We start from the raw sequence: 57,671 nt of genomic DNA, 5'->3' as shown, positions 1-57,671 counted from the left end.
CTTGAAGGTTGCGGACAAGTTCGAGATTGTCGGTGTGGTCGAATTCCGCCTCGAGTTCGCTGGGGCGAATCCAGCCATCGAGCTCATTATCAACGGATCTCTTGCTCTCGAAGGGCTAGGAACCTTGACCCTGCGCAACAGCGGTTTCCGCGTGGACGGCAATGGCTTGGTCGCTCGCATCGATGTCGAGCTCGATGCCGCCTTCGGTCAAAACATCGGCCTCAAGTTCAACGTCTCCGCCCTGATGGAGCTGAACACCTCTCGCCAAACGCAAGTTTTGGGAACCTCCAGTATCGATCCGGGTATCCGACTGCGTCTGCAAGGTAGCGTGGAATTCCTCGGCTTTGCCAAGGCTTCTGGATACGTGGGCGTCTACATCGGGGCTAACGGCTTCTCGCTCGAGTTCGAGGTGACCTTTAATATTGGACCGCTCACCTTGAGCGCCTCGGGGGGTGCAGCCGTTTATACCGATAGCAACCCCGGTATGGCCCTACGATTAAACGTCCGCGCCTCCGCCGGCTTCATCGTCTTTAATATCGATGCTTCCGGTATCCTCGAAATCAATACGTCGAATGCCGCTCGCGTGCTCAACGGGGCAACCATTGCGGCGAACTCCTTCCGCATCGCCTTGAACGGTCGCTTGGAGATTCTCGCGGTACTTAAGCTCGATGCCAGCTTTGAGATCAAGGTAGCGAACGGAGCCTGGGAACTCTCTGCCCGCACCAGCATGAACTTCTTCGGTTTGGCTAGCCTGAGCACCAGTATCTGGCTGAACTCCGAAGGGCAGTTCGACATCAAGCTCGACGGACGCCTCACGCTTGGCGGCGGCGGATTCGGTCTCTACGGCAGCTTTCACTTCCGGGCCCTTTCCAAGGTCGTTGGACAAGACAATATTGGTAACAATATCTACCGCTTCGAGCTGAGCGGCAGCGCCAGCGCCAAGGCTAAGGTCTTCGGCATCACGCTGGCCGGACTGGGATTGAACTTCTCCTTCGCTGCCGAAGGGCAGGGCAAGACTCCTATCGTCCTCACTGTTCGCGCCCGCATCAAGATCCTCTTCGTGCGCGTCACCAAGACTGCTCACTTCAAGATCGGAACCTTGCAGCTGCCGGAACCGGTCTACCACGGCGGCGATGCGGGCAATGGACGCGTTTGGTCGGGCGGCGCCCTCTACTTGAACGTCGGCAGCCGGGCCAGCGTACGCAACCTCGCCACCGCAGACGAGGACGAAAGCTATCTCGTGGAGGACCTAGGACCCAGCGACAATGGAGTCGGCCGCATCGTCAAGGTCACCGCTTTCGGTCGCAGCAACACCTTCCAGAACGTCACCAGCATCCATGCGAACTTCGGCAGCGGCACTGACCTCGTAGCCTTTGGCCGTTACGACGATGCCTCTGGTACCGTGAGCAACGCTCCAACGATTCCGGTCACCGTGGATATGGGCTCTGGCGACGACGCTATCATCTACACTGGCTCCTCGACAGCGACCTTGAGCGGAGGAACGGGCGATGACTACATCGGTTGGACCGGTTCCGGCACCGGCACCATGAACGGCAACGACGGCAACGACTACATGGAGCACAGCGGCGTGGGCGCCGTCACCATAAACGGTGGCTCGGGCAACGACCGCTTGTTGGGCGGCAGCGTGAACGACGTCATCAACGGCAATGCCGGCAACGACGAGATCACCGGGCCTGCCAAGTCGATCAATGCGGGCGACGGCAACGACATCATCAACGTCGACGCCAACACCCAGAGCGGCAACATCACGGTGATCGCGGGCAGCGGAACCGATACCCTGAACATCTTTGGGCGTCCGGACAGCGATATCATAACAGTCAGCGAAGCCGCGAACGGTAGTTACCAATTGGATATCGATGTTAGCGGCGTGGTCATCACAACCCAAAGCGTGGAATCGCTCTACGTCGACGCCGGCGCAGGAGCCGACACCATCACGGTCAACGACCTGAGCGCGGTTGGCCTGCAGCAGTTCGTCATCGATTTCGGTCGCCGCATCACTTCCAGCGGATTTGAGAACGTTACCGAGACCTTCGAAAACGAGGACGGCGAAAACGAATCCATCACTCAGCAAGTTGCCAAGGTCAGCATTGCCCAAGACTTTGCGACAGACACCTTGACCGTATACGGTGATGACGGAGCGGATACCTTCATGCTCTCCGCTTCCAGCGCTGACGTGAATGCCCGCATCTACACTGAGATCACCATCAGCCGCGTAGGCGTCTACAGCATGGCGCTCATCAATGCGGTCCGCTCCGAGTCCGACGCCTTGACGGTCGACGCGCAGGGTGGGGACGACCGGATCGACGCCAGCGCCGTCGGCCGCAGCGATACCATCCAGACCGACTCCCAAGTCATCACCATTTCCCCGACCGACCAAGTGATCGTCAAGCTGGTGGGAGGAGAAGGAAACGACCGTCTCATCGGAACGCCGTTCAACGACTTCCTCGACAGCGGCCTCGGCGACGACCGTGTTACCGGTGGTTACGGAATGGATACGTTCACCGACGCGGGCGGACACGACACCTTGATCGAATCGCTCGCTGGCGACTCCTTCCTCACCGACGACTTCTTCATCAACGGCCAGATGCGCGGCGACGGCGAAGTGCAGATCGTTACCATCACCGACGGCTACGACAAGAACGAGGTCCAGCGCATCAACAGCACGCTCGGCAGCGGTACCTTCACCCTCACTTATCGCGGCCAGACTACCACCGCTCTCGCTTACAACGCGGACCCGGACGCCATCGAGCAAGCCCTCCTCGCGCTCTCCACCATCACCAGCGTGCGCGTTACCGCCAAGAGCACTGGCGGCCCTTACATTTGGGATGTCACTTTCTTCGGCCCGAGCGGCTCGCCCAAGCCCGGCGAAGCGCTGCTCACCGACAATTCTTCCAGCGTAAGCATCACCCGCGAGGTCATCGAAGATACGGAAGTCGTCGAAGTACAACGCGTCACCCACAGCGGCGCGGGCGGTACCTTCACGCTAACCTTCAGCGATGGCGTGAACACCGCTACCACCACTGCAATCGATTGGGACGCGACCGCTGCCGAAGTCGACGCCGCCCTCGAGGCTCTCAACGACCGCGTCGCTATCGGCAACGTATCCGTAGAGCTCTTCTCCAATTCCGAAGGCGTGCTGCTTCCGTACACTTGGAAGGTCACCTTCCTGAAGAGCTCCACCGTGCGCGGCTTGAACGTGCTGATGCTCACTGCTGACAGCAGCAACCTCGTAGGCGGCGGCTACATCAGCGGTCTCCCATCCGAGTCCGAGTTGGTCGAAACTTCCAAGGCCAACAACCCGAGCGTGGGAATCCCCGACAGCTTCACCCGCTTCAACTCAGGCGCCACGGTCGAAAACCTAGGCGGCATTTTCGAGTCTGCCGAGATCAGCGGTTCCACCGATCGTAACATCCTCATGGTCGGCGCCGCGGATGGCGTTATCTCCGTGGGCTCCACCACCTACAACGCAGGCATCTGGACGGGTAACGCCACTCTCGATAACAAGAACCTCACCACTGGCGACGCCACTCATCTGGCCGAACTCTACGTGCTCTCCATGGCCGGCGAAAACGGCGGCCGCGTCGACATCAACGACACAGGCATCGGCTCGGGTCGCGACGAGTTGATCATCCTTGGCGGCGAAAAGGCGGACAGCATCACCAGCAACGCTTACGGTTTCGGTACCGGCCGCACCGGTGTCATGACCTTCACCGCTGCCGACAGCGAGAACCCAGACGTCGTCTACTTCCGTGGCGTCGAGCTCGTTTCCATCGATACCCGCGGCGGCGACGACAGTATCCTCTCCGATGATACGGCAGCCACCACTTTCATCTCTACTGGTTCGGGCGACGACTCTATCACCATCGGTACCGTTCCGCTGATCCCGGATCCAGGCAATCGTACCCTTGAGTTCCCTGAAGGCGTTCCCGTGGCGGACACCTCCAGCATGACCAACGGGGCTTCCAACCCGCTCTTCGTGTTCGGCGGCGACCAAAACGATCGCTTCGAGGTCAACTTCAACCGCGCTCGCCTCTACTTGCACGGCGGCGCTGGCGACGACCGATTCTTGCTCAAGACCTTCATCGTTCTCCGCGAAAATCCAGAGAACAACGAAGACGTCACCAACCTCGCCAACGTCTTCGGCGGCACCGGTTCCAACCGTTACGAGTACCTGCAAAATGGCGCTGTCTCTATCAACGGTGGTCCGGGCGTGGATACGCTCGTGATCGTCGGTACCCCAATTGCGGATACATTTGTCATCACCGAAACCATCGTCGCGGGCGCGGGACGATTTGTGAACTTCCGCAACATCGAAGCCCTCGAGGTCGACGGCGCGGGCGGCGCGGACGAAATCTACATCCTCAGCACCAACGAGTCCTTCACCACCACCGTAGTGGGCGGCTCCGGCGACGACACCATCCACCTCGGCGGCGACCACCCACCACTGGTCTTCGATCCGCCCGAAGTTTCCTACACGCCGCCAGCCATCCAGGTCGACCTCGGTTCCGAGCTCGTCTACGACACGGTCACCCACAACTACGGCAACTACACCTTCACCTTCGACTTCGGTTGGTGGTTCAGCTTCCTGTCGCAGTTCTCCAGCTCGATCCGCGACAGCTTGGTCGAAAGCGCGATTCGTGCGGTTGAAAACACCGTGCAAGCTTGGTTCGAAAGCTGGCGCGCGAATACCCCGAACATGCGCAATGAGCAGATCAAGTACGACAGCATCACTGCCCGTATCGAAGAAACGACCCGTGGCTGGTGGATCTTCTCCGTTACCACTCGCAAGGTTGTCGTCTCTCTAACCGGTCTCGAAGCCAGCTACGAGCGCGGTCGCCTCGTGCAGAATACTACCACGGTCCAGCCGCCGACGGTCACCTACGATCCGCTGCCGCAAGCCTTCAAGCAGGATGCCAAGTTCGACGTGGGCGACATCCGCGGCCGCGTCATCCTCGAAGGCGGAACGCAGTTCGAGGACCGCGGCGACACCGTGATCGTCCACAATTCCGCGGGCGCTAATATCCCCGGTCTCATCACCAACCGCGAGCTGCCGCGCTTCGAGTCGAATGGTCGCGACAGCAAGGGCAACATGATCTTCGAGCGGGCCACCGACGAGAACGGACCGATCACCGACGTCTACCTCAGTATCGAAGGCTTCGGCATGGATATCCCGACCAACGGTTTCGTGGGCGCAGACGGCGTCAAGACCTACGGCGTCATGCTCGGTGATATCGAAAACCTCGACCTGCGCCTCGCAGACGAAGCCCCAGCCGGCATCCCGACCGCCAACCGCGACGACCATGTGACTGTGGCCCTCACGGATCTGCGCAGCGCCGAAGCCCGCAACCCGAGCGAGATCGGCACCGTCAGCGACGACGAGCGCCAGTCGCTCAACATCCAAATCGTACTCGGCGCCGGCGACGACCAAGTCTTCCTCTTGCAGACCACTGGCGAAACCACCGTATACGGTGGAGCAGGGCAGGATACGGTCACTGTAGGCGAAAACGGTTCGCTCGCTCAAATCGGCGGCGGCCTCATCTTCGATGGCGATGCCCACATCGACGAAGTCACCGAAGTGGTCACCAGCATCCCCGCCGGACCTTATCCCGTTGTATTCACGAAAACAGGACCGGGTAATACGCCGGAAGGCACCTTCCAAGACGCTGGCGGCAACACCATCACTTACTACGGCGTCGACCTGCAGCCGATCCTCTACATCGATCCGGATACCGGCGAAGCCAAGATTCGCACCGTGGCAGTCCGCGGCGATGGCACCATCGAGTCCGACTTCGTGCGCGACTACGGCGTCCGCGCTTACGGCGTGCACGCGACCAACGACGACGGCCAGTTCCTTTACTACAACGCCAACGGCCAGCAGACCACCGACGCGACCGACTCCAATGGCGCTGCCCACCAGATCGTCTACAAGGTGGTTGCCCAATCCACTTCTGGCTCCGTACCGCTCTTCATCGACAACAAGGGCCGTGAAACCGGAGTCGCCACTGACAGCGACGGTTATCCAAACCGCGAGCTTTACGCCACCGACTTCCTCAACGGCTCCGCGGTGCCGCTCTTCCTCGACAACTACGGCGTGAAGACCGGTATCGACACCAGTTACCTGGTACGCGACCTCGGAGGAGCGGATATCAAGCTGACGCGTCACTTCAACTCCGGCGTCGACTTTAGCAATGTCCGTCTCCTGGTCAGCAACGACGGTAGTACTTGGAGAGAAGCGACCCGCACCAGCAGCGCTTCCAGTTTGTCCGCTAACTACGATATCGGCCTCAACAACGGTGGCTACTACCGCTACATCCGCGTGATCGGAGCGTCCGGCACCACCTTCCGTTTCGAAGGTCTGGAAATCCTGAAGGGGCACGGCGGACCGAATCACAACAAATTGGATACACGTTATCCGTCCACCATCGTTGGTGGCCTGACTAACCTTTCCAACAGCCAGCGTCCAGCCGTGGTGATTCCGGGCGACGGACTCTACGCAAACCTCAACTCCAGCACCTACGTCACCTTTGGCGCTTCCGGCGGCGGCACGGTTTCTGTGATGCAGGTCGACCGCAGCGAGGTCAGCACTTACACCCGCACCCGCGACGTTCGCGTCTCCGACGCAGCCAATGCAGTGGACCGCTTGATCGTAGACGGCAGCGGCCAAGAAGGAAATTTGGTTGGCGCCTTGGATCGCTTTGAAATCGGTTCCGAGGAAATCGAAACTGCCCTTAGCGGTCGCGGCTCGGTTGCCCTCCATCCGGGCGCCATCACCGACACCTTCACGCGCAGTGCGGGCGGCAGCCAGGTCTTCACGCTCTCCGGCATGCCAGCCGCAGGGTCTTCCATCTACGTGGCCAGCGAGTCCGGCTCCGGCGCCGCGAAGTTGCTCAAGCAAGGCACCGACTACACGGTTTCTGACAACGGTGCAGTGGGCATTATCACCCTGACTAACGCGATCGCGGCCAACGCCACATATTATATCAACTTCGTGAATACGTCCGAAGCCAAGGTCTACTTCGGCGGCGAGCGCGTTTACCAATTGATCAATCCCGGCAGCCAAAGCCTCACCGGCGCCGACCTCATCTCCGCGGTCTACGATCCAGCGGGCAAGTTCCGCCAAGAGGGCCGCGTCTATGCCGGTGGCGAAACCGCTTACGACCTCTACGACGGCGCAATCTTACTGGATCCGTTTGGCGCCATCCTCGCCCGCAAGGACGGCGACCCGGTCGAGTACTTTAAGAACAACCCCGTGCTGCACAGCCGCGGCGAAATCCAGCGCTACCTCGGCAACGAGTTCGCCTTCGACGAAAACGGAAACCTCGTGGTCAATGGCGACGGCTCCATCTTCCGTCGCCTGGCTGGCCAAGCCATCATCCACGATCGCCGCGATCTGGTCTTCGCTCCGGACTACATGCAGTTCAGCTACGATCCGTCGGATCTGACCATCGACCTAAGCGACGAAAGTCAGCTGCGCCTCAACGGCAACGAAGGCATCGCCGGTTGGTCCCTGAACTTTAACCGCAGCGGCAGCGTAGCCGATCCGATGGGCGGCGCCGCCATCCAGCTCGCTCCGGACCGCCTTGTCTCCATCGTGGTCTCCAGCGAACGCGGCATCTTCGCGCTGACCTCCGACGAGTACAGCTTCGATACCAGTACCGGCCTGCTCACCCTCGACGCCATCGACTCCTCCAGGATTTCCGGAACGGTGACCATCGAGGTGAACTTCGCCCTGCAAGCCTTCTACCGCGCCGGCGACGCCTTGACCTACTTCGGCGACGAGCAGATCCAAGTTGGCCAGCCGGTGGTGGAAGGCGGAATCGTTCTCACCACTGGAGATGGGATTGCAGTCACTTATACGGACGACGCCTCTCTCGCCGCCTCCGACGATAGCAAGGTCTACTACAAGAATTCCAACGGAAGCGTCAAACTGCACGATCGTGGTGAGCCGGTCTACATCCTCAACGGCGACGGTGAGTGGATTCTGGATACGATTGACGCTGCCGAGGCTGCTGCCTTGACGCCACGCCGCTTCGTCGGCAACGAGCCAAAAATCTACTTTGGCGGGGAGCAGGTCTACAACAACGCGACCGACCCAATAGTGGTGGCCAAGGAAACGTATCGTGTCACCGGACTCGGCATCCCCGGCCAGCTGCTCTTCGCTAACGGACTGTTCCCAGACGCTTCAGGCAACCCGGTCAGCGACGCGAGCGACATCCTCGAAATCCGCACTGGTAACGGCGACGATTACTTCACCGTTCACACTACACCGGTCAGCAACCTTCTGCTCAGCACCGGCAAGGGTAACGACAAGGTCGCAGTTCGGGCCACCCAGGGTAACATCACGGTGGATGCAGGGCAGGGCGACGATACTTTGATGGTCGGTTCGCAGGCTGGATTCTGGGACATCGACTTCGCCGCCGGCAGCAAGCCGCAGCTCGATCCGAACCCAGCCGACGCAAGCTTCATTAACGTTCTCGGTAACCTCGACGCTATCTCCGGCGTAGTTACCATGCAGGGCGGAGCAGGCTACGACCGCTTGATGGTCGACGAGTCTGGCGAGACCGACAACCAAAGCGGCACCTTGACCAGTACTCGCCTCAGTGGTCTGCAGATGGGCGGCAGTATCGACTATGTAACTACAGAAGTGTTTGAGCTCTACCTCGGTTCCGGTGCCGATACTTTGACGGTTGAGAGCACGAGCTCTATTGCCAATACTTGGATCGAAGGCCGAGGCGGTGATGACACCTTCAATATCCAGCAAATCTCAGCGACCACTACGATTCTTGGAGATGCGGTTGCGACTGAAATCCCAGTGGGTCGCCAAACTCAGAGCGTGACTTTCGGATCTGATCTCTTCCGCGTAGGCAGTGCGGCCAGCGATTTGAATCCGCTGACCAGCAGCGATCTAAACGGCATTCAGGGCGGATTGCACCTTCGCGGTGGCGAAGGTAACAGCGATGTATTGAGAATCTACGACAGCGCCGATACTCTCGACGGATCGGGCACTTTGAGTGGAAGCAAGTTGGATGGCTTTGGAATGAGCGACGAGATCGAGTATCTCGACATGGAAACGCTAAATTTGAGCCTAGGTGGTGGAGATGATTCTTTGTATGTTCAGTCCACTCATGAAGGACTAACGGAAATCAATACGGGAGATGGAGCTGATAGTGTTAACATTAACTCCATTTCAGGTATTACCAATATCAACGGTAGTGACGGGAATGATACGTTCCGGGTTAATTACGATCGAGATGGCGAGCAGACAAACCTCTCTGGCGTTCAGTCTGAACTCACGCTGAGTGGCTTGGCGGGCAGCGACACCTATTACGTAGGCCTTGCAGGACTTGGGTCTGCCCTCATTTCGATTGAAGACAACTCGCCGCTAGGCGCTGGCGGATTGCCGGATTCCGGAATCGACAAGCTCATCGTGAATGGAACGAATACGGATGATCTCTTCCTCTTCCGCGCCAATCCGATCACGAAGAAGGGCACGATCGCGAGCTTCGAGGTAAGCGAAGATTTAACCCCTGTCCTCGACGGTTATATTGAGCGCCTGAATTACGATGGCGACATCTCGGAGGTTGTAGTTAACGGACGGGAAGGCGATGACACCTTTGTCTTCGACGATACCTTCTCTGCGCTCACAGTCTACGGCGATGCCGGCAATGATACCTTCCAGCTTGGACAAGTTTTCGAATCCGCCCGCGATGACTTGAATCCGACGAATGGCCTGGAGCCAGAAGACTACTTTGAAACGACGCAGACCACGCGCGGCTTCTTGAGTAATGGTTTGAGCGAGACTGCTACGCTTTATGGTGGCGACGGTGAGGATCTGTTCACGGTCTACCGCAACAAGGCGGAAGTGTTCATGTACGGTGAAGGTGGGGATGATAGCTTCCTTGTCCGTTCGTTCGTGAGAGTGGATCCGAACGACCCGAGAGCGCCGTTCACCAACATCAATGGAGGTCAAGGAGCTGACTTCATTTCCTTCACGGTCAATGCTCCGGTGCGCATCGAGGGCGGTGACGGTTTTGATACCCTAATCGTGGTCGGTACCGAGTTCGGAGATGACTTCGTGGTCAACGACTACGGTGTATTTGGCGGCGGTCTCTTCGTGACTTATGGAGGCATCGAAAAGCTTACCGTTGACGCTCTGGAGGGTAACGACCGATTCTTCGTAGCCTCCACCAGTGAGAAGGTTGAGGTCGAGATCGTGGGCGGTCTCGGAAGCGATACCTTCAATATCGGAGGAAGCGCGGGCAGACCTGTGACGGTCGTGAGCAACAGCCTCACTGGCAACAGTGGTTTGATCGCCCAGAACCTTGTATCCACATATGGAGACAGCTTGTTCCAAGACATCTTCGTACAAGGTCTTTCTGTCCAGGTCGCTGACAATGATGAAGCAGGACTGATCGTAGCTCAGGACAATGGATTGCTGAGGCTGCTGGAGGGTGAAAGCTTAGTCGATGGCTTGCTCGTCTCCAGCTACACGGTGGTTCTTACGAGAGCTCCGACCCAATCCGTTCGCGTAATCGCCTCTCCCTCCAGCCTCAGCGAGCGCGAACGGGCCGCGGGCGCGAAGTCGATCCAGCTCGCCTCGGGCAAGTTGGGTGGTATTGGAAATGTTATTCCGAACGCGGAGGTTACCGACCTGGCTGCCTTCAGCGACAACGGTACTGTTCTCTATTTCACGCGAGACAACTGGTATATACCACAGCGCGTCACCGTTATCGCTCCGGCAGATGACGTGGCGGAAGGTCGTCGCAACTACAATATTCAGCACACCGTTATCGAAGGAGCTAAAAGCGGCGATGGAGAAGCTTATGACGGTTTGGCCGCTCCGAACGTAACGGTTCAAGTTTACGATGATGACGCTGCGGATGTAGTTATCGCCCCTGTTGATCTCAGCGAGCGTGCGGATTGGTTTACCCGTGTCGCCGAGCATGAGGGCTTGATAGATTACGATCTCTACGCGGTCGTTCTGACCCGCGATCCTTTGGATGACGTGGTTGTGGAGATTGGCGAGCCTACCGGGCAGCTGATGGTCTCCGCCGACGATGGCGCCACCTGGTTCCGGGTGCTCGATGGGCAGATGCTGGAATCGGATGACGACGGCGCGACCTGGACGGCTTCCAGCTCTGCTCCGGAGTTGACCTTTACGGATGCGAATGTGGCGCAGTACGTCAGAGTCAAGGCTGTGGACGATGCAGATAAGGAGTCGATTCACTACGCTCGTTTGACCCACACCGTCACCAGCTCCTTGAGCGACTACTTCGCCCTCGAGCTAAAGGATGTCGTATTCAACTTGGTAGGACAGATCAACGGAATCGCGAATGGCTGGTCCGTCGACGATGCCTTTGCCTATGGCGACACGAGCTTCGAGTTGACCGGTCCTGCCTTCACTCTCGAGAGCCTCGGCGATGGTACGTTGGCAATCGAAGCCTTGAATTTGGGCACCGCCGCGAAGGTGATGAATCTGAGCTTGGTCGATGAACTCGTATTGGGAGACCTCTGGACCTTTACGCTGGGAGGCATCGACTACGATTTGACGGTGCAGGCGGGAAGTGGCGGAGCTCCGGTTGAAACCACCAAGGAATTCCTCGCTCGACTGGAAGCCCTCATACCCGGAAGCATCGAGGTTGAAAACTTCGATGACCTGCTTCGACTCTCCTCCGCAACAGCCTTTGAGGCATCAGTGACCCGTACGGGCAGCGATGCTGTGGTAGACACGGATGCTGCTCAGATCGCTCGCTACGAGACCTATCGCGTGACTGCTTCAGGAGACGTGTCTGGCGGAGACCAGTGGTTGCTGAAGCTCTCCGCTACGACTCCGGGTAGCGGGACGGCCCAGTCCTTCGAGTTCAAGTATACGGTCGAGGGAAGTGGTTTAACGGTCACTCTGGATACCTTGGATGTCGAAATAGCGGACGACGATCAGCCGAGCGTTCTGGTAACAGAGACCGATGGTGGCACCACGGTCGCTGAACCGACTGAAGAGATCCTGCTCGGAACGGGGGCAGCGATTGGAGTTCCCTTCTTGCGTGAAAGTATCTTCGACCACGGCTCCCGTGACTTCGCTCAAGATTTGGATTTGTCCAACTACTGGACGATGATGAATACGAATCTGATCGACGATGCGGCCACGATTCCGCACATCAGCGTGCTCGGAAACTTTGATAGCGGCACTTCGGACTTCTATCGATTCGAAATGAACGAAGCAGGCGGATCGATCCGTTTGAAGTTCGATTCCGCGGGGGCTCTGAGTCCAACGGTCATTCTGACCGATAGCTTGGGCAACGTGCTGACTCCGGATGCCAGCGACTCGACCCTCTATAAGTTGAGCGCATCGAGTGGTCCGCTGGGAGTTGGCGAGTACACGGTGCAAGTGGTCTACCCGAGCCCAGCTCCGAGCGTGGGACAGACTTATATCCTGCACATTTCATCAAGTGGACATGCGTGGAGCTATTCCTTCACGGCGGACTTCGGCCTAGCTGAAGTCCAGGAAACCAACGAGCCGCACAACAGTCGCTTGGATGCTCAGGATATCGATCTCGGTCGTTGGAATACGAATACAGATGCCGATATCCTCCTGTCCAATACCTTGCCGCACTTGACGGTTCTTGGATCCGGAGATGGCGAAAACGACTTCTACTCTTTCGTTATCGCTGACGACGACGACAATCCTGCAACACCGTTGACTGAAAGCATCACGGCCTACTTCGACATCGATAAAGGCTTCGAATATGGTGACGAAGTCTTCTGGGCGAGTCGCTTGATTCTCTACAACGAAAGTGGTGACGTCCTGCGCCGCGGCCTGGGCTACTCGAATCCGAGCACCGGAGGCGGTGGCAGTGAAACTTGGCTCGATGACTTCTTGAGCTATGAATTTACCGACTCAGGAACGTACTACATTGAGGTTACTGACTGGATCGGACGCTCCGGCCTGCCTGTCGGCGTCACTTACTCCCTGCAAGTTTCCATCGAGAATCATCGGGTAGATGGATTCGTGTTCAGCCCGGATCCCATCCAGGAGAACGAATTCGGAAACAACGGACTCGGCAGCGGCGCTCAGGATATCAGCGATCCTACCTTCTACTACACGTTCTTTGACGCGGAAGTGGGCGACGGCGCTTTGATCGATTCCAATACGCCGTACGCTCGTATCCTTGGAGCGGGTGACGGATCTTACGACATCTACTCCTTTACGGTTGATCAAACCATGCTCACTCCGGAAGCGTCCGATCCGGTGACCGGTACTTCCGAGCCCGTTTCCGTGACTTACTTCACTGAAGCCTCTTTTGAACTTTCGGGTCCTGTTAGCGTGGGAGACAAGTGGACACTCAGCCTCCGGTATCGAGACTACGAATACACGGTAGTTGCAGGAGACATCAAGAGCACGCTCGCGGAAACCCAGGAGGCGGTCGCTGCCAAGCTATTTGCCCAGCTCGATGGGGTTTCCCGTTATGCGGAAGCGGATAACCTATCCACCGTTTCGGGATCGACGATCACCATACGCTCGACAGCTGGCTTCAACTTGTATGGGGAAACCAGCGATAATTACGGCCTGCGGGTAGAGCGAGCCTCCGCCGCGACGGTTACTTCAACGCTGCGCGTTGAAAAGTCCGCCGGCAATTTGGCGACGCTCGCTACGGCTATCGTGACGATCAACGGGGATGCCCAAGAAGGGCAGATCATCAGCATCACGCTTGTCGATAAGCTGATTGAGCTCCCAGCCCTTTCCGGAAGCGAGTCCAAGGCGGACATCGCGGCCCTGTTTGTCAGCGCGATCAATACCGAGGGCACCTACACCGCAGCGCTTGTCTCTGCGGGCAGCTCGAGCTTCACGATCGGCTCTGTTTCGACGGGAGACTCCAATGAAGGCGAGGATCCGAACGTAAACGTTGGCTTCACTTTCGTATTCAACTCCAGGGGAGCTGCAGCGGCTGGAACTTATGTCACCGTTGAGGGGGTTCCCGTAATCGCTGACGTGACGGTTTCTCCCTACGAAGAGATCCAAATCCAGTTGGTGGGCGACATCCGTACGGGCGAGGTTTGGGAACTCGTTCTGGATGGGTCGAACACGTTCACTGTCACCATTGGCGAGACGGTTGACGGAGTCGTAGTGGACGATGTGGATAAGTTGGCCGCCGCCTTCGAGTTCAGAATCGACGGCGCGACTTACGACGCTGCCAACAGCGACTCCTTGCTGACCATTTCCCGCGACAACGGAAACTCCTTCAAGATTACAGGCCTGACCGTGACTCCGAGCGGAGCTGGCTCGGATGCGACCTCGAGCAGGGAGAGCCGCAGCATAACCTTGGCCGGGACCGTTGCGACATCTCAAACGTGGGTGCTCACGATATCCGAAGGTGGATCGGTCGTCGCTACTGTTGAATACACCACGCACGCATCCGACGCCGAGGACACCACCGATGTTGCAAGCGGCCTAGCAGCCCTCATCAACGCAGGCACCGCTGCAACGGGATCGGTTGCCGACTACCTTGCGAAGTCCAAGAATTCCGTGCTGAACCTCCTTGGTGATACCGATAGCTTCACGGTAGGGGTCGTCGTGAAGGTTCCGACAACCGCCACGAATGCCAAGATCTACACCTTCACGCCTGCGGGTCGACCGCTCGAGGGCGAAACATGGTACTTCGCAATTACGGAAACAGGTGGTGGAGCGATAAGCGGCGGAACCGCTAGCTACCTCGTGCAGAGCGACGATACGCTCGTTGAGGTCGCGGCTGGAATTGAAACCTACTTTACCGACAATCCGCTCTCCGGATTCACTGTGACGGCTGCCAGCGGTGTCATCACAGTCACGAGAGATTCGGGTGTCGATTTCGAAGTCAATCTGACCAAGCCGGATGAAAGCCAACTCACGGCAACTCCCGTTTCCAGATCGGAGACCTTCCTGTTTGAAACAAGGGGAGACAGCTTGTCTAACCCCGGTACTTGGCAAATGGCGGTACGCGTGGATGGCGCCAATGTGGGGTCCGTTGATACTGGGCACCTGGCTAGCGATAACTCGCGTACCTTAGCGGACGTAGTCAAACTGCTAGTCGATGCATGGACCAATACTGACTACACGCTCGAATACACCGACGGTGACGAGTTTGTCAGGGTAACTCGCGTCGCCGGCACTGGAGATTTTATCATGCGTTTCGACAAGGGGAACCTCTTCGATGCGTCGGGCGCAGATGACTACGAGGGCACGGACGTGGTCCAGACTACGACCTTCCAGCTTCCCACTCCGACGGATCTCGACGGACTTTGGTCCTTGGTTCTGACGAATGATTCGGGAGTGGCTCTCAGCGGAGGACTTGCTCAGTTCACAGCCTCCTCGAACACCATCGAGGAAATCGGGGATGGGCTCGAAGCTGGAATCACTACCACCGGCTTCACCGTAACCGCGGATGCTTCGGGTCTGCTGACCATTACCCATGATCCGGATACCGCGTTCCAAGTCCACGTAAATGGCCCGACCGAAACAGCAGGCTCCTTGACTGCTTCCGCTGGATCCGTGTACGTGCAGACAGTGTCCAGCTCCGCGGTAGCGGTTGCTGGAACTTGGACCTTGTATCTCCATGACTCGGATGTGGATGAAACGCTTCTGGATACGGTCGTGGTGAACACCACTGCGAGCGAGTCGGCGGCAAGTGTCTTGGCCAAGTTTATCGCGGACTTGGATGCCACTGGCTTCAGCGCGACGATGGTTGGAAACGATCTCCGGATAGAGCGTTCCAGCAACACTGCCTTCACAGTACGTATCGAAGAAAGCCGTACCGCGATCGCCGCCGCCGTCTCCGCGACCGTGAATCAGCTAACCTTGACCGGAAATCCGAACACCGGTGACCGCTGGACGCTCAGTGTCGACGGATCGGATACGCCAGTCCTTACCGTTGGGACGGAAGACCTGGAGGGGCTCGAAGACCTCTTCATCTCGAGGGTGGATGCTCTTACCAACTACATTGCTTACGAAGTGACCGGCGCGACCAAGGGAATCTATCTGGTGCAGGTAGCGGGTGGTAGCAGCAGCGCGGCAATCGCGGTACAGTTCCCAGCTAGCCATCGTGTCGGCGCTCTCGTCACCGGTGAGATTCAGCCGATTTGGTCGTACGAAATCCTTCTCTCGCCCGCGACGCCGGGATTGCTTGTCTACGAGGGTGATACTTGGAGCATCGAGAGCAGTTTCGGTTCGTTCTCCTACAAAGCGACTGATTCGGCGACTACGCTCGGTACAGCTGTCTCTGGTTTGCTCAAGAGTCTGGCGGATGCCTACAGTGGAAGCGATTTGACAGTCGCCGTAAATGGAGCGGCGACAGGGCTGGCGATCAGCCACGTTGATGGGGATCGTATCGATTTTTCAAGTACGAAGCAAGTGCGTCAGTGGGTTGGTGAAAATGGAGCTCGAGCGTCCTCCTCGACTCCGGACACCGAGCGCACCTATTACACGAGCGCGACGATCACCTTGAGCGGTGTTGTCGTGGAAGGTCAGGTCTGGACGCTTTCCTTGGACGGCAAGGACTATGACTTCGTACTGCCCGTGCCAACGCCCAACAACGAAGAAAATCTCGCTAGTATCGCCCGGGGACTGAAAGAAAAGATCTATTCGGTCGAGGGACTCGTGACCAATCGGAATTTGGACGACTTCGATTACATCATCGAAGTTGCCGCAAACGTGATTACCATCAGCGATCGCGATATCGGAACGGGGCCCGGCGAAGATCCGTACAAGGATCCGTTTGCCTTGGATGCGGAGCGCGGAGGTGGCGTTTCTCGCCATGTCTTCGATATCGACAATGCGACGACCACCACCGGTTACGAGAGCTTCACGAACTACCGAGTGGTTCCAGTCTACGACAGCGTCTTCGGCATACTGACCGGTTACAAGGCTGAGCCTTTTGAGGATCGTGTTTTCTACACGGACCGTATCCAGATCGAACTACTGGATTCCAGCTACAATGTTCTCGAGGTTAGCTATGACTTCGATCCGACAATCGCCTACGATTTCGGCGATACGGATAACGGTAAGCTGGGGGCGGGAACCTATTACATCCGCTTGAGCACTTACCGCGACTACGCGGATATCTCGCAGTTCGGATTGATCTCTCCCTTCTTGGATGGTCCGGTCACGAACACCGGGCTCGCAAGGGGCATCAACTACAACCTGATAGTATCCTCGCAGAATCACGAGACGAACCCGAATGCGATCGATCTCGCGAACGAAAGCGATCCAACCACCATCCGTGTGATCACGGGCGCTGGCGAAGGGCTGCGGGCAACGATCGCTGATTATGACAGCGAGCAAAAGATCTTCCTCCTGAAGGACCTTGTCTCAGAGGACGACTCTGACGCCTTGATCAAGCAGCTAAGCGAGTCCGACTTGTTCCAGCTGTACGTGGGAGTCCCCGATGAGTACGCCTCCAAGATCATCGACGATACTTACGAGTTGGTATTGACCGCTCCTCCGGCGGGCAGCGAGCGGGTAACCGTTTCGATCAACCCAGACCGTACACGCACTTACAACTCCGATGAAGCCTTCAACAGCGCGGTGTACTTCGGCGAGCAATACGAAGAGCAGGTTCAAGTCGCGACCAAGCGTGCAGTTCTCGAGTCGGCGGTCGGCTCCAGCTTCGGCGAAGTGTGGCAGCTTACCTTGACTGCTGTCGACTACATCGAGGCCACTGGTTTGACCGCCCGTTCTGCCAGCGTAACCGTTTCTGGTTCTAGTTTGACCGACCTCAGAACAGCGTTGCTCGCGCTTGGCGGAGCAGGGGATTACAACGGTATCGAGGTTGAAATCGTAGACGGGGCGCTCGTCATCGAGAATCAAAAGCACTTCTACATCCACCTCGACACGAACACCTCAGCGACCTCTGGCAATCACATCGAGGTCGAATTGACCGGGGAAACTGAAGTCGATCAGGTTTGGGAATTCGAAATCGACGGTATCCAAATGACCTACCGCATCCTCAACGCGGCTGATGCTTCGGATCTCACGATCGACGAATGGACCGGCAACCTTTCCGATGGATTCGAGTATGTAACGACCTCGAATCGCAACCCACGACTGACCAACATCGCAGAAGCCTTCGAGTTGCTCTTCAAGCAGGAGCTCAGCTCGAGCGATTACCTGGTGACCCGTTACGGGCGCATTCTAGATATCACCTCAAGCGCAGCGATTACCGCGACCATTGAAGAGTCCTCGGCCAGCACGGTGGGATCGGGCGAGGTGCGGGTGCTTGTCGGTTCGGTCGACAATCAGGTCGTCTTCGACAAGGACAACTGGAACGAGGAGCAGGTGGTGATCGTTGGGGCGCTGAACGACGACTTCATCGATGGTGGGGATGCCCTCGTATTCCCGGCGATCGAGGAGCGTATAAACGGTATTCGCGGCCCCATTACGATCAATGGTGGACGAGGCGAGACGGATGAGCGCTTCTTGACCAACCCAGTGTTGCTTCCTGGCGAAACGAACGAGCCGGTTGCCGACGGTGGTCTCGATTCGTCGGGTACGGTTCTCGACGATGACAATTCCGAACTCGGAACCATCACCGACCAGGACGCAACCCACATCAATCCGAACACGGGGCTTCGCCCAGGATTCGATCCGCGCATGAACGACTTCCCGTACACGATCCAGTTCTTGGACGGAGTGGCGAAGGACTTCGAACTGGAGGTGCTCTCCGTTTCGGAAGACATCTTGTCGGTGGGAGCGCAGGACAGCGACTCGGGCGATGGTAGCACGCTTCCGTTCAGCGTAAGCTTGCTGCAAGATGCTGCAGTGCCAACTGGTGCGGCTCTCTTCGTCACCACCGCCAATTTCAACGACACCCTGGAATGGAAGAAATCGCGACTCACCTTCAGCGGCCGCGTTTCCAACACGGAGGAGTGGAGCCTGCGCGTTGGTTCCGAAGTCTACCAAACGGAATACGTAGAGAATGAGGTCGATACCCTTGGCCGCTTCGTCTACGACTTGAGGGACCAGATCAACGAAGCGGGCACCTACCAAGCTGAAGTTCGAATCGGCTTGCTGGGCGAGTTGAGCTTGATCCTCACCTCCGATAGCGTCTCCGAGTTTAGCGTTGGGCTGACCCGCGCGAATGGCGGTTCGGTCGATGTCAGCCAGAGCGGATTGATCGACGCGGGCGTGGCAACAAGCGCTGGCCAAATCTTCACCATGGCGGCTATCTTCATGACGGATCCCGGCTCTGAAGGAACGGATTGGGAGTTCAATATTGTTGATGCCGCGGGCACCCACGCGTTCAGCTACGAAGTCGCCGATGGCGATGCCGTGAGCGACGTGCTCCGTGGTCTGTTGAGTGGAATGAGTAACGACTTCCGCCCCTCGCTGACCGGTACGCAGGTAACCTTCAAGGTCAATTGGCCGATCAATCTGGCGAACGGGAAGCCAATCGCTCCGCAAGCGGGCGACTCCTATTACTATGCGCCATTCAATCCGAACTTCTCGGTCGATGAACTCGAGCAAGTCGATACCATCAACGTCTACAACAACGACAGTCCGTCGAATGATGTGGGCATACTCACGTCCGACCGACTCTCCGGCCTCGGGCTCGGTGGCGATGTGACCATTGCCGGTCGTACCCTCGAAGGCGGCATCGCTTACAAGGAACTGGAAGTCTTCAATCTCTTGCTTGGCACCGGCGACGACCGTCTGCTCATCGATTCTACGCACAAGGGCACCACCCTTATCTCCGGCAACAATGGCGACGATACGTTCACCCTCCGCTCCTCGCAGGGCGACGTCGAGATCGTCGGCGGCGCGGGCAACGACTCCCTGCGGGTCGGCAGCGCGGATCACGAAGATCCAGCCGGGGACTACGTTCCGTCCGACGAAAGCGGCCGCCTCGAAAACATCCACGGTCACGTCGCTTTCGACGGTGGCGAGGGCGAGAATACGCTCTTCATCGACGACCGCAGCGACAACACCACCGAGAGCGGATCGCTCACCGGTTCGACCTTCGAAGGCTTCGGCTTCAACGGCATCAACGAAATTCAAGTCCTCACCATCTCGGCTGAGCGAGGATTCTACCGCTTGCGTCGTGGAGACTTGGATATCCCTTGGTACGCCATCAACAGCTCCGGCAGCTCTCGCGGAATGGGCTCGGTCATCTATGTGCACGACTCATTCGGAGCCAGCGAGCTGCAAGCCGCCCTCGAATACATTTATGGGTCCGGCAACGTTAACGTTGCCGAGATCGCGGCGCCAAACGACTACTCGCGCAGCTACCAGATCGTCTTTGGCGGCGACCTCGCCGGTACAGACGTTTCCGAACTGGTCTGGGCGGATCCAGCGAACCATAGTTTGACTGGAGTAGGAGCCCGTGAGCCGAGCGTATCCATTTCCACCACACGTAACGGTGGAGAAGGGGAAGTTACCGAGACGCACCAGATCCTCAACCTCAACGCCAGCGGCGGTACCTTCACCATCGATCTCTTCGGTCAAACGACTTCCGAGATCGCCTACAACGCCGACGCGCTTGCCCTCTTCCGCTCTCTGAACGAAATTCTCAATCCGGATGCGGGCGAGCCGATCTTGCCGCTCACCACTAATTTCCGCGTTGTTCGCGAAGACGGCGCCCTGCACCTGTACTTCCGCGCTGAATACATCGGCCTTGAGATTCCACAGACCGCTATCGACGACAGCAAGTTGGTCAACGGATCGGCAACGATCGAAACGGCGGCGCCGACCCTTCGCGTGGGCGACAACCATCAGGTCTTGGCTATCGACGCCACCAGCGGCACCTTCAAGCTGCGCCTGCTTGGCCAGGAAACGGTGGACATCGCTTACGATGCGACCGCTCTCGATCTCTACAACGCGATCAATCCGATCCTCAATCCGAACAATTCCGACAATGCCTTGCCCCATACCGACAACTTCCGCGTGGTGAAGCTCGGCGACGTATTCCATATCTACTTCCAGGGCGAGCACAGCGACTTCCGCTTGAACCCAGTTGACGTAGACCTGACCAACTTGGTCGGTACCGCTTCCCTCGTTGTGCGAGGACCGAGCATCAGCTACTACAACGTAGGCGAACTCGATATCCACCTCGGCTCCGGAGCGGACCTGCTCAACGTTCGCGGCACCACCGCGCGGACCAACGTTTACCTCGGCGGTGGCAACGACGAAGTGTATGTGTCTACTCAATACGACTACAGCTTCGACAATCGCGATCGTTCCGTACGCTACGTCGGTTCGCTCGACGGCTTGCTCGGCGTCTTGAATATCGACGGCGGCAGCGGCCGCCAGCTCGTCACCATCAGCGACGCGGGTTCGTTGGTTGGCGATCCGAACGTACAGATTCTCGATGCGATCCCATCCCGTAACACCTTCGACCTGACTGGGGTGGATACTACGGCGGATCTCTTTATCTTCGGTTTGGCCGGAGTTCCGATCTCGATCAAGGCGGATACCGACCAGGGTGGCTTCACTCGCAGCTTCAACGTTCGCACCGGCTCCGGAAACGATACCGTCTACCTTGGCGGCAGCGCTTACACCGACGTCGAAGGTTGGACGCCGATCACCGACCTCGAAACCGGTCTTGGCGACGACGTGGTACGCGTCGATTTGAACAGCCAGGACGACGGTCGTTTGGTTGTCAATACGCAGGGCGAGTACACGCACCGCATGATCTTCCGCCGCGGCATCGACCTCGCCACTTTGGTCAGCCCGCTGGACGAAGTCTCCGTCTACCTCGACGGCGTCCTGATCCCAGTCGAAAAGATTCGCATCAACACCACGCAAAACGCCATCGATCTCATCCTCGACAGCAGCGTAGGCCCATTGAACATCAACTCCATCGTCACCGCCGTGGTGCTCAAGGAACGCAACGGCCGTCTCGACGTGGCTCCGGGAACCTTGCGCTATGGACTTGGTACCGAGTTGGCCGACAACGAAAGCGTCGAGCTCTACTCCGGCGATAATCTATTGCAGGAAGGTTTCCACTACTTCCTCACCCAAGGCGCTGACGAAACGGATATCGTTTTCAACGCTCGCTTCAATCTCTACGCAAATACCGATGTCACCTACAAGATCATCACGCGTCTCAGCCAGGCCGTGCCGATCGCCCAAGTGACGCTCAGCGACCGTGACTACGTAGATGCGGTGCTGACCAACTTCGGTCTCAACATCACGACCGGTGTGGGCAGCGACCTCATCAAGGGAACTCACTTCGACGATACCATCGATGCAGGGCTCGGCGACGACCTCGTCTTCGGTAATGAAGGAAATGATACGATCTTCGCCGATGGCGTGAATGGAGTCTTCTCGGGTAACGACGTTGTCTTCGGCGGCGTGGGCACCGTAACGGTGCTGGAAGGGGGAGTACTGCGTACTATCGACAGTCGCGTCTCCTACCAGAAGGGGCTGCCGAACGAAGGCTTGGTCTTCATGACCAGCCTAGAAACCTACACCTTCGAAAGCGAAGGAGACGACACCATCGACGCCGGCGGCGGCAACAACATCGTCTTTGGCGGCGCCGGTAATGACCAGATCACTACAGGGGACGGCTGGGATATGATCTTTGGCGATCGTGGTCGCATCGATTACGCCTCCAACCGTCCAGCTTCCATGCAGTCCATCACAAACGGTATCGGAATTCGTGGTAATGACGTGATTGACGCTGGCAACGGTAGCAATTGGATCATCGCGGGAGTGGGCTCCGACACCGTGACTACCGGTTCCGGTAACGATGTGGCGCTTGGCGACCTAGGCCGCCTCGAATTCGGCTACGATATCCTGAGCGACACATTCTCTGTCACTCTTCTGGAAACCAGCAATCCGCTCACCGGCGGGGCTGACGATCTGCGGCTTGGCTCAGGATTTAACTTGGCCATCGGAGGTCAAGGTCTCGACCGTATTGAAACAGCGGGCGCGGGAAGCTACTCTATTCTCTCCGGCGGTCGCTTGCAGCTCGCGGCAGGGCTGCTCACGGCTGCCTTCCTCTACAAGCCGCTCAACGATCCCTTTTTCCCCGGTTCGACGCTCGGAGATATCTTTAGTCTCAACGGCGTTCAAGTCGAGCGGGTTGCCATCAACCTGAACCTGAACACGGGGACTGAAGAAGAGGAAATCTGATTCGAATTGATCCGCCGCTTCCGCCTTTTATGCCTTTAACCAACGTTGCCCACAATCCATTGAACACCATGAAGACAGAATTATCTCTCGCTGCATTCCTGTCGCTCGCAATCGCATCGCCCCTAGCGGCAGGCCCGGTGGCCATCGAGCAACCGGAGGTGATCGCCGGTCAGGTAACGTTCGAAGGCCTTCAGTCCGACCACGCCCAAATCAGCCAGTTTACGGACAAGGCGATCGTCGACTATTTCCGCTTCGATTTGATGGAAGGTGGTAGCGTGCACTTCAACCTGCCAAGCGAACAGGCTGCCATTCTGAACCGCGTCACTGGGGCGGACCCTTCTTTTCTCAATGGAAACGTCACGGGCAATGGGCAGGTCTTTTTCGTCAATCCAGCGGGCGTCACCTTTGGGCCTGACAGCGTGGTGCGCATGGACACCTTCATGGCAATTGCGGGCCAGCTGCAAAACGAAGATTTCCTATCGGGCAAGCTTGACTTCGACCTGACGGGCGAAATCGCCAATTACGGTTCGATCGAAGCCTTGAACACGGTTGGCCTGTTCGCTCAGCAAATTTTGAATACAGGGGATATCGTCTCCAAGTCGGGCGTTTCTATTCTGGCTGCGGGCGACAAGGTGATGCTGAGGGCCAATGGAAGCTCCCTTGCGGTTGAGCTCAGTTCCGAAGCAGCCAATGTGGCTGAGGGCATTGCCATCCAAAACGAGGGGACGGTCGCGGGCGACGAGGTGTTGTTTTCCTCGGGGGACGCTTATTCCGTTGCGCTTTCTCATAGCGGAAAGGTGAGCGCCAAGGAGTCGGCGAAACTATACGCGGACGGTGGTCGCATTGAAGTGAGCGGCGAAGTTCTCGCTCGTAGCGATAGCGCGGCGGGACGTATTGAAATTGGTGGTACAGACATGGGTGGTGCAGGCGCTCCAGTCGCGTCTTCGCTGGAAGTCACGGAAACCGCCCGTATCGACGCCTCTGCGGTTTCGGAAGGCGAGGGTGGCCACGTCGTTTTGTATTCAAAAGGCCTGACGACCCTGAAAGGGCAAGTCTCCGCTTTGGGTTCGGGCTCGGGCAAAGGCGGATTTGCGGAAGTGTCGGGCGCTGTACTGGACGCTCTCACCGGAACCGACAACCTGCGCTTGGGCCGTGGCGGTAGCCTTTTGATCGACCCGACCAACGTAACCATCGACGCCACTGCGGCCAGCAACTACGAAACCCAGTTGCAAGCGGGAACGGACGTTACTGTTACGACCGCCTCCGGCGGCGCGGACGAGGGCAATATCACCTTGGCGAGCTCCATCGACAATTTTGGATTCACGGATGTGGGCTCCATCACTCTGAACGCGGACAATGACATCATTATCAACGCCCTACTCGATAATGGTGACGGTAGCATCTTCATGAACGCGGCCAACGACGTCACTTTGAACGACCAGGTGCTTACCGGAAATGTCGGGGCAGGGGCCAGCATCGAGGTGACGGCAGGCGGCGAGCTGACCTTCAATGGATCCGGGGCAATTTCGCTCTATGGCGATACCAATGCGAAGCTAAGCGCCAATCGCTTGGTAAACAATATTGGGGCGGGAGCCATCAATCTCGCTGGCACCGGTTTCTGGCAAATGGTCTTGCCGCATTGGGAGACTCAGAGCCACGTTTATGGAGGGCTCTCCAGCGGCAACAAGGCGGTCTATGGCAGCGCTGGCACGGCTACCTCCGCTATCACCAAAAACGAGTACCATTTCGCGGCAGCACCGGAGCTTGGCATTACGGTTAACGACGATTCCAAAACCTACGGCGAAGCGCCGGCGAGCCTGTCCTATCAGGGGTATGTTATTGACCCGAATACGATCGTAGACGCATCCGATTACGGAAACGTGTTCACTCAAGATACGGCAGCCAATACGGTGGACGATGCTTCGATCAGCTACTCGACTGCCGGTTCGCCCACCACTGCAGCTGCCGGCGCCTATTCGGATCTGAATATCACAGGGTTTGTCAGCTTGAATGGATACACTTTCGATGTCACTCCTGGTACCTTCACGATCGATAAGCGGCCAATTCAAGTCACCGCGAACGATCGTTCCCGCATCTATGGTGACTCGCTTGCTTTGGGCACCTCTGAGTTTACTTATATCGATAGCTATGATGGCGGCGGGGACACGACCTTGCCGAACGGGGAGGTGCTAACGACCGTAGTGCTCGACAGCGCCAATTCCTACGCGACCACTACGGATACGGATGTGGGCGTCTATGCGGATGAAGTCACGGTGGGCGCTCTCAGCGGTACCGGCGGCTTTGACGCGAACAACTACGAGTTGACTGCAGTCGCCGGTGACTTGGAAATTTTGGTAAGGCCTGTCACGGTTACTGCCACCGAACAGAACAAGTTCTACGGGCAAGTGATCGCTCTGGATGGAACGGCGATCGCCATTACCGACAAGGACGGCGACTCCATCCTGCCGCACGGCGAACAGATCGTGAGCGCCGGCATGACATACGCTTTTGGCCCTGACCTCGGAGCGAGTACCATTTCACCTGTTGGCACCACCAACAACGTCATCGAGCCGACGAGCGTTACGGGAGCCTCTGGCTTCGACGTTAACAACTATGACATCACTTTCGCCAACGGCGATTTCCGTATCGACGCTCGCCCCATCACGGTCACGGCCAATGAGCAATTCAAGCAATATGGGCAGACCCTAACGCTCGACACGGCCGACTTCACCTTGCTCGATGACCTGACTTCCGGAACTTCGTTGCCTAACTTCGAGTCGATCGATACCGTGAGCATCGCCAGCCTCACGGGTATCGATAGCAGCACTACGTCAAATGTAGGAACCTACTCTGACGAACTTAAGATCAACGGAGTCGCCACAAGCAGCAACGGATTCAACCTATCTAATTACGATGTCACTTTCGTAACGGGAGACCTGACGATCGACCCACGTCAGATAACGCTTACCGCGAACGACCAAGCGCGCCTCTACGGGGACAGCAGCGTCTTGCTGGGGACAGAGTTCACGTTGGAGGATCTTGACGGCGGGAGCCTGCCCAATGGCGAGTCTATCGATTCAGTTACCTTGGCCAGCGCCAACGCTGCAGATGTGACGACGGATCTGGATGTTGGCCGTTACTCCGACGATTTGACGATTACCGGCCAGAGCGGCTCGAATGGATTTTCGGCGACGAACTACGATATCAGCTACGTTGCGGGAGACTTTATCGTGAATGCTCGCCCGATCACGGTGACCGCTTTGGAGCAAAGCAAACGTTACGGCGAAGTCGTAAGCCTCGATCCGACAGCGATTGGCGTAACCGATAAGGACGGCGATTCGAACTTGCCGCATGGCGAGCAGATCGTGAGCGCTACCCTTGTATACGAGTTTGGTACGGATTTAGGAGCGAGCACCACGGAAGCAGTCGGCACTACAACCAGCGCCCTACGACCCACTGCAGTGAGTGGTGATTCGGGTTTCAAGGTCTCCAACTACGAGATTACCTTTGTCAACGGAGACTTCCGGATCGACCCGCGTCCCATTTCCGTTTCGGCCAACGAGCAATTCAAGCAATACGGGCAGACGCTTGATTTGGATACAAGCGCCTTCACTTTGCTCGACGCTCTGACCAGCACCGGCGACTTGCCGAACGGGGAAACTATCGACACGGTCGCAATCAGCAGCGCGGGTGGTATCGATGCTAGCACTACGGCAAATGTTGGAACCTATACGGATGACCTTGTGATTTCTGCGGTGGATACCAGTAGCAACGGGTTTCAGGTGTCGAACTACGATGTCACCTTTGTAACGGGTGATATGAGAATCGACCCGCGCCAGATCACCCTCACCGCGAACCAGCAATCGCGACACTACGGCGATACCATAACCTTGGACGACACCGCCTTTACCTTGGAAGACCTTGACGGAGGCGCCTTGCCGAACGGCGAGACGATCGATACGGTTACCCTCGCCAGTGCCAATAGCGTGCAGACGACAACCGACTTGGATGTCGGGACCTATGTGGACGATTTGAGTATAACGGGACAAAGTGGTTCCAACGGTTTTGCGGCAAGCAACTACGATATCACTTACGTTGAAGGCGATTTTGTCATCGATGCGCGTCCCGTCACGGTAACCGCATTGGAACAAAGCAAGATCTATGGTGAAGTGGAGACGCTCGATCCGACGGTGATCAGCATTACCGACAAGGACGGTGACTCCCTCTTGCCGCACGGCGAAGAGATCGTCAGCGCGATCCTAACCTTTGCCTTTGGTACAGACCTCGGCTTGAGCACGACCTCGCCTGCTGGAACGACGGTTGACGCGATCTTGCCTACCGGCGTAAATGGAGCCTCCGGCTTCAAGCTCGCAAACTACGCGATCTCCTTCGTTAGCGGTGATTACCGAATAGATCCGCGCCCCATTACCGTCCTTGCCAGCCAACAGTCCAAGCAGTACGGGGAAGTGTTAGATCTCGATGGCACCGCGTTTAATGTCTTCGATACGATTACCGCGACGAGCGCATTACCCAACGGTGAGATGATAGATGAGGTGTCGCTTGTCAGTATTGGCGGTATCGACGCGAGCACTACGGCGAACGCTGGAGTTTACGCTGGGGATATCTCCATCACTGGAATCACGGATTCCAGGAACGGTTTCGCGGAGAGCAATTACGACATAACCTATATTACGGGAGCGCTGGAAGTGCGTCCGCGCGAAGTAACGCTCGTCGCCTCCGAGCAGGCTCGACTCTATGGGGATACGCTCGACTTGGACGAGACTGCGTTCACGGTTTTGGACCTCGATGGCGGCGATTTGCCGAACGGGGAAATGATCGACACGGTCGTTCTCAATAGTACTGGAAGTTTGGATACGGATACGACCGCGAACGTGGGACTCTACGCTGGAGACCTCGTCATCACCGATCAGAGCGGATCGAACGGCTACCTCGCCAGCAACTACAATTTCACCTACGTCGCGGGCGACATGCGCATCAACAAGCGCCCTATCAGCCTGACTGCCAATCCGCAGGATAAGATCTACGGGGAAAGCATCGTCTTTGATACCGCTGCCTTTACCTTGGAAGACACTTACGGAGGCTCGAGCCTGCCTAATGGAGAGACCATCGATTCGGTGGACATCGTGAGCTCCGCTGGCGTGCGAGCCACCACAACGAACGCGGGGGTCTACAGCGGCGACCTCTCCATCACGGGCCAGAGTGGCTCCAACGGCTTCTTGGCCAGCAACTACGACATTAGCTACGGCGCCGGAGACTTCACCGTGAATCTTCGGCAGCTGACTATCGACTTGCTCGACCAGTCCCGTTTCTTCAGCGAAACGTGGGACCTCGACCGTACCGCCTTCACCGTGTTTGATCCGCTGAGCGGTGGAGCGACTTTGCCGAATGGCGAGCGGGTGAGCACCGTGACCTTCTTGCCAGTGGGTAACCCAGGGGCCCGAGCCTTGCCCGGCTGGTATCCAAATGCCTTGGACGCCAGCGCTGCTCAAGGGGTGAACGGCTTCAATGCGGCGAACTACGACATCACGTTTATTCCAGGAAACTTGGAGGTGAAAAACTTCCCCGCACCCGCGATCACGCCAGGAGAGCTCTTCCCGGCGGGCCGAGACTTCTTCTTTGGCGGTCGTCCATGGGTTCGCTTGAAGGAAGATGTGCCTGCCTTGTCCGGCAATGGCATCCCCGAGTTGGTGGCACGTTCCATTTGGCAGAGCTTAAGTCGCGAGGAGCAGGAACGCTTGCTCCGGCGATTGAGCGAGGCTGAAGGGGCCGAAGTTATAAGCGAGGAACTACTTGAATACCTTATCGCAGATGCGAAGCAGCAGTACTAGAATTCAGACCGTATCGATCATGCGAAAATTTCTCACATCCCTTTGTTTCCTCGGCGCAAGCGTAGCTGCGACAGCGGCCAGCATCCGCTTCGAAGGCAATTCCTCCATCGACACGGCCGACCTCTTGGCCATCCGCGTTCCGCTTGGTCAAGAGAAGGGTGCCTTCGTCCTTGATCCGCAAGGCGTGCCCATCTCGCTGGACAAGATGATGCCCGAGTACCTTTCGGAAGACGCGGTCAACGCGATCCTGCGAGCCGTCACCGCCTACTACAATGCGGAAGGGTTTGGCGGAGCCAGAGCCGACGTGACCAGCAAGGCTTATAAGGCGGCCCAATCAGGCGCGGATCTGGTCATCCACGTCACCGAGCGGACCATCCACCAAAAATCCTCTTCCATCCAAATCATTGGCAACCGGGCCATTCCTGTTTCCGAGCTGATGCACATCAGCGTGCCGCTTGCTCTCAAGAAGGGACAGTATGTGCCGGACCCCAACGGCATTCCCATCACCTTGGACAAGATCATGCCGGAGTACCTTTCGCCTTCGGCCATCGAGGCGATTCTCAACGAGCTAAGTCGCTACTACCAGGACGAAGGGCAATTGGCGGTTCGTTCCGACGTGACCCGCAGCTCCTACGAGTCCTCGCAAGGGGGCGGCAACCTGCTCATCTCCGTTTCCGAAGGCCAGCTCGCCTCCAGCCGCGTAGTCGCCATGAATCCCGAAAAGGAAGTGTCGGCTCGAGTGAAGCAGCGCATCCTCAAGGCGGCTCCTCTGGAAGAGAACGATACCATCGACGGCAAGAAGTTGGATACGACGCTCGGACAGCTCAACCGTTTCTCGCCTGACTATGTGCAGCCTGTTCTCATGCGCAACGCCGCGGGAGATCTGGAAATGGAGTACCGGGTCAAGACCGGCGAGCGCGCGGGAATCGAGTATACGCTAGACAACTACGGATCCGAGCGCACCGGCGAGCATCGCCACACCGTCAGAGGAAATCTGAATCGCATTCTCACCTCCGCCGACAAGGTCGAGCTCGCCGCCACCTACAGCGAAAACGACGATGACGACAGTCTCTTCGTGCGCGGCGAGTACCTGTTCCCGCTCGACGAAGTAGCTCGCAACCGCCTTCGCTTCAGTGGCTACTACTCGGAGTACAATTCCGGCGACATCGGTGTTCAGCTTTTTGAATACAAGGGCAAGAGCGCCAGCGCCTCCGCTGCCTTCGAACGTACGCTCTGGACGCGCGACGGGATCTATTGGGATTTGTCGGCCGGCGGCCAGTACACCAAGGCCCAGCAAGACCACTCCTCCTTGGGCATTCCGGTGCAGACGGTAGATTTCGAGAACTACTTTGCCGGTATGCAGCTGAGCAAGTCGCAGGTAGACAAGTCTTGGATGCTCGGCGGGAAGATCGAAGCGGGATCCACCGATGCCAACGACATCGAGCTCGCTCGCATGGGCCGTCTCTATGCCGAGTCCGACTACGTGATCGGATCGCTCTACGCTGGCACGCGTCTCTATCTCGATTCCCTCTGGGGAACCAAGAGGCGCCGCGCCCACGAGTTCACTGCCACCGCCTCTGCCAAGACCAACCTGCAAGGCGATCGCCTGCCGGCCACCTACCTGAGCGTGCTGGGTGGGCATTCTACCGTGCGCGGCTATCCGGTGGCCAGCGCCTCCGGCGACAGCATGATCTTTGGCCAGTTCGACTATCGCTTGCACCTGAATCGCCTCGGCGAACCAGTGGACGAGGCGGATCAGAAGCGCCATTGGAAGCCCCGCTTCGAAGGTGACATCCCGCCGTTGGACTTGGCTCTCGGTTTCTTCACCGACGTGGGCGGCATTTCCAACTACGACAAGCTATTCTTCGAGTCCGACGCGGAACTTTGGTCCGTGGGATTGGGACTCTACGGAAAGGCCAGCCGACAAATCAACTTCAGCCTCGAGTACGCCCGGGCTCTGCTAGACGTGAACGCCTCCTCCCAGCCCGTCGAGAGCGGGGACGATCAATTCTACTTCTCCATCGACCTCAACTACTAGTCGCCATGCATTTACTCACTCGTCATCTCCGCAATCGTTTCGACTTCTTGTCTCGTCTCTCGCGAACCGTGATCAAAGTTGATGCCGTAGGGCCGTCGCTTGCGACGTGCCGCGAGTCCCTTCGAAACCTGGCACCTGCAATGCGGCGTGGCGCAAGCGCCAGCCCTACAAGGGGCGGTCTTTGGCGGAAAGCGTGCAAGGTTCTCGTTCTCGGCTCGCTTTGCGGAGGCCTCGGCAGCCTCAGCGCGGCCCCCTACCTCACGCACCTATGGACCTACGATTCGAGCGCCATTAATCCCGATCCGGTGGACGCCCGGGAAATTCTCAACGTCGGCCTCAATTCCACGGTCAGCTCTTCCGGCAGCATCGCCTTCACGGTGGTTACTGGACTTAGCGAGAACAACTCCGAGCAGCGCCTCTTCTGGTTCGATAAGGACCAGGACGATACCGACAACCCGGCTCCCGCTTACATGAGCCCGACTTGGGAAAGCGAACGCTTGTTGCCCATGGTATTCCGTCGCGACCACCTCGTGTATTCAGTGAATGGTGACGAACTGCACTCGCTCTATCGTGAGGAGGACGCCTTTACGGATCAAACGATTGGCACTTTCACCAGCGCCGATACCTCCTGGATGTCAGAGAAGGCTCGCTCTCCCGGCGTGCTATACGTCTTCGAAGCAGCAGTGGGGGATACCTCCTTCAAGCTGCATGCCTACCAGATTTTGCCGGTGGCGACCGACGAGTTGCTGGAGCCGGTCACCGTGGGAGTGGACGGAGATAATATCACCTTGTACTTCCAAACGGTGGCGGACGCCATGTACCAGCTCGAGTCGTCTTCGGATATGGCGACTTGGACGGAGGACGGCGCTCAGATCGTCGGCAACGGAGCCCAGCTCCTCATCCAGCGAGCCGCCCCCGAAAGCGGCGAAACCTTCTACCGCTTGCGTAAGCTGTAGCGGGCGATTGCATGGTCGTTGGATGGGTGGGTCGGCTTCTCCGAAGACGGCTACGCGGCAGGGGCGGAATCAAATGCGTCGACGGAGAAGTTGCACCACCTGCGTAAATTGCATTGAGGTGGCGAATTGCGAGGCGACCTTAAGTTTGGAGCATTGTTCTGGTTGCGAGTCTGGCGACTTCGTCCTAGCTAGTGGGGCGAGCAGACAGGCTGCCTCAGCGTGGTGCTTTGCCTCTGACTGCGTTTGAGACCGCAGCGATCACCAGCAAGACGAGGAACACGAAGAATAGGATTTTTGCGATTCCAGCGGCTGCGCCTGCTATTCCGGTAAAGCCGAGCAGGCCAGCGATGAGCGCGATGATGAGAAAGGTGATGGTCCAAGATAACATAGTTGGTGTGGTTGAACGTTTCTGTTTTGAGTGGACCACATTCTTTGCTGTTATCGTGCCAAAGGCATACGGGAACAGTGCTGCCCGCTCACTAGTACGTGTACCCGCTAGGTTTTTAGGGAGAAGCTTCTCCTTGCTCTTGTTGTTTACGATGCAGATTGCACTGAATACCTGCAGGACGCACTGTTAACGCGCCAGATAGAGGGGGCTAGAAGGGGTCACTGAACCATCCAGATGCTTCCCCTGCTAGAATAGGGTAACGAGCGCACAGACACCAGGAGGATTGTCGTGGAAGGAGAAACTGATTCCAAGATTGAGAATAATTGTCCGATGTAGGGAATAAGTGGGTACGGATCCGGAGCTCTGGATCTTCTCTAGATCGCGCTATTCTCGATGGGAATTAGGCTCGGGGCTCAAAACCTAGGAGTTCGAGAGGCTTCGGATTTACGCCTTTATTCGCAGGGCAAGCGGCATTGTGCATTTTGCCCTATCGCTATTGCAGTTGGCGATGATTGAAGGCTCGAAAAGACGTTTCGTAGAGGTGGGGATTTTTTTTCTGTTCGATCTTTCACAAGAAAAACGGGGTAAAATACGCGTCTTGTAACAGCCCGAAACAGAGGGAAAGAAAGGTGTCTAGGTGCGGTCGCGCAGGGGAGAATATGTATACATAAATTGGATGTATCGGTGTTGTCGGGCTTCGTGAGGAAAGGTGAAGCGTGTTCGGGCGAGGTCCGTTTTTCGCCGACCATCGGGATGGTTGGCACGGTATATGAAAAGGTCGCTGCGAAAATCTCACACGGTTCTAACCAAACAAGAAACCTAAAGATTATATGACTAAGTTGAATAAGACTCTTGCAGCCCTCTCTGCCGCTGCCCTCCTCACAGCTTCCGCGAATGCGATCGTGATCGACATATCGTCCGCTGGCGATAGCGGTCTCGCGTTTGGGGGAGACTCCACAGTATCCTTTTTTTCCAACGTGGACGGACACGTCTTTGAGGTGAACGACTCCGATGGAGCAGTCGGCGACGCCAAAGGGCTCTTCGGCTCGATTGGAGGCATATGGACTATCGACCCTTGGACGGGTAATACGACTACGCTCTCGGGCGGCCCGGGAAGCTTCACCATCTGGGACGAGAACAGTGAAACGCTCACTGCTGACCTCGACCTTTCCATGATCGGCACAGTTCTGTCGGGTGGTGTGATGAATGGGGCATCCAACCTCTCCAATTTCGCCTATGCGGGTACCAACGAGGACTTGATGTGGTTGGCCTCGTCTGGCGTGGCGACGCTGTCGCTCTCCTTCGAGCTTGCTCAAGGGCCTTCGGATCTGTCGATCGACTATCTAGCGGAGAACTCAATCGAGTCCACGTTCTCCGGTGACGTGGCTGCGACCCACACCGTTCCGGAAGGGGGTACGACTGCGGCCTTGATGGGCTTCGGGCTCTTTGCAATTGCGGCTTACAGCCGGAAGAGAAGCTTCCGGTCTAAGCGAGCTTCCTAGCTTTAGCTTTCTTCCCTGCTCCCTGTCTTCCAGGCAGGGCAAGTGAACGCTCTTGTATTAATGTGCTGCACGTGTTTATCGCGTGCAGCTTTTTCGTAGTTATAAGTTCGGTACGGGTTCTTTGATTTCATTGTTTCGGCGGGGCTTTTTGGCCTTGTTTATCACCTCCCGTGGTCGGTACAGCCCGCTCTGGCGGTCTCTTATGGGATAGTGAAGCTTCGAGAAAATGTCTGGCTTGTGCGGAGCGATCCTGAGAGTTTATTGCCATGAATCGGCGGTCATTTATTTCTAACGTTCTGGCTGCGGGTTCGCTCGCTGCCATCCCTCGAAGCGCTTGGAGTGTGGTGAATGATGGGAGGAAGCCAAAGGTGGGACTCATTGGTTGCGGTTGGTTCGGCAACGTTAACATGGATTCGATGGCGAAGGTCGCTCAACTGGAGATCGTCTCGCTCTGCGATCCCAACCGACGGAATCTGGCGGCGACGCAGGAGTCGGTGAAGATGCGGCAAGGACGCGCTCCCGCGACGTTTTCTGACTACCGAAAGATGCTGGCTTCGATTGAGCACGATATCGTGATTGTAGGTACCCCGGACCATTGGCACGCATTGCCCGCGATCGCAGCCATGCAAGCAGGGGCGGACGTTTTTCTCGAAAAGCCGATCAGTGTAGACGTGATGGAGGGCGAGGCCATTCTCGCAGCGGCTCGCAAGTACGATCGCGTGGTTCAGGTAAATCTGCAGCGTCGCAACGATCCGATATTTGATGAAGTGCGTGAGCAGTATTTGGATACAGAAAAGTTGGGGCGAATCGGGCTGGTAGAGTGTTTCTTTTACGGTGGCGGCAATGGAAATGTAGTGAGTCCGGTTGAGGTGCCAGATCACCTCGACTACGATCTTTGGGCGGGCCCCGCTCCGCAGGTTCCTTACGTTCCGCAAATCGAGTCCCGTGGCTGGCGTATGTTTCAAGAGTACGGAAATGGAACAATCGGGGACATGGGGGTTCACATCTTTGATTTAGTCCGCTCGGTGATGCGGTTGGGATGGCCCGGTTCGGTCAGTTCCACGGGCGGACGATTTGTTTACAAGAACGCGACTTCTAACATTTCGGATACGCAGAATGCTGTTTTTCACTACCCTGATTTGGATGTGAGTTGGGAGCATCGCCATTGGGGCCTGTCGCCGATTCCCCAGCGTCATTGGACGGACCAGTGGGGAGCTCGCATCATCGGAGAAAAGGGAACCTTGAATCTAACGACGATGAGCTATGCGTTCCAGGAGCGGGGTTCGCGGAGCTTGCAAGGGCGCCACTTGCTTTCGAGGAGCAATGACTTGGAGAACGTGGATTTTTCCCGTTTCGATGCGGCGGTGGGAGCCAACCAGGATCGCCATTGCCTCGATTTCCTGCAGGCCCGCGAAACGAGAACTCGACCTACCTCCGATATTGAAGAAGGGCATATCTCCAGCGCTTGCTGCATCCTGGGAAATGTGGCCTTGGAGCTTGGCCGGACGATTGCCTACGATCCTAGGACACGCTCTGTTGCGGGTGACGCCCAAGCGACGGAACATCTGTCCCGCCGCTATCGAGAAAATTGGATACACCCTGATCCTAACGCTGTCTAGGGAGCATTTGTTCTAGCGCATCAGGTGGAACGGCCGCTCCGCGGGCGTCGGATTTGGCCAAGGCTTCGGGCACGTCTAACTAAACGATAGTTGCTCGAGGGTACGATTGCTGTTCACTCGACCTGAGAGCATCCTACTCGGGATGCGCTTTTTGGTAGGGCTGACTGGCCCAGTCAGCCGCACTGGTAGATTAAGGCGCGTGTTGGCTCGAAGCTACGTTACCGAACGGCGGTCTGGGCCAGACCGCCCTACCTTTTGCGACTCCTGCTGTAGCGGTGCTATTTCTTGGCCAGGACGATGGGCGTCTGTTCGGCGTCAACGACTGCGGCGAAGAAATCCCTTAGTTCGGCATAGCGTTCCACGGGGACGACCATGTCGTTTTGTATAAACGAGCGGGTGAAAACGAATTGGGTTTCGGCTTCGTCGAAACGCGTAGTTGTCACGTAACTACCAAAGTCGGTTTCGATGATGGTTTCAGGTACGAACTCGTCCGGCGAGTATCCGAGCGGCGTGTAGATCTTGGCGGTCTCCTCCAGCATGCGAGCCCGTAAGCGGACGGGGAGGCTGCGTTTCGTTTCGCTGAAGGGATTGTCTACGATGCGCTCGAGGATGGCGGGCTTGAAGATCATGAGCACGTTTTGCATCTGCTTGGCGTAGCCTTTGAAGCCAAAGTCGATGGTGGTCTTGTAGCTGCGGTCTCCGAGAAGATCGTCCGACTCTTTGGTGACATTGATGACAGGGCTGGGATTGCCGTTGGCCGCGAAGCGATCGTTGATGGACTCGAGGTATTCCTTGCGGTTGAGGCTGTTGACCTTGCGGCGTTCGCTGACGGCGGATTGCCCGTAGCGCGTGGTCTCGATTCGCCCCATGAGGCCGGCATTGTCGAGGAGCTCTGCCAGAATGGTTCGCTCGGTCTTGTTCTCTTCCGGAGTGGTGAGCGGGAGTCGAACCAGGGGCTGGGGTGCCAGCTTGCCGACGATGGCGAGTCCGCCTTGAGCTTCGAAGGGAATCTCGCCGATGGGGCTGTTGTTCCAAGTGGGGTCGATGAAGAGAAGGCGGCCGAGGTTCTCGTCTTCGTAGACGGCGGGAGCGTCGATGGCGGAGTCGACTTGCACGGCGGTGATGCAGTGATTGAAATAGAAGGGGCCGGGCAGTTTTGAGTCGGCGTAGTCGTTGTCGGTCGCGTTGAGGGAAACGACGTAGGATTCGATGCCGACCGATTCGAGCAGGGCTCGCAGGAGGGTGGACTTGTCCTTGCAGTCGCCCCAGCCCAGGCGGAAGGTTTCGCTGGCTGGGCGGGGCGTGTAGCCGCCGCCGTTGCCGAGCTCGAGGGCGATGTGTTCGTAGTTGATGGCTTTGGCGTACTCGCCGAGGGCTTGAATCTTCTCCCAGTCGCTGGTGGCGTCTTGGGTGAGTTCCTTGGCTTTGGCGACGATCTCCTCGTTGGGCACGGCCATGGGGTCGGAGACTTCAACTTGGAAGGCGGCGAGGTCCTCCCAGGTTTCGAACTTGAGGCTGGAGAAGCGGAGGCGATGGTTTTCCGGTGGGGTGACGACGATTCTCATGTGCTCGCGGCGGGCGGCGGAGCTGGGGCTGTGGGGTTCCCACTTTTTGGAGAGGATGTTTTGGGCTTCCCAGGTAACGGAGTTTCCCGAGCGCGTTTTGGTGGGGGAGGCATCGAAGTAGGTTTGTTCAATGCTCCACCCTTCAGGCGCTTCGACGGTGATGCGGGAGAGCGCCACGGGAGCCGTGCTCTGGAATCCCCAGTAGTATTGGGTGAAGATGGTGGATTCGGTCGTCGTGTATTCATAAGCGAATACGTCGCCGGTGCGCGTTTCGTTCCAACCATCGACCGTGACGGTACGCGATTCGGTCTCGAGGGTGAGGTAGAATGAGTTGCTGCGCTCCTTTTCATCCGATTTCTTGTATTTGTATACGTCGCCGTTTTTGTGAAGCGTCCAGGCGTTGATCTTGGGTTTGGTTCCGGAAGAAGCGTAGTAGGAGCAGCTCGCCTTGGCCCGCCAGCGTTCTTGCAGATCGAGGATGCGGATGGCGTAGCGGACGTTTCTTTTGACCCTTCCGTTGTCGAGCACTTCGTAGAAGGCCTCGTCCCACAGGACTTCGAATGTTGGTTCCTCGCCTTCGCGTCGCGGGGGTTCCGGCAGCTCGACGGCTTGCCTTACCCAATCGGGCAGCTTTGGCTTCGCGCCAGCGGCGGTGGCCAAGCCGAGAATAGCGAACAGGATCGTTGCTCTAAACAGTAGCGATTGCATGGATACGCTTTAGCTTTGAGGCGAAGGGGGCTCTTCTTCTAGGGCGGCGCTTTCCTCGATTTTCTTCAGGGTGAGGGAGTGGTGGTCTTGAGCGAAAAGGTCGTCGAAGCTCTTTTTGATGATGGGGTACGCTTGCGGCGGGTAGGTGTCGCCTGAGAAGTCGAGGGTGCGGTGATAAACGATCTTGTTCTGAGTTTTGTTGAATGAGAGCTTAGGGCTGTAGCTCATGAAATGTTGTACCTCGAAAGGCCTAGGGGCGCTGGGCGCTTCGAGGGCGTAGCCATCGGGGAGCTTGATTTCGATTTCGGACTGTTCCCGATACTTGAAGTCGAAGAATATGAGTGTTTTGCGCTCGGGGCTGGGGAATTCCGGTTCGGCGTAGCGTTGCTCCACGTTTGGCTGGAAGAAGAGGCGGTCTCCCACGACTTCGGCGTAGTTGGGCAGGCTGATTTGGCAGGTGATCTTCAATTGCTTGAATGGGTCGTCCGCGTTTTCGATCACGATGTCCTCGAACTCTCCGTTGGGCCACATTTCGCTGAGGGCTTTCTTTAAGACTTCCTTTCGTTCGCTCTCGGAGCGTTCATCCATGATTTGCTTGAACGTCAGCCCGTGGTTGCCGTCTGCGGTTAAGGTAAGCGTGCCGGAGAGGTGTCCGTTTTCGCTGAGCGTCAAGTCTGCGTGGGCTGTAGCCTGGTTGTCCTCTGGTTTGGCGGCTTGGGTTTTGATGAGGATCAGCTCCTTCTTGTCGGGGACGAGAACGCCGACGTTGTCATGTATCCAGTCCAGCTGACCGAATGGGATGTATTTGGCACCGGGGTTGTGAAAGGTCCAGGTATCGCCGTTTTTGATGGCGACCAGCGAATGGGGCAGGGCGATGTCGACCTGCTCCATCATGCCGGTAAAGTTGTAGCGGCTACGGTCGGCGCAGAACGCGAGGCGGGCGTCGATGCCTTCGGCCCGCGCGAGGGCGCAGAACACGGTATTGATATTGAGAGGGTAGCCGAAGCCATTGGAAAGGGTTTTGCTTGCGGACCATTTCTCGTTGAGGTCGTCTCGCTGGTCGCTGGTCAGGCGATCCGCCTCGCCGTGGTAGGAGTTGATGAGCTGGGAGCGGCAGAAGTCGTAGAAGGCTTTCAGCTTTTCTTCTTGGGTCTTCTTGCCAGCGGCCAGCTCCTTGGCTTTCTCGCTTACCGTTTTGTCGTCCTTGGTATTGGAAAGCATTTCGCGGTAGAGGCGTTTTCCTTCGGTTTTCCAAAAGTCGTCCCCGTCACGGAGAGAAGTGACATTGTAGAAGGCGAACCAGGCTCGGGCGTCGCTGTCAGGCGCTTGGTAAGGCTCTTCTGGATACGCGTCCTGGTTCTTTAGAGTAATCTCGTAGAAGCCACCTTTGCCTTTCTCCATGGGTGCGCCGGCGCGGTTGGAGGCCCATTTGAAGCCGTCACCGCGATAGACGTAGGGTTTCATTTTCAAGTGGAGGTGACGGATGGGCCATTCTTCCTGAAAAGATACCTCGTCCTTGGGGATATAGTAGTTCTCGTTCATTATCTTGCGATATTTGTACTCGACGATGTCTCCGACCTCGACTTGGGGAATGGAGATCGTGGTGGAGCGCAGGGTGTCGCCGTTTTTGCGGCTCTCGGTTTGGGTGACGATATCTTTGTCCTCCACCTCGATGTAGCTGCCGTCGGGTTTGATGACGCGGGCATGGATGCCGGTGGCCTTGTAGTAGTTGTAGTACCAGAACTTGGTGCGGCGGGCTTGGTCGAGGGCGCTTTGGTCGTAGATTTTGGTGCGTAGGTGGTATTTTATGATGCGCTGGGGCAGGTAGCTTCCTCCTTCCAGCAAATCGTAGATGATCTCCTTATACAGTACTTCGGCTGGAGCGCTGGGATCGAGTTCGCATTCGGTGGCGGCGAGGTCTTCGGCTGAAATCTCGTCCCAGTTATAGGCGCGCGCGGCGGGAGAAAGAAGGAGGGTGAGGAATAGGGGGAGGGAGAAGCGAAACAGATAGGTAGAGACCTTTGGAAACATGACTTGGTATTTGGGGTTAGAGGATGGATTGCTACGATCTACGATACGAAATGCGTAGTAGCCACTAGGCGCAAGCTCTTGTTTGCTCTCGTAGGGTGAAGGGAGTTTCAGCTCGCGGTGGCGGAAGCAGGATGCTCCCGCTACTTCGGGGCAGCGGAGCCTAGCGGACGAGCTTGGGGCGGATGAAGCGCTCTTCGCCCTGCGGCAGTGGGGAAGCGGAGATGTGTTCCAGGACGGTCTCGGAGTCCTGCGAAACGGTCATTTCGAAATCGGACCAATTGATGAGATCTGACGAATATTCGAATTTTAGCTGTCCAGTGTTTTTGGAGAAGCGGTAGAGGGTGTAGACGGCATGAGCGCTGGCGTTCAGGTGAAAGCGGGGTCGATCAGGGATGGAGTTTTTATCGTCGGGGTCGCTACCGAGAAATTGTTCCATGAGGTCGCTGGCCCAATCCCCGTCTGAGTTGATGTCGGTGGCGTAACGTTTACCCTCGGTCTCCCAGTATTGTGGGGTTTCGAGTTCGGTGAGAGCTTCTAGTAGTTGAGTATCGAATACGGTATTGTCGCTTCGGTCGAAGATGCCGGAGCCGTGGTTGCCGAGGGTGCCGGTGTCCCAATAGAAGGGGATGAGTCCGAGCTCGTTGGCTTTTTCGGAAACGTAGTTGTGGTAGTAGGCACGGGAGGCTAGGTGGAGTTCGAGGTCGTCGCCGGTGAGGTGGCTGCGGCGGATGGCGGCGAATTCGCCGAGCAGCACGGGGATGCCGTGGTCGACGAATTTGCTTTTCATACGGCCGAAGAAGTCGTCGAGCAGGGCTTCTTCTCCCCAGGTGGCGTTGCGAGTGGGGTCGGTGGTGGAGTGGTAGTTGGCTCCCCAGTAGTAGGATTGTTTGCCCCAGCTTTCGTCTTGGGTCATGAGGGCGAAGTTGTAGGGGGTGTAGTAGTGGACTTCGACCATGAGGCGGTTGGGCACGGTATCGCTGGGGAGGGGGTCCATGAGTTGCTCGGTGCGCTCGATGTCGGTGATCGGGCCCTGTACGACGAGGGTGCGGCAGGCGTTGCGGCCGCCGGTGGCGCGGACGGTGTCGACGAAGGTTTGGTGGTAGCGGTCGAGTACGTCCATTTGCTGGGCGGTTTCGACGTGAGGCTCGTTGGCGCTGGCGAAGAGCAGGCGTTGGTCGAAGTCGCGGAAATGGGTGGCGATCTGTTGCCAGAAGGCGCGTTGCTTGTGGTTAACTGCTTCCTCTTGCTCAGGAGTCACGTTTCGCTCCAGCCAGCCGCCGTCCCAGTGGATGTTGAGCAGGATGTAGAGGTCGGCGTCGACGCAGTACCGCACGACTTCCTCGACGCGGGCGAGCCAGACGGGGTCGATCTGCGCGGTGGCGGGATCGGAATACTGGTTCCAGCTGCAGGGGATGCGGATGGCTTGGAATCCGCTTTGCTTCACGAGTTGTATCAGCTCTTTGGTGACGATGGGATTTCCCCATATCGTTTCGCCGGTGAGGGGGTCCGGGGTGGCGCCTTCCCACCAGGTGGCTTCCATGGTGTTGCCGAGGTTCCAGCCTGCTTGGATTTGACCCGCGATCTGGGGGGCCACCTTTTCCATGCCGTCGTATTCGGGAGCGATGGGATCCGTATTGTAGTTTGGATACGGCGATTCGTCGCTTTGGGCCCAAAGGCTGGCAGCAAGGGAAAGGATAGCAGCGAGGGCGAGTAGGGTGGGGGTGCGGGGTAGCATTTTGGGGTAGGGTAATGAAGCTGAGGAAAATCGCGGCGCGAGGCCGCTTCCCACGCTTAATCGAGGTGCACGATGCCGCGGCGGATGGCGGTGACGGCGGCTTCGGTGCGGTCTTGGACTTCGAGTTTGGCGAAGAGGGTTTTGAGGTGTGTCTTTACGGTGTCGATGGAGATGTAGAGCGAGTGGGCGATCTCCTTGTTGCTGCGCCCTTTGAGCAGGGCTTCGAGGACTTCGCGCTCGCGCTCGGTGAGGGCTTGGCGGGGCGAGCTTTCGCTCAGGCGATTGGCGATGAACTCTGGCAGGACTTGCTCGCCGGCTTGCACGCGGCGGATGGCTCCGCAGATTTCCGCGATCGACATGTCTTTGAGCAGGTAGGACTTGGCCCCGGATTGCAGGGCAAGATGGATATCCTCGTCGCAGTCGAAGGTGGAGAAAACGATGACTTTGGCGGAGGAGTCGATGCGGCAGATCGACATGATCGCCTCCACGCCGCTCATGTTGCCCGGCATGCGAAGGTCCATGAGAATGACGTCTGGGCGAGTGACCTTAAAGAGCTCGAGGGCAGCCTCGCCGCTTTCGGCTTTGCCGGCGACTTCCATGTCCGGCTGGCTCTCCACGATGGAGACCATGCCCATGAGCATAGACGGGTGGTCGTCTACGAGCATTACGCGGATTTTCGAGTTCTCGGACATGGCTGCAGCGGTGGAAAAGGGGGCCAGTATAGCAGTTTGGCGGAATATTGGCACGTCACCCGATGGGGTGAAAGTGGATTCAACCAGCGAAGCGGACGGAAATGCGGGTTCCGGTGCCCGGGGCGCTGTCAATGCGCAGGGAGGCTCCGATGTGGTCGGCTCGCTCTTTCATGCCGACCAGGCCGAAGCTGTTGGACTTGGCGTGGCTGGAGGCGGGATCGAATCCGATGCCGTCGTCGGCGATGGCGATGTTGATCTCGTTGCTCGTGAAAGCGATGTCGAGGCGCACCTGTTTGGCCGACGCGTACTTGGTGGCATTGGTGATGGCTTCCTGCCCGATGCGTAGGAGGTTGTTTTCCACTGCGGTGGAGAGGCGTCGGCGGGGACCGTCGACCTTAACCTTGGCGGCGACGCCGGCTTGTTCCGTGAGCTGGTGCAGGATGGCGGTAAGGGCCTCGGGAAGGTCGAACTTTTCTAGGATCTGGGAGCGCATGTTCCAGATGGAAGTGCGGGCTTCGCCGAGGGAGGTGCGCACGATTTGGTGGGCGTTGTCGAGGTGCTTGAGCAAGGCTTCGTCGCCCTCGGGGCAACGGTTCTTGGCGAGCTCCAGCTGGACGGAGGTGGCTCCCAGCCCTTGCGACAAGGTGTCGTGGATCTCGCGGGCGAGGCGGTTGCGTTCCCGGAGGATGGCGGTGAACTCCGCTTCAGCCATTTCGCGCTGGCGGGCTTGCTCTTTGAGGCGGCGCTGGGCGGCGAGGTAGATTGCGAGAGCGGCAAGGGTCGCGAGGGACAGCAAGGCCAGTAGCAGCCAGACGACGGTTTCCCGATCCCAGAAGGGCGGGGCTTGCAGGACCTGCAGGTCGGAGGCGGAGCGGATAAGGAGCTCGAAGCTCTGAGGAGTGAGGCTGCCGCTGATGTTGTCGGTCTGGTACGGTACGACGGAGCAGATGCCGGTGACGTTGAGCAGGGAACCGACGGCGGGCAACGAAGACGGCGATATCTCTCCGCTAATGAGGGTGGCGGCGGTGACGTTGTTCTGGGAGTCCTGCCATTCGAAGCGAAGGGCAACGCCGTCGGGTTGCGGGCGCTTGTCGGTGAGGATGCCTCTGAAGCGGACGAGGTCGGCGTCGTGCTCGAAGGCGTCGGCGTAGCGCTCGAGGATGCGTGGCTCAGCGGCTGTGCTTGCTCCCTGGATACGAAATTCTGCGTCTTCCAAGGCAGGCGAGTAGGCGTCGCTCGCCAGGAAGCCCGCTATGCTGAGTTGGCTGTGGGGTGGTGGCGCCGGCAGTTGCTCGGTAGCGACTCGGATGGCGCGGGTGCGGTCGCGGATCCAGAGGGACTCGCCGGGGATGGCGTGCAGGAGGGCGCCTTGGATATGGACGCGATGATGGTAGTCGATGTTGGGATAGAATTCGAGCAGGGAGCTGATGGCGGCTGGTTCGCTTTGGAAAGGGGGAGTTTCCGGGCGGGACTCGATGGTGATCTCTCCCTCTGCGGGAATGAGAAGGGCGGGCTGGATGAATTGGCGGTTGCGGTTGTGCTGGTTGACGCAGATGGCGCGGAAGCGGATTTGGGCGTCGATAAGGCTCTCGGGGTCGGTGGCGAACTGGGCTTGCACGCTGATGCGCTCCTTGCCGTAGGCCAGTTCGATGAGAGAGGATTTTCCGTCGGGCAGGCTGTCGTGGTCGGCGACGCGGCAGCTGCGCACGATGCCGTAGGTTTCTACCCAGCGGGAGTCGAGACCGCCGGCGCTCAGGTCCGAAAGGGTGACGGGAAGGGGGGCTGGGAGTTCGCCCTCGCCGAGCTGGTCGACCGATTCGATTGACAGGAAAGGAGCGTAGCCACCGGGGTCGGTGCTCCCGCGGACCCGAACGCGTTGGCCGGCTTTGACGGGAGCGATGGGGGGCTGGAGGTCGACGGCGTAGAGGCTGTCTCCGCGGTCGTCGACGAGGACGAAGGCCTGGTGGTAGGGCTCGACCCGCCCGAGGACCACTCCTTCGATTTCAACGGGCAAGGCCTGGGAGGCTTGCTCGACAGAGAGGGCGCGCACCTCGAAGGCGGACTGCAGGGGGGCGGTTTGAGGGGGTGTTTGGCCGACAACGGGAGCGATGGTCGCGAGGGCGAGGCTGGAGGCTAGGACGCGAAACCCCGCTTTAGAACGGGGCCTGATGGGGCGATCAGGAAGGGAACGGTGACGCTGGGTAGCCATCGCGGGAGACCTTGTGAGGGAGCCGGCCTCATGGCGAGAGCGAGTTTTGTCGAAAACGAGATCTTTCGACCTCGGGGGATGAGGGCTTGAATGTGGATTGCGGATGGGCGGAGCGGGTTGGCTGTGGATTTGACTCCGGGCTTTGCGGAGGCAATGTCGATTGACTGAAGATGGAGGAAGTGAGGTGAGGGGTAGGTGGAAAGTTCGAGGGTTCCTGGGCGCTTTTTCGCTGCTCGGGCTGGCGTTCTTTTTTTGGCCGAAGAGCCAGCCCTCCTCGAGCGTCGTAGAGCCTGTTCCGGATGTTCCGGCGGCTGTCTACTCCGAACCTATTGCAATCGGAGGCGCGCGGGACGCGCCGGCTAAGGGATTGGCGAGTCCCTCGTTTTTGGGAGAAGCAGCCGCGCTTTTGGAGGAGCGCGTTTCGCCTCGCGGTGACGAAGGGCTTGAGCTGCTGGAGCAATTGTACGCGGTGCCGGGACTGGCGTATCCGGTGCGGGTCGAGCAAACGGTCTCGAGGGATCCCGCTACGGGAGAGGTCCAGGTGCTTGATCGCGTAGAGATGGCGGCCGACCGTTTGATCGGGCGTTTCGAGGACGGGTTGGAAGCAAGTGAGCTGCAGCGGCAGCTTGCTGGCTTGGGCATGGTCTTGGGGCGTCGATTGATAGGTGGAAACGTTTTCGAGATACTGCTGCCTTCTGGGGGATTGGATGACGTGCCTGAAGGATTGAGGGTCGCTCGGCAATCAGCGATGGCAGAGGATCTCGTGTATTTGGAACCTGACTACATGGTCCATGCCATGGTGGATCCAAGCGATCCCAGCTTTGCGGACGGAAGTTTATGGGGGCTTCGCAACGAGGGCCAAGAGGAAGGGGTGGCAGATGTCGATATCGACGCTCCCGAAGGTTGGGCTTTGCGCTCCGATGCGAGCGAAGTGGTGGTGGCGGTGATCGACACGGGAATCAACTATTTGCATCGGGACCTTGTATCCAATCTTTGGGTCAATGCCTTGGAAATTCCGGGTAACGGGATCGACGACGACGCAAACGGGTGGATTGACGACGTTTACGGAATCAACGCGGTTGCGGGGACGGGCGACCCGTTCGACGACAACGGGCACGGAACGCACTGCTCGGGTACGCTGGGCGCCCAAGGGGACAATGGGGAAGGGATCGTCGGTGTGGCTTGGGATGTGCAGCTGATGGGGCTGAAGTTTTTGTCTTCGAATGGAGGCGGTAAAACATCGGACGCGATCGTTTGTATCGAGTATGCCCTCGCGATGGGAGCGGACCTGTTGAGCAATAGCTGGGGTGGCGCGGGCTATTCGCAAGCCTTGCGCGATGCGATCGCGGTGGCTGAGGAAAATGGGGTCGCCTTTGTGGCAGCTGCAGGAAATGCCGCCTCGGACAACGACCAGGCTGCTGTTTACCCAGCGAGCTACGATTTGGACAATGTGGTGTCGGTCGCATCGGTCGACCGTCGAGGGGATCTGTCGGCGTTTTCCAACTACGGTCTGGATTCGGTGGACCTAGCGGCGCCGGGAACGGATATTTTGTCCTCATGGATTGGCGGAGAGGATGCTTACCGAAAAATCAGCGGGACCTCTATGGCGACCCCGCATGTGAGTGGAGTTCTTGCATTGCTCTTGGTTGAGTATCCAGAAAGTGGATTAGATGAGCAATTGAGGCGCTTGTTCTACGGAGGGAAGCGTTTGGCGACCCTTGAGGATCGGGTGGGTTTTGGCGTGATGGCGAATCTAGCGGGCTCGCTGCAGTTGGCGACGGCTCCGCAGCCTCCGGTGTTTGTTGAGCGCCTTCCGCGTTTTGCCTATCAAACTGAGGGAAGCGACTGGGAGGCTTCTGTCTTGGTGGAGAGCGAGTTTCCGGTGAGCTACGAGTGGTTTCGTGAGGGAGTCAAGTTGGCCGGGCAGCAGGAGTCCCGCTTGGGTCTGACGAACCTGCAAGCGGCAGATGCTGGTGTGTATTCGGTGGTGGCGCGCAACCAGGATGGCGAGGCGAGAGGCCGTGTGCAATTGCAGGTATTGGAGGTGGACGAAGGCTTGGCCGAGGCAGTGGATGCTCCATTCTTGGAAGTTTACAGCTATGGAGATGCGAAGTGGAATCGCTACGCTTTCGATTCAGTTTTGGGAGCGGACTGTATTCGCTCGGGCGAGATAGGCGATGACGGGCAGTCTTCGGTCTTCACAGAAGTGATGGGCCCGGCCCGGGTGTCTTTCAGTTGGCGGCTTTCGGCGGAGCGTTACTGGGACTACGGCAGCTTCTGGGTGGATGGAGCGGAGAATGCGAGTTTGCGGGAAAATGGTGAGTGGGTTCAACATTCGGTTTCCTTGACGGAGCCACGCCGTTACCGCCTCGAGTGGCAGTATTGCAAGGATCGATCGACGAGTTCGGGGCAGGATGCCTTGTTTTTGGACGAGATCGAGATTGGGTCCTTGGAGGAGGGGGCCCCGCTCATCTTGCAGGAGCCGGTAGGAGGGGTCGTCGGAACCGGGGCCAGCTACCAGCTCTCGGTGGAGGCTCTGGGCGGCGAGCTCGAATACCAGTGGTTTAAGGACGGGGTGGCCCTAGAGGGCGCAGTCTCGGGAAGCCTGGCGTTTTTCTCTGTCTCCTCCGAGGATGCGGGGATCTATACGGTGATAGTGTCCAATCCTTTTGGCGATGTCACGAGTCGCGGAGCTCGCATCGAGATCGCTGATATCCCAGTTCGAATTTTGTCGCAGCCTGAAAACGCTAGTGTGTCGGCAGGCGAACGCGTGGTGTTTGAGGTCGAACTGGAAGGGTCGCTTCCGTATTCGGTTGAATGGTACAAGGACGACGTGGCGCTTGCTGGGGCGGACTCTCCTCGGTTGACGATCGCTGTGGTGGGCGTTGCGGATGCCGGCGAGTACTTTGCGAGGGTGAGTAACGCGTCCACTCCGGTAGCGGTTGAAACCAATGTCGCGACTCTGGAGGTCAGGGAGTTGAGTCTCGCTCCGCGCTTTGTCAAGCAACCGCAATCAGGGTACTGGAAAAATGGTGACACGCTGTTTTTGTCTGCCGCGGTGGAGGGATCGTTTCCGTTTACGTATCAGTGGTTCAAGGACAGCGTTGCGGTTCCGGGAGAAGTGGATCGAGTTTTAAGTCGGGAAGCGGTCGTGGAATCGGACGGTGGCGTCTATCGCCTGCAGGCGCAGAATGCCTTTGGGACGGCCTTGAGCGCGGAGGCGGAGGTGCTCGCGCTGGGCGATCTGGGCGAGGCGATCGACTTGCCGGAGTTGGAGTGGAACGTCGAAGGCGCGGGTTACTTCTTCGCTCAGGAGGAGGTGGCGCGCGATGGAATGGACGCTTTGGAGTCAGGAGGGGGCCGCAGCTTTTTTGGCACGCCCGTTTCGCTTTGGGCGGAGATTGAGGGGCCCACCAACTTTTATGCCTTTTGGAGGGAAGAGTCCTCTGCGATCCCGTCTACGGTGCGGCTTTTTGTCGATGGTGAAGTGATGTCCAGCCTGAGCGCAGGAGCGGATTGGCACGAGGCGCGCGCATGGGTTCCGGAAGGACGCCATTTGGTGAGTATCGAAGGCTTGCTGGAGCTTGGGAGTACGGTGTGGATCGATCAGGGCAGGCTTTCTGCGGCTCCAGCGTTTTGCTCGCAGTCAGAGTCGCTGGCGCTCGAGCAGGGTCAGGACTCCCTTTTGGCCGCGGAGGCGCGGGGAGCGGGGACGCTTGCCTATCAGTGGTATCGGGATGGGGTAGCGATTCCTGGGGCGGTCGAAAGTAGCTATCCGGTCTCGAGTTCAGATCCAAGTTCAGTGGGGAGATACTTTGTGGTCGCCAGCAACGCCCATGGATCGGCGCAGAGCGCTGATATGCTCGTGCGAGTTTTCGACTCTTTGGCTGCCGAATGGGGTGACGATTCGGTGTCGCTGAATTTTGGAGACAGCTCCGCATGGCAGGGAACGGTGTTGGATAATGGTGAGGTCGCCTTGCGGAGCCTTGGGGATGGGGAAATGGCCGTTCTCACCGCGGAAGTAACAGGTCCGGGAACGCTGGTATTTGATCTTGGGATACGCTCGCTTGTAGGGTTTCCGTCTCTCGGCCTGATTGTTGATGGCAGGCGTGTCGGTTACTACAGTGATTCTATCGATAAGCAAAAGGAATTGAGTCTGAAGCGTCGGGCTATCTACTTGAGTGAAGGTGTCCATCAAGTCGAATGGAGGTTCGCGAGGGGAAGCGCGTCAGGTGCTTTGGGGGCGGCGGTGGCATACCTCGACAACGTAAAGTTGCTCGAGGAGCCGGTGTTTGCTAAGGATCCGCGAGACACTCGGGTAGTGGAGGGAGGTGCCGCGAGTCTTAGCGTTTCGATGGTGGGGGCGGGACCCTTTGCCTATCAATGGTTCAAGGACGGAGTCGCTCTGGCAGGGCAAAAGTCTGCCCAGCTGCAAATATCCGGAGCGAATGAAGCGACTGCCGGTCTCTACCACTGCGTCGCAAAAAACGAAGAAGGATTTTCTGCAGCTTCAGCCGCGGCGGAAGTGACGGTTATCCTGGGCTACTACGATGCGCTTGGGCTCGACTTTGGCCGGGTGGTGTTGGGCGGCGAGAAATGGGAGCCCGTTCTAATTGAAACGCCAGTAGGACAGGGCGCTCTGGCGCTCGCAGTGGCTGAGCGCGATTCGTTGAACGCGCTGGCATTCGATATCGAGGTGGCGCAGGGGGGACTTCGCGCGTTGGAATTTTGGATACGGGCTAGCGACATGGGAGCCAATAGCTTGCTGCAAGTCTACGAGAACAACCAACGGCATATTGATATTTTGGAATCCGATGACTGGCAGCGAGTTGTTATTCCGTTGAGCAAGAGCGGGACGAATCGTCTCTCCATTAGTTTGCGCCAAGGTTCGGAGTGGGAGCTCCGCGATCCGGAGGTGGCATTGGCGGGCTTTCGGTTGATGGAAGAGCCGGTGGTTTCCCGCCCGGCTCGCGCTGGAGGGATCTACTGGGGGGATTCCCATATGTTCTCGGCCGAAGTGGTGGGAAACCTTCCGTTCACTTACCGGTGGTCCAAGGCCGGACAGACGCTAAGAACTGGAAAAACGGGTAGTAACCAGATTCGCTACGTCGTTCCGCGGCTGAACGACGAGGTCGAAGGAGTTTACGATCTGGTTGTGGAAAACGATGTTGCAGTGTCCGAAACCCTTTCGCGAGAAGTACGGCTTTTGAGCGCGGACTTCGGTGGAGCTGTGGGGTGGTCGGGCACGAGGCTCCGGAGTTATGGGGATACGCTTTGGGAGCTGGATGAAGGGGAGTCGCTGGTGGGAAGTAGATCCCTGAGCGTGGGGAGCTTAAGCCCGCTTGAGTCGAGCGAGCTGGTCTTTGACTTGAAGGGTCCGGGAGTGTTCTTGATGAATTGGAAATTGGACTCGCCCAGCGGAGTGGACGAATTGTCGATCACGGGTGGGGGCAAGTTGCTGAGAGGGCTTTATTCGTCTTCCGACTGGGTTCCCTATGAACTCTTCGTTCCGGAAGCGTCGTTCCAGTTTCGTATCCAGATGTTGAATCGCGATGGGGCGGGCACCCAGGGAGGCCGGGCTTGGGTGGATGGCTTGCGTTTTCTCAAGTTTGGAGGCGAAGGGTTTTACGATTGGTCGACTCGGGTGTTTGCGGAGAGTGGACTGGACGAGGCGGAGCGTGGACTGCGAGGGGATCCGGAAGGAGACGGTCTGCCGAATTTGGCCGAGTATGCCTTCGGCTTCGATCCCTTGTCCGCGGAGGTCTTTCCGACACCCCGTATCGAGAACGGGTTGGTGATCGTCGAGTTTCCCTTGCAGTCGGAGGCGGTGGATACGGGATTTGCTTTGGAGGTGAGCCGGGATTTGGCGACTTGGTATCCGTTGCGTAGCCAGTACGATCTGACGCAGGGAGACGGTCAAAGCAGCGTGCAATTGTTGCAGCTGCTGACGGAAGAGGAATTGCGGGACGGCCTTTTCGTGCGTTTGGCGATCTACTACTTGCAAGCCGACGAGTAGGTTCTTTGGAAGAATCTTTTGCCGGTTCGTAAGCTGAGGTTCAGGGGCAAGTCTTGTGGTCGAGCGCGGGTGGGAGAACGAACTCGTGTGGTGTCATGGTAGTTCCTTGCCTATTTCCAATCTGCAATACTTCCGCGGGAAACGCCCTTGCGTCGTGATTAACCGGTCTCCGATCGCGACGCAAGGTCGCTTCCTACAAGATGTATTGAATCGTAGCGGGTACATTCCCCGCAGCTTGCTGCCTCGGTCACTCCGAGGCGGCAAAACTGCGACCTTTCACGCTGCGCTGAAAAGGCCCGTAAGCCTCATAGGCTTGGGTGTTTTTTGGTTCTATGTATCCATTACGTTGATATGATAGGTTGGGGGACGCATGGGGACTCGGGGAAAGTCGAGGGCTTAGCTGTGCGGGTAGGGCGGCTCGATCCAGTTGCTGGCCGCTAGCGGAGGGGCGTAGATGGTGGAGATTATATATCCGTTCCACAGCGCGACGCGGTCGCTTGTAAAGACGAATGAGGAGACAGAATTCGAAACAGTCCAATAATACATTAGCCTTTTCTGAGTAGGGTTGCAGCTTGCTGCAGACCGCAGTGCAGATCCGTTCCACAGCGCGACGCGGTCTGGACCAAGGTCCAGGCCTACAAAAACTCAACGTATTGGGCAGTTTCTTAGAAACGGCGCAGGGAAGACGGCATTCGCCGTTCGCGATCGATATGAAGTTCAACCAAAAAAAGACGATTCGGACCCTCGGTGGCGGCTTCGTTCTCTTGGGAATGGTTTCTCTAGCGCGGGAGGGCAGGTCGCATCCCTGCGCTTACTCACGGCGGAACACGTTTTGATGGCGTTTTGTAATAGATAATTGAATACTTTGTGGTTGCTCTCTTGGGTGCGGGGTTGCTCTCGAGATCGACAATTACTCGGTTGCTTCGAGCGACGAGGACTGCGAGAGTGGCGGCATGAGCAGGCACATTTGCATTACGGGATGCACGAAGGGCTTGGGTAGGGCCTTGGTGGATTGGTTTTTGGAGCATGGGTGGGCGGTCAGTGGCTGCGGCCGAGACGCGGACGCGATTCTCGAGCTGGTGGACAGCAAGCCGCGTGACAGGGTGCACTTCGAGCGGGTGGACGTCACGGATGACGCAGCGGTCGGGCTGTTCGCCGCCGAGGTGGAAGCTACTTTGGGAACGCCTGAGCTGCTGCTCAACAATGCGGGTATCATCAATGCGAACGCTCCGCTCTGGGAAGTCCCGGCCAAGGAGTTTTCGCAGGTGGTGGACGTCAATATCAAGGGGGTCGCCAACGTGCTACGCCACTTCGCGCCCATGATGATCGCCAAGGGGCGCGGGGTCATGGTGAACCTGAGCTCCGGTTGGGGACGTTCGACCTCGCCGGAGGTGGCTCCCTATTGCGCCACGAAGTGGGCGGTCGAGGGGCTCAGCCAAGCGATGGCCCAGGAGCTGCCGGCGGGGGTGGCTGTGGCGGCGATGAACCCCGGCATTATCGACACTGCAATGTTGAGGAGCTGCTTCGGCGAAGGCGCGAGGGGCTACGGCAAGGCCAGCGACTGGGCGATGCGGGCAGGGCCTTTTCTCAGCGAGTTGGACGCGTCCTGCAACGGCCGCCAACTCACGGCGCCGTGATCTCGTTTGTGGAGTGAAAGCGCAATTGTGAGCGCCAGGCTGGCTTGGCGCTTTTCGAGCTATCGGAGGGATTTTCATTATGACTAAGAATTGTTTGTATGGGCTGCTTACGCTCCTTGTTTCGCTGCTGATGTCGGCCTGCGGTGGCGGGCGCCAAGATGGGGTATTGCTGGTGGGGACGGAGGCGACTTATCCGCCCTTCGAAATGACCAACGAGGCGGGCGAGATCGTAGGCTTCGACATCGACTTAATCAAAGCCATCGCGGCGGACCAGGGCTTGTCCTTGGAGTTTCGCGATATGGATTTCGATTCCCTCGTGCCGGCGGTGCAGGGCGGGAATATCGACATCGCGGCCTCTGGCATGTCCATCACGCCGCTGCGCCTGCAGCAAGTGGCCTTCACGGATCCCTACATCGAGGCGGGCTTGGTGGTCGCGGTTGGACCTCAGGCGACGAAGGTGAGGGGAGTGGACGACCTCAAAGGACTGCGGATTGCGGTGCAGCAAGGAACCACCGGCGCCGCGAAGGCGGAAGCGCTGCTGGCAGCTAAAAGCGTGGGAAGCGTGAAGTATTTCCCCAACGTCTCGGTGGCCATGATGGAGCTGCTGAACGGGGGCGTCGACGCGGTGATCAATGACAAGCCGGTGACCGAGGCCTTCGTGGCGAGGCATCCGGGCAAGATCAAGATCGTGGGCGATACGCTAGCCAGCGACCAGTACGGCTTTGCCTTGGCCAAAGGGCGGGAGGAGCTCTTGGCCAAGCTGAACGCCGGCCTTGCCAAGGTGAAGGCGGACGGAACCTGGGACCAGCTTTCTGCCCAGTACTTCGGAGATGCCGCCGAGTAATGCTGACGGACTTTTTCCAGCATTTGGCGGGGAGCTTTCCCGCCTTGCTCAAGGGGGCGATTTACACGGTGCTGGTAGCCGTGCTCTCCATGAGCCTGGGCCTGTCCTTGGGCTTGTTCGTCTGTCTGGGCAAGATCTCGCAAAGGCGTTGGCTGCGTGTCCTGTGTTCTGGATACATCGACGTGTTTCGCGGTACGCCCCTGCTGGTGCAGATCCTTTTCATCTACTTCGGTTTTCCCAGCCTGCTGCAGCAAATTTTCCAGCAGCCGTTTCCTTTCAATCCCCTGGTGGCCGGCACCGTCGCTTTCACCCTCAACGCCGCCGCCTACATCGCGGAGATTTTGCGGGCCGGGATCGCCTCCCTAGGTAAGGGGCAGCTCGAGGCGGCGGAGTCGCTGGGGCTGAGCTACTTCCAAGCCATGCGATGCGTCATCCTGCCGCAAGCCCTGCGGCGCATGATCCCGGCCCTCGGAAACGAGTTCGTGACGCTGCTCAAGGACACCTCGCTGCTGTCGGCCATCGCGGTCACGGAAATCGTGAAGGAAGGGCGACTCTACATTTCGCGAACTTACGCGGCCTTTCCGACCTACTTCGCGATCGCCTTGCTCTACTTCGCCCTGACCTTCGTGGCGACGCGCCTCTTCAACCGCTTGGAGGAAAGGTTCAAGATCCATGATTGAGATCCGAGGTCTGAGCAAGAGCTTCGGCGACTTGCAAGTGCTGCAGGGAGTGGACTTCTCGGTGGCGAGCGGAGAAGTGGTCTGTTTGATCGGTCCCTCCGGCTCCGGCAAAAGCACGCTGCTACGTTGTATCAACCTTCTGGAGACGCCCGATGGCGGAGAAGTGTTGCTGCGAGGGAAATCCTACCAAGCCTTGCCCAAGGAGAGGCGTGAGCTGCGCAGCGAAGTGGGCATGGTGTTCCAGCACTTCAACCTGTTTCCGCATCTCACGGCGCTGCAGAACGTGATGCTGGCTCCCTCCAAGGTGCGCAAGCTAGAGAAGGCTCCGCTCCGCGAGCTTGCGATGAAGCTTTTGCGACAAGTCGGACTGGCGGAAAAGGCCGACGCCTTTCCCGGCAGGCTTTCGGGCGGACAAAAGCAGCGGGTGGCCATCGCCCGGGCCTTGGCCATGCAGCCCAAGGTCATGCTCTTCGACGAGCCAACCTCCGCCCTCGATCCGGAAGTGGTGGGGGAAGTGCTGGCGGTCATGAGGCAGCTCGCCCGGGAGGGCATGACCATGGTGGTGGTGACGCACGAGATAGGCTTCGCCCGCGAAGTGGCGGACCGCGTGGTATTCATGGCCGATGGCAAGATCGTGGAGCAAGGCCCCGCCCGCGAGTTTCTCGCCCAGCCTCAGTCGCAGCGAGCCAAGGTCTTCCTCGGTTCCGAGCTGAAATAGGCGGCGCGGTACGCGAGGTCCCAGACCATCGAACCTTTTACGAGTCATCGAAGCTGGGGCAGTCGCTCCGCGAGCGCTCATTTCGCAAGCTCCTGCGCGGCTGCAATACCAAGGAAAAAATACTCCAGGCGCTGCGTCCATCCGCCACTCAAGTGCATCCTCTCGCTCCGCATCGTAAAACAAGATTGTAGGGTTGGCACTCGTCGCCGCACCGCGTCGCTTCGATCCCGACTTTCCTCGAAGGTTTCATCCCCCCGAAAGGCAGGCAGCGCGAGCTGACGTTGGGACCGAATCGCAAAGGCTGCATAGGCCTCCCTGCGGGGTCTAGAACCGATGGCTTCCCCTTCGTTGACGGGCTAAGCGCAAAGTCAATCATTTGCACCGTAGATCCACTTAATTAGCCTTGTGCCAGATCCGGTATCCGACAAGATGCCAAACCGTGCTTCCAACAAAATATCCAAATTCCCCAAAAGTGCATATGACCCAAAAAGTGCGCATAACCACGGCTATAGCCGGATATTCTACCCGCTTAACGGTTGGAAACCGCACATATCATCAGTGATGATATGTGGCGCAAAACTACATAGAATACTACTGATGCTAAATAATTTATTCAGTAAATCATTGGCATTCCATGCATTATTAATCCCACTGGCAGCAGTAATAACTGATCTTGGGCTGATGTTTATCGATAGATTCGACTTTAGGGCCATTCCAGTAGCAGTGATAGCAACTCCATTTTTCTACATTATCCTAACCGTACCTGCACTCTTGCATGGTGGCGTTTATTGGTCGTTCAATTGGATTAGGGTTAAGAACCCAATTGTGGCTTTGTTTTTTACGGTTTCAGTAGCTACTGCCATTTACTATGTGTGGCTTAATTCTTGGGGAGGACGTTTGAGAGATGAATTAGCCGAAGCAACCAAAGTCATGGCATTTTCCTCGCTCGTCGTCAGTTCAATCGCAACTTTCAAGATAAAGGAAAATGCATAACAAGACGCAGACAACGTCGGCAAACGCCCGCTACTTTGATTACGAACCCATGAAATCCAACCACCCCAGTAACCTTAACCTTAGCTTGAGCCGCCGCGTCTGAGCTCGACGTTGTCAAAAAATGAGTGTCCCAAAGCACATATTTATCGATACTAGCATCTTCGATCAGTTCGCTTTCAACTTTGACTCTCCGAGGGTTAAGCCATTTGCGGACGCTCTGCCTATTCTAGATCTTACCTTGGTTGATCCTGACCCCATCTTCAGAGAAAGAACTCGTCACCTAAAAGAACGAGTTGAAACTATAATTCACTCTATTGAAAAGATCGAAAAGACTCTTCCCTTAATTGCATCTTTAGAAAATTGGCCTTCGACCGGTTATTTCCATTCGTATAAAATTCGACAACTCATAAACGGGTCAATGGAAGACTTCCTATCCAAAATGAAGTATGTGAAGATTGGATATGAAGGCATCAACATTGGCAAGATCATGACTTGGTATGAACAAGGCATACCGCCATTCGGAAAAGGAAAGAAAAACAAAGAATTCCCAGATGCACTGTCTATCGCCATACTGGATCGCTTCTCCACGAATCAGTCATGCGACATAGCCGTCATTTCCAACGATTCAGACTTTGAGAAAGCCTGCTCCAGGCGGACCAACCTTCTCTACTACCCTTCTCTTGCAGCCTACCTGCAAGTTCATCAAAGCGAATCAGAGCGAGTTCGTATCATTCAGGAGTGGGCTGACGAGAACGAGGGCGCTTTCGACGAACTGATTGAAGAGCAATTGGGGAATCTAGAATATGAATTCGACCAGTACGTTCAAGGTGAGATAAACGACCCATCACTTGATCATGTGTCTATCTCTGAGCTTTATGTCGTCGGTTTAGCCGAGAAGGAATGCACAGTTTCGTTCGAAGTGGAGATTGGTTTCACAGTCAATGCAGAGTACGAAGACGAAAGCGATTTTGAGTATACTCCGGAAGGCGAACCCATAGGACCTGTATCCCATAGCGGCATGATTTCAAGCACTGTTGAGGGATCTGCACTAGCCAAGATCTCATTCGATCCTAAAAACAACAAAGCAATTGGAGTTACGTTCGTAGAACTAGATCTACCCACAGTATTGGTACCGGTAAGCGAATTATGGTAGAAGACAACGTGGCAGCCCATACAACTCCGGCCAGCGCTCCCCGCTGAACTACGCGTATGGCTTTCACGTTGGCAGAAAATTGAATACAGATGAAACTAAGCCATAGCGTCAGTGGAGCACTTAGAAAGTTCGCATACTTCCTATCCAGCGGGACGCACTACAAACTCGAAGGAATCGAATATCTTGACCTCTACGGAGATGAGCCAAGTGCGATCGAGATGGCTTACGCTATCTTCGCGAATGTACTCGAAGTCGACGAAGAAGGAACGGTTCTAAACGCAAAGTACGCTGAAGAAAGAGCAACGAATTACATCCGGTCGTATTGTGACCCGAAATTCGAAGTCGAGCCACCATACGAGGATTGGGAGATCGAACTACACTAATGATTGAATATCCCAACCAAGCATCGCATACAATGTCGGCAAACGCTCGCCTCTTTTGTAACGAGCGTATCCAAAATCACCTCAACCCTAATGGAACCTCAACTGAAGCCGCCATCGTGTGGATTTGACGTCGAAGAATGAATTTAGATTGGGCAGAGCTTTTGTGTAAGATCAACGACATGTTCGTTAATCTCACTCGCGAGAAGATTTTCAAGAAGGAAACGAACGACTTTAAGAAGCACGTAAGATCGTGCCTAAAATTAAACGACGAAAGTGATTGGAACTACATTCTCGCCTCAGAAGACATTCTGGAGGATTCAAACGCTGCCATTCAGAACTTCCTAAAATTTGGCATTAGCGGCCCAACTAAGTATGACGAGTTGGGAGAAAAGTATTTGAGACTTTATGGCCTACTCAACGCGGTATACCTGCAGCAAAATGCCCTGCTTAGCTTGGCGAAGTTCTTTCAGCATCCAAATTATTCCAAAATGAGAGAAGACTTAGAAAGTCTTCAAATCAGGCGTATCAGAAATCAACTGGGGGCTCATAGTGTAGATTTCTTCGAGGAAGAAGGGTTCCCGAATAGAGCCTTTGTTCCAGTTCGGATCTCCTTAGAAGACTTCCATGTCGAGTTCTTTGAGCACACTAAGGATGAGATGCATAAAGCAGACTTAAAAGAATCGATTGAAGAGCATCTAAAACTAGCATCACACGTATATCTGGACGTGATTGAGAAGTCCATTAGGACCATTTACAAAAACAACCCTGAAAAAATTGAATCCCTAATCGAAGCTTTCAGTCCGTTTAGGGAACGATTAAAAGGAAACATAGTT

Annotated in this window: 21 protein-coding genes (1 of these 21 running past the window's edge); 15 read left to right on the top strand and 6 right to left on the bottom strand. The window is 57.3% G+C overall.

The window, feature by feature from the left end:
- From IEN85_RS22150 to IEN85_RS22135, 4 genes are all read left to right on the top strand, one after another.
- Positions 1 to 23,122: the end of a calcium-binding protein gene (locus IEN85_RS22150; protein WP_191619298.1), read on the top strand. 26,450 nt of this gene lie to the left of the window's left edge; only the last 23,122 of its 49,572 coding nucleotides appear in the window; its start codon lies off the left edge, out of view; the stop codon is at positions 23,120 to 23,122.
- A 68-nt stretch (positions 23,123 to 23,190) separates the two neighbouring features.
- Positions 23,191 to 28,971: an MBG domain-containing protein gene (locus IEN85_RS22145; RefSeq protein ID WP_224772839.1), complete on the top strand. Its 5,781-nt coding sequence runs from the start codon at positions 23,191 to 23,193 to the stop codon at positions 28,969 to 28,971.
- Positions 28,972 to 28,990: 19 nt separating this feature from the next.
- Positions 28,991 to 31,009 carry a ShlB/FhaC/HecB family hemolysin secretion/activation protein gene (locus IEN85_RS22140; protein WP_191619296.1) on the top strand — a complete coding sequence of 673 codons (2,019 nt, stop codon included), beginning with the start codon at positions 28,991 to 28,993 and terminating at the stop codon, positions 31,007 to 31,009.
- A 140-nt stretch (positions 31,010 to 31,149) separates the two neighbouring features.
- Positions 31,150 to 31,965: a hypothetical protein gene (locus IEN85_RS22135; RefSeq protein ID WP_191619295.1), complete on the top strand. Its 816-nt coding sequence runs from the start codon at positions 31,150 to 31,152 to the stop codon at positions 31,963 to 31,965.
- Positions 31,966 to 32,179: 214 nt separating this feature from the next.
- On the opposite strand, the gene IEN85_RS22130 is transcribed toward IEN85_RS22135, so the two are convergent.
- A complete protein-coding gene (locus IEN85_RS22130) occupies positions 32,180 to 32,353 on the bottom strand; it encodes a DUF1328 family protein (RefSeq protein ID WP_191619294.1) in 174 nt (57 codons plus the stop codon).
- 830 nt (positions 32,354 to 33,183) lie between these two features.
- On the opposite strand from IEN85_RS22130, the gene IEN85_RS22125 reads away from it, so the two are divergent.
- Positions 33,184 to 33,855 (top strand): hypothetical protein, encoded by a 672-nt coding sequence (locus IEN85_RS22125; RefSeq protein ID WP_191619293.1) that lies wholly within the window; start codon positions 33,184 to 33,186, stop codon positions 33,853 to 33,855.
- Between the two features lie 266 nt (positions 33,856 to 34,121).
- Positions 34,122 to 35,474 (top strand): Gfo/Idh/MocA family protein, encoded by a 1,353-nt coding sequence (locus tag IEN85_RS22120; RefSeq protein ID WP_191619292.1) that lies wholly within the window; start codon positions 34,122 to 34,124, stop codon positions 35,472 to 35,474.
- A 278-nt stretch (positions 35,475 to 35,752) separates the two neighbouring features.
- On the opposite strand, the gene IEN85_RS22115 is transcribed toward IEN85_RS22120, so the two are convergent.
- From IEN85_RS22115 to IEN85_RS22095, 5 genes are all read right to left on the bottom strand, one after another.
- Entirely contained in the window at positions 35,753 to 37,747 is a 1,995-nt protein-coding gene (locus tag IEN85_RS22115; RefSeq protein WP_191619291.1) for a DUF3857 domain-containing protein, read from the bottom strand.
- A 9-nt stretch (positions 37,748 to 37,756) separates the two neighbouring features.
- The gene (locus IEN85_RS22110; RefSeq protein WP_191619290.1) at positions 37,757 to 39,778 is read right to left on the bottom strand and encodes a DUF3857 domain-containing transglutaminase family protein; all 2,022 of its coding nucleotides are present in this window, start codon (positions 39,776 to 39,778) and stop codon (positions 37,757 to 37,759) included.
- Positions 39,779 to 39,938: 160 nt separating this feature from the next.
- Positions 39,939 to 41,513 carry a glycoside hydrolase family 5 protein gene (locus IEN85_RS22105; RefSeq protein WP_224772837.1) on the bottom strand — a complete coding sequence of 525 codons (1,575 nt, stop codon included), beginning with the start codon at positions 41,511 to 41,513 and terminating at the stop codon, positions 39,939 to 39,941.
- A 56-nt stretch (positions 41,514 to 41,569) separates the two neighbouring features.
- Complete coding sequence (locus IEN85_RS22100) at positions 41,570 to 42,205, bottom strand: response regulator (protein WP_191619289.1); 636 nt, start codon at positions 42,203 to 42,205, stop codon at positions 41,570 to 41,572.
- A 79-nt stretch (positions 42,206 to 42,284) separates the two neighbouring features.
- Entirely contained in the window at positions 42,285 to 44,414 is a 2,130-nt protein-coding gene (locus IEN85_RS22095) for a sensor histidine kinase (RefSeq protein WP_191619288.1), read from the bottom strand.
- A 385-nt stretch (positions 44,415 to 44,799) separates the two neighbouring features.
- Between IEN85_RS22095 and IEN85_RS22090 the strand changes: the two genes are divergently transcribed.
- From IEN85_RS22090 to IEN85_RS22050, 9 genes are all read left to right on the top strand, one after another.
- Entirely contained in the window at positions 44,800 to 50,430 is a 5,631-nt protein-coding gene (locus IEN85_RS22090) for a S8 family serine peptidase (RefSeq protein ID WP_191619287.1), read from the top strand.
- Between the two features lie 953 nt (positions 50,431 to 51,383).
- Positions 51,384 to 52,067 (top strand): SDR family oxidoreductase, encoded by a 684-nt coding sequence (locus IEN85_RS22085; protein ID WP_191619286.1) that lies wholly within the window; start codon positions 51,384 to 51,386, stop codon positions 52,065 to 52,067.
- 79 nt (positions 52,068 to 52,146) lie between these two features.
- Entirely contained in the window at positions 52,147 to 52,911 is a 765-nt protein-coding gene (locus IEN85_RS22080) for a basic amino acid ABC transporter substrate-binding protein (protein ID WP_191619285.1), read from the top strand.
- A complete protein-coding gene (locus IEN85_RS22075) occupies positions 52,911 to 53,591 on the top strand; it encodes an amino acid ABC transporter permease (RefSeq protein WP_191619284.1) in 681 nt (226 codons plus the stop codon). Before IEN85_RS22080 ends, IEN85_RS22075 begins: the two co-directional genes overlap by 1 nt.
- A complete protein-coding gene (locus IEN85_RS22070) occupies positions 53,584 to 54,309 on the top strand; it encodes an amino acid ABC transporter ATP-binding protein (RefSeq protein ID WP_191619283.1) in 726 nt (241 codons plus the stop codon). The genes IEN85_RS22075 and IEN85_RS22070 overlap by 8 nt, the downstream gene beginning before the upstream one ends.
- A gap of 597 nt (positions 54,310 to 54,906) precedes the next feature.
- Positions 54,907 to 55,302 carry a hypothetical protein gene (locus IEN85_RS22065; RefSeq protein WP_191619282.1) on the top strand — a complete coding sequence of 132 codons (396 nt, stop codon included), beginning with the start codon at positions 54,907 to 54,909 and terminating at the stop codon, positions 55,300 to 55,302.
- A 121-nt stretch (positions 55,303 to 55,423) separates the two neighbouring features.
- Positions 55,424 to 56,455 (top strand): PIN domain-containing protein, encoded by a 1,032-nt coding sequence (locus IEN85_RS22060; RefSeq protein WP_191619281.1) that lies wholly within the window; start codon positions 55,424 to 55,426, stop codon positions 56,453 to 56,455.
- Positions 56,456 to 56,544: 89 nt separating this feature from the next.
- A complete protein-coding gene (locus IEN85_RS22055) occupies positions 56,545 to 56,838 on the top strand; it encodes a DUF7677 family protein (protein WP_191619280.1) in 294 nt (97 codons plus the stop codon).
- A 137-nt stretch (positions 56,839 to 56,975) separates the two neighbouring features.
- Positions 56,976 to 57,671 (top strand): hypothetical protein (locus IEN85_RS22050; protein ID WP_191619279.1); only part of this gene is annotated, 696 nt, incomplete at its 3' end.

Origin of the sequence: Pelagicoccus enzymogenes, from assembly GCF_014803405.1 — a bacterium.
GTDB lineage: Bacteria > Verrucomicrobiota > Verrucomicrobiia > Opitutales > Opitutaceae > Pelagicoccus > Pelagicoccus enzymogenes.
This window is presented reverse-complemented; position numbering and strand designations above follow the sequence as displayed.

Excerpts from the sequence above, each read along its gene's own strand:
- IEN85_RS22145 (WP_224772839.1), top strand. The coding sequence starts at position 23,191 with ATGAAGACAGAATTATCTCTCGCTGCATTCCTGTCGCTCGCAATCGCA.
- IEN85_RS22140 (WP_191619296.1), top strand. The coding sequence starts at position 28,991 with ATGCGAAAATTTCTCACATCCCTTTGTTTCCTCGGCGCAAGCGTAGCT.
- IEN85_RS22135 (WP_191619295.1), top strand. The coding sequence starts at position 31,150 with ATGCGGCGTGGCGCAAGCGCCAGCCCTACAAGGGGCGGTCTTTGGCGG.
- IEN85_RS22130 (WP_191619294.1), bottom strand. The coding sequence starts at position 32,353 with ATGTTATCTTGGACCATCACCTTTCTCATCATCGCGCTCATCGCTGGC.
- IEN85_RS22125 (WP_191619293.1), top strand. The coding sequence starts at position 33,184 with ATGACTAAGTTGAATAAGACTCTTGCAGCCCTCTCTGCCGCTGCCCTC.
- IEN85_RS22120 (WP_191619292.1), top strand. The coding sequence starts at position 34,122 with ATGAATCGGCGGTCATTTATTTCTAACGTTCTGGCTGCGGGTTCGCTC.
- IEN85_RS22115 (WP_191619291.1), bottom strand. The coding sequence starts at position 37,747 with ATGCAATCGCTACTGTTTAGAGCAACGATCCTGTTCGCTATTCTCGGC.
- IEN85_RS22110 (WP_191619290.1), bottom strand. The coding sequence starts at position 39,778 with ATGTTTCCAAAGGTCTCTACCTATCTGTTTCGCTTCTCCCTCCCCCTA.
- IEN85_RS22105 (WP_224772837.1), bottom strand. The coding sequence starts at position 41,513 with ATGCTACCCCGCACCCCCACCCTACTCGCCCTCGCTGCTATCCTTTCC.
- IEN85_RS22100 (WP_191619289.1), bottom strand. The coding sequence starts at position 42,205 with ATGTCCGAGAACTCGAAAATCCGCGTAATGCTCGTAGACGACCACCCG.
- IEN85_RS22095 (WP_191619288.1), bottom strand. The coding sequence starts at position 44,414 with ATGGCTACCCAGCGTCACCGTTCCCTTCCTGATCGCCCCATCAGGCCC.
- IEN85_RS22085 (WP_191619286.1), top strand. The coding sequence starts at position 51,384 with ATGAGCAGGCACATTTGCATTACGGGATGCACGAAGGGCTTGGGTAGG.
- IEN85_RS22080 (WP_191619285.1), top strand. The coding sequence starts at position 52,147 with ATGACTAAGAATTGTTTGTATGGGCTGCTTACGCTCCTTGTTTCGCTG.
- IEN85_RS22075 (WP_191619284.1), top strand. The coding sequence starts at position 52,911 with ATGCTGACGGACTTTTTCCAGCATTTGGCGGGGAGCTTTCCCGCCTTG.
- IEN85_RS22070 (WP_191619283.1), top strand. The coding sequence starts at position 53,584 with ATGATTGAGATCCGAGGTCTGAGCAAGAGCTTCGGCGACTTGCAAGTG.
- IEN85_RS22065 (WP_191619282.1), top strand. The coding sequence starts at position 54,907 with ATGCTAAATAATTTATTCAGTAAATCATTGGCATTCCATGCATTATTA.
- IEN85_RS22060 (WP_191619281.1), top strand. The coding sequence starts at position 55,424 with ATGAGTGTCCCAAAGCACATATTTATCGATACTAGCATCTTCGATCAG.
- IEN85_RS22055 (WP_191619280.1), top strand. The coding sequence starts at position 56,545 with ATGAAACTAAGCCATAGCGTCAGTGGAGCACTTAGAAAGTTCGCATAC.